Consider the following 57,671-nt stretch of genomic DNA (forward strand, 5'->3'; position numbering starts at 1 on the left):
GACGGCCCAACTGGGCGCCGCGATCACATCTCTGGAAGCGCTATTGAGCGAAGCGATCGCGACGCAGCGCGCGTCCGCAACAGCAGACATCAATGAACGCTGGCAGCAGGTTCCCGGAAGCAAGGCTTACGAAGACGCCAGCGAAGCGGCACGGCAGTCGGTGACTCGCGCGGCAAACGCTGTTCTCGACCGGGTGCAACGCGAAACGCAGATCCCCTCGATCAAGAACCTGGCCTCGCAGTTCGCGGAGACAACGTATCCGCGGATTCTTGACGAACTGCATAGCGCACGAGTCACGCCGCCTCCGGATCCCGACCACGACCCCGACATCGATACGCCGGCAGACCCGGTCCCGACGAAGCAGACCGTGTCGATCGGCTCATTGCAACTCCCCGGCGCAGGTCAAGTGTTGGAAACCGCGGCTGACGTCTCCGGCTATCTCGATCAGCTCCGCACGACACTGGTCGCGGCTATCAACGACAACAAGCGCATCACGCTGTAGGACGAGAACAGTATGGACACCAAGCCCCTCGAACGTTTCGCGACGCAAGCGCGCCGCGACCTTCTCTCGTCTGTCGATGCCCGCGCGACGGCGGTACTCACTGCCGGATCCGTCGCCCGCGCTGAACGCCCCGAGGTCGTGCGGAAGCTCGAAGCCGAGATCACCGCTCGTGGCCGCGCGCACGTGATTGACAAGGTCGCCTACACGTGGTTCAACCGAATCATCGCGCTGCGATTCATGGACGCCCGAGGCTACACGGATGCGGGCATCGTTTCGCCCGCCCAGGGCCAAGCACACGGCCAACCGGAGATCCTGGCCGAGGCCAAGCGCGGAAGCCTCGACACAGACGTCGTGATCAACAAGATCACCGCCCAGACCATCCTGGGCCTCCTCGACGGCAGCCGTCGAAGCACCGATGCTGAGGGTGAGGCGTACTCACTGCTCCTCACCGAGTACTGCCGGTTCTGGCACAAATCGATGCCGTTCATGTTCGAACGCGAAGGCGACTACACCGAGCTCCTCGTTCCCGCCGGACTTCTCGCCGATGGCGCCATCCTCTCTAAGGCGCGCGAAGTGCTCACGGAAGAAGTCTGTGACGACGTCGAGGTCATTGGCTGGCTCTACCAGTTCTACATCTCGGAGCGGAAAGACGAGGTGTTCGCCGGCTTCAAGAAGAACAAGAAGGCCGGCGCGGACGAGATTCCCGCCGCCACCCAGCTCTTCACCCCGCACTGGATCGTCCGATACCTCGTCGAGAATTCACTGGGGCGGCTGTGGATGCTCAACAGGCCAGAGTCACGACTCGTTGACCAAATGGAGTACTTCATCGCGCCGATCGAGGATGATGCGGACTTTCTGCGTGTCGGTAGCCCTGAAGAGTTGACCCTGCTGGATCCAGCCTGCGGCTCGGGGCATATGCTCACCTACGCCTTTGATCTGCTCTACGCAATCTATGAGGAGGCAGGCTACGCGCCTTCAGAAATCCCAAGCCTGATCCTCACCCACAATCTTCACGGGACCGAGATTGACCCTCGCGCGGGATCGCTTGCCGCTTTCGCTCTCACCATGAAGGCCAGGGCAAAGGTGCGGACGTTCTTGAACAGGAAAGTCCAGCCGAAGGTCTGCGTAATCGAGCAGATCTCGTTCGAATCGGATGAGCTTGACCGAATACTGCCTGCGGGCAAGCGCCATGTAGACGACGATCGTTTCTGGAATCAGTTCGAGATGGCGGACACACTCGGCTCGCTTGTCAAGCCAGACGCGCGGGCGCTCGCTCGTCTCGGCAACTTGCTGGAGTCTCTCGATGCGGATGGAGACCTACTCACAGGTAGCGCGATCGACAAGGTCGCGCGAGTCATCTCCCAAGCTCGCTACCTCCAACCCGGGTACGCCGTCGTCGTGGCCAACCCTCCTTACATGGGAGTAAAGAACGCGTCAGCGCAACTCGCGGACTACCTCAAGGAGACCTACACACACTTCAAGTCAGACCTGTTCTCAGCTTTCGTAAAACAGTGCTCCGACCTTGGCACCGAGGGCGGACTTGTGGGCATCATGTCCCCAAACGTCTGGATGTACATTTCCGCGCACGCGCATCTGCGGACGCTCCTCCTAGATCGCCACGGCATTCAGTCGTTGATCGAGCTGCCCCTCGGCGGGTTCGATGGGGCGACGGTTCAGATCTGCGCGTATACCTTCGTCGTCCGCCCCAGCGACGGGCGATCCGCAACTTTTATACGACTTGTCGACGGTGCCCGCGAGCGCCCCCTGGCTTCGGCGCTTGTTGAAGCCATCGCTAACCCAACGTCTTCGAACCGATTCCAGGTTGAGCGGAGTTCATTCCGCGGGCTCCCCGGAGAGCCACTAATTTACTGGCTCGCTGAGAAGATCGCCCCCGCCTTCGCCGCCGGTGTAAGCCTCTCGTCGGTTTCGTACACAAGAATTGGGCTCATCACCGGCGACAATAACTCGTACCTTCGTGAGTGGTTTGAAGTCTCCCACGCCGGCATCGGAGTCGGCCTCACTCGCTCTCAGGCACAGGAATCAGGGCTCCGCTGGTTCCCAGTGACAAAGGGTGGCGAGTATCGCAAGTGGTACGGAAATGTCAGCGTTGTCGTGGATTGGCAGCACGACGGCCGGACTTTGCAGACGCGGATGGACCCCACGGGCTCACGAGTGCTCGCTCACAACTTCAACCTCGAGGACATCTTCAAGCCTGGCGTGACCTGGTCCAAGATCTCTTCCGGAAGGTTCTCCGGGCGCTACCAACCGCTGGGGTTCATCTTCAATGATCCGTCTGCCGCGATCTTCCCATCCGGGAATCAAGTATCTACAGAAGTCCTGCTTGCCTATCTGTCGTCGAGCGTTGCTGACTTCCTCCTTCGCGCGCTGAATCCGACACTCAATTTTCAGCCGGGAAATGTCTCGAGCCTCCCTTGGTCGGCCGCGGTACCCCTCGCGTACGTGGAGGAACTCGCAGTTTCCGCGCGGGCGTTGGCAAGAGCGGACTGGGACGAGCAAGAGGTTTCCAGAGACTTCACCCAAAGCCGCCTGGTTCCGACCACGCGACCAGCGCGACTGGCCAACGTCGTCGAAAGCGCGCTCCTCGCATTCGAAGAGCGTGCTGCGCAACTGGCTGAAATCGAGAAACAGAACAACGAAGCGTTCGCTTCGGCTCTAGGGCTGAGCCAGGCCGTGGGTGTGGCGGTACCGCTTGAGAACGTCACGCTCACGAGCAACCCCGCATGGGCCTTCGCGGACATCGCAGACTCGAGCGCCAGGCGAGCGTCTGCGTTCAGCAGGGCGGTTCAGGAACTGGTCTCATACGCTGTCGGCTGCATGTTCGGGCGCTACAGTCTTGATCAAGCTGGCTTAATCCTCGCCGACCAGGGCGCGACGCTCGAGAACTACCTCGCGAAGGTTCCATCGCCGACGATGCGCCCCGATGCCGACAACGTGATCCCCTTTGTTGACGACGGCTGGTTTGAGGACGACATAGTGGAGCGATTCCGTCAGTTCCTGCGGGCCGCGTTCGGCGCCGAGCATTTCGAGGAGAACCTGCTCGTCGTCGAGGAAGCGCTCGGGGTGCGGACGTTGCGTGACTACTTCATTACCAAGTCCGGCAAGTCGAAGTTCTACGACGACCACGTGCAGCGGTACAAGAAGCGGCCGATCTACTGGATGTTCTCCAGCCCCAAGGGATCGTTCAACGCGCTGATCTATGTGCACCGCTACAACCCGTCGACAGTATCGACCGTTCTTAACGAGTACCTACGCGAGTATCGAGCCAAGCTCGAGGTCGCACTCGCGAACGCAGACCAAGCGGGTTCCGCGGGTTCGATCAAGGACCAGAAGGAAGCTGACCGGCTGCGCAAGGTGCTTGCGGAGCTGGGCGACTACGAGCACGACGTCCTTTACCCACTAGCGACCCAGCAGATCGCGATCGACCTCGACGATGGGGTGAAGGCGAATTACCCCAAGTTCTACCCGGCGGTCCGTAAGATCGTCGGACTGGAGTCGGCGGAGTGAGCGCCCCGACGTCGGTATCCGCCCATCTCGATGCGCGCTTCAAAGACCATCGTGTGGTGGTGTGGCAGGACCCAGCACGTACATACGAGGCTGAGGTCGATGCCCAGGTGCCCGCGGGCGTGACGGTGCTTCGCGTCGAGAATGATGAGTTCGCGATCAAGCATCGGGTGCTTCGCAGTGAACCGGACGCGAGCTTCCTCATCTATCGCGGCGGCTTGCCAGCGCAGGGCACCAGCAATTGGCTGCTAGATCTGGAACTCGCGTTTGGTGTCTTCACCGCTGATCGGGGCGCGCTACTTCGCGCAGACCTGGGACTTACGGCTCCTGGCGCCGATGAACTGATCGCCGCTCACGAAGGCCTCTTCAGCAATGCGAAGTTGACCACGAAACTCAGGGCCTTGCTCAGCCCCGGCGATGACCTCTCCCGCATTCAAGCGAAGATGTGCGCGGCCGTGGTCGGTCAGAAGGAGCACAGCTTCTCAGAGCTGACGCGAACTCTCCTCATTCAGCAGGCCGCCGGCGACTCCGCCGGATACGATGCACTCGCCAAACAGGGCCTCACTGACTTCTACTGGGCCGGTGCTTCAAGGATCTACGGGTACGAGTCGGACGCCCCTTCGGTGGCCGGCTTCGTGCTGTGGATGTTCAAGCAAGCGCGCGACGGATTCGCCACCACGGTGTCAAACAAGGCCCGCAACCTCGAGATCGACTTCCGCAGCTTCCGCAACGACCGGCAGAGTGTGAAGGCACTGAAGACGCTGGCGCGTCAGGCACAGGTCGACCTGGACTACGTCGATCACGCCACCGACGCTCCGCTCGCCGAGCTCGTCACCACCGATATCTTCGACGCGGGCGAGCGGGCGATCATCCGCCGCTTGATCGAGGGAATCGCGACACAGACTCTGGCGCCGCGTGACATCGCCGAGACGATCCGTGCTCGCCGCCGTGACAGCGTGTGGTTCGACGACTATGCAACTCTCTACGCGGCGCTTGGCGCAGCATCCGAACTCCTCCCAGCAATCCGCTCGGCGCGCGTCGATCTATCGGGGTTTGATGAAGGATTCACCCGTTACCGCGACGATCTGTTCCGAATCGACCAGTTGTACCGGCAGTACACGCTCGCGTCGAAGACCGCGGAGTTCACACAACCGCTAGAAGCGCTGACTGAGCAGATCGAGAACGCCTATGTCACCGACTTCCTTGCGAAGCTCGGGATCTCGTGGCAGCAGCAGCTCGACCAGGTTGCGAAGTGGCGGACGCTCGCGATCACCTCGCAGAGTTCCTTCTACGAGCACCACGTCGCGCCCCTCATGCGGGGCGGGCGCAAGAAGGCCGTCGTGATCATCTCAGACGCGCTGCGGTACGAGGTCGCCGAGGAGCTCGCGTCGAGGATCCGTGGCGAGAACAAGTACGAGGCCCGGATCGAGGCGATGCTCGGTAATCTGCCGAGCTACACGCAACTTGGGATGGCCTCGTTGCTTCCGCACAAGACGCTCGCACACTCCGCTGACGGCGACCCGGTGCTCGTCGACGGGCAGGCCTCAAACGGAACCGCGAATCGCTCCAAGATCCTCGCCGCGGTCGGCGGGACTGCGATCCAGGCCACGGACTTCGTGAAGATGAAGCCGGCTGAGCGCCGTGACCTCTACGCGTCGCATCAGGTGCTGTACGTGTATCACGACACGATCGACGCGACAGGCGACAAGGCCGTGTCGGAACACCGGACATTCAAGGCAGCCGCGGACGCGATCGACGAGGTCATCGACATCGTGAAGAAGCTGACGAGCGCGAACGCGACGAACATCTTCGTCACGGCCGATCACGGCTTCCTGTACCAGGAGTCGAAGCTCGCACCGCAGTTCAACCTCACCGTGAAGCCGCAAGGCGACCAGATTGTGGTCGAAAACCGCCGGTACGTCCTCGGTCGTGGGTTGAAGGAGGACGCCGCGTTCCGGCTGTTCCTGCCCGAAGAGATCGGACTGTCGAGCGATCTTGAGGTGCAGATTCCAAACTCGATCTGCCGGATCGTGAAGCCAGGTGCGGGATTCCAATTCGTCCACGGCGGAGCGTCACTGCAGGAGATCGTGGTGCCGGTCATCTCGATCAATAAGGGTCGCTCCAACACCGTGGAGTCGGTCAACGTCGACATCCATCCCGAGTCCGACAAGATCACCACCGGTCAAGTCGTGGTCAAGCTCTATCAACAATCCGAGGTCACCGATCAGCGCGTGGCACGCAGGCTCCGCGCCGGCCTCTACTTCGGCGCCCAACTGATCTCCAACGAGCCCGAGATGCTCTTCGACGCCGAGAGCACGGAGGGGCGCGATAGATTCCAGAGTGTGCGTCTGCTCCTGAGCAAGGACGCCGATGCGGCCAACAACCAGAGCGTGGAGTTCAGGCTTTCGGAGCCGATCGGCGAGACCGGCGAGTGGAAGAAGTACAAGAGCGTGCCGTACACGCTCAAGCGCTCCTTCTCCACGGACTTCGACTTCTAAGGAGCAAAGTTGAGCGACAGCATCGACCTCACCCAGGTTGCGTCCTTGGAGGAGGACTTCGACCCCGGTACGTCCTCGGGCGGTGAGCCGAGCGATCTGGATCGAAAGATCAACGAGCACTTCGCCGGGGCGGTTGTCCGAAAGGACCTCGTCAAGACGGTCAAGGGCAACGCCATCGTGCCTTCGTACGTGCTGGAGTACCTGCTCGGCCAGTACGCGGCATCCGACGACGAAGCCACCATTCAGGCGGGCATCGACAAGGTGCGCGACATCCTCGCGCAGCACTACGTGCACCGCAACGAGTCAGAGCTCGTCAAGTCGAAGATCAAAGAGCGCGGACGCTACCGCGTCATCGACAAGGTCAGCGTGACCCTGAACGAGAAGGACGACGTCTACCAGGCCACCTTCGCGAACCTCGGTATCAGCAACGTTGTCGTGGACTCCGCTACCGTCAACGCCCACCAGAAGCTGCTCGTAGGCGGAGTTTGGTGCCTTTGCGACGTCGAGTACTTCCACACCGAAGATGCTCGGGTCTCGCCGTGGATTCTCGGCTCGTTGAAGCCGATCCAGATGTCGAACTTCGACTACGCCGGATACCTCGACGCGCGCGCGAAGTTCACGACCGACGAGTGGATCGACCTCCTCATCCAGTCGATCGGGTTCGACCCAGACAAGTTCGGCCGACGCGCCAAGCTGCTGCAGCTCGTGCGCCTGATCCCGTTCGTGGAGCGCAACTACAACCTCGTCGAGCTCGGCCCTAAGGGCACCGGTAAGTCGCACATCTACTCGGAGTTCTCACCGCACGGCATGCTCATCTCGGGCGGCGAAGTCACCGTGCCGAAGCTGTTCGTGAACAACGCGAACGGGCGTCTTGGCCTCGTCGGGTATTGGGACGTCGTGGCGTTCGATGAGTTCGCGGGGAAGAAGAAGCGCACCGATAAGGCGCTCGTCGACATCATGAAGAACTACATGGCGAACAAGTCGTTCTCCCGTGGTGTCGAGACTCTCGGCGCCGAGGCATCCATGGTGTTCGTCGGCAACACGTCCCACACCGTTCCGTACATGCTCAAGCACTCCGACCTGTTCGACGAGCTGCCCGAGAGCTACCATGACCCGGCTTACCTCGATCGTTTGCACTTCTACATTCCCGGTTGGGAGGTCGACACCATCCGCAATGAGATGTTCTCGAGCGGGTACGGATTCGTCGTCGACTACATCGCCGAAGTGCTCAAGTCGATGCGCAACCTCGACTACTCCGACCGCTACCAGCAGCACTTCACCCTCGGGTCGGACATCTCCACTCGTGACCGGGACGGGATCCACAAGACCTTCTCCGGACTGATGAAGCTACTGTTCCCACACGAGCAGGCCACCCGCGAGGAGATCAAAGAGATCCTGCGGTTCGCGATCGAGGGACGCAAGCGCGTCAAGGACCAGATTCTGAGGATCGATTCGACGATGGCCGCGGTGAACTTCGGCTACGACGCCGTCGGTGGTGGGTGGTCGACGGTGACGACGCTTGAAGAGGACGAGTACCCGGCGCACTACCATCGCGGCCGTCCTCCCGCCCCTGCAGGCGAAGCATCAGCCGATACTGCGATGCCGACGACTTCGACCGCGGCATCGGCGTCCGTGCTGGCACCCACAGCAGCTGAGGCGGAACTGTTTCAAGGACAGCGGGACTTCGTCGAGAACCAGCGAGGCATCTCCTACGAGGCGTTGCTCATGCCGTACCTCCGCGGGGCAGCCGAGATTGAACTGCACGACCCATACATCCGCCTGGGGCACCAAGGCCGCAATCTCGTCGAGCTGCTCGCGCTCATCGCCACGGCCAAAGACCCGGCAGACGAGGTGACCGTCAACGTGTTCACCGTGCTCCACGACGATCCCGACTACCAACCGAAGCAACTGCAGATGCTCAGCGACATCGTGCAGGGCGCCGCTCAGCAGGGTGTGAAGGTCAACATGGCGAAGGATCCCGGTGGCCACGATCGGTGGATCCGAACCGACACCGGATGGCGGATCAACCTCGGCCGCGGCCTCGACATCTTCCAGAAGTCCGAAGGAGGCTGGTTCGACTTCGGCACGAGCCGTCAGGAGTTCCGTCAGGTTCGGGCGTTCGGGATCACGTACATGCGGGACACGTCAGACTGATGTCGGCCAACGCCGAGGAGGAGAGCCCCGATCTCTCTGAAGCGATCGCGCATGCCATCCAGTCGGGGTCAGACGAGCTGGCTCGGCTCGAGGGCATCGTCGATGAGGCGAGCTCCCGATTGCTCGGCGCCTGGAACGCCCTCTCTTTCTCGACCCCAAGCGCCACGAAGACTGGGGATGGTTTCTTCACGCTCCTTGACGGTGTCGTGGGCGACCTCAAGGATCGTCTTGCCGAACGTCGTGGCGCTGGCTCGACCTTCAACCTCGTCTTCTTCGGACGCACGGGAGCCGGCAAGAGCACGCTCCTCTCTGCGTTGGGCGGACTCGATGGTGAGCTCGTGTCCGACGGCAGGAGCGATTTCACGACCGACGTACGCTCCCTCGACTGGAATGGATGCCGCCTCTACGACACCCCCGGCATCAACGGCTGGGGCCGGACGCAATCCCGCACCAGCCTCGAGAACACAGCTCGCGAGGCTGTTCAGGTTGCGGACATCGTGCTGCTCTGCTTCGACAGTCAGGGACCCCAAGCGTCAGAGTTCGCGAAGGTCGCCGACTGGGTACGGGCGTATGGCAAGCCCGCAATCGCGGTGCTCAACATGCGGAACACCCTCTGGCGGCATCCCGCCCGCACACCGAAGATCGGGCACCGCACACAACTATCCGCCACCGCACGACAGCACACCGACACGATCACAAGCGAACTGGAGGCCATCGGCCTCCCCGGCGTTCCCGTTGTGGCGCTGAACTCCAGTCGGGCGCTCATGGCGCGCGCCAAGCTGCCATTCCTCGGCACCGGGGCAACGGAGCTAACGTTGAATCGCTCGGCGTACGGGATCGACCACTTGGAGCAATGGTCGAACCTTCCTGCCCTGGAGGAGCTGATATCGGCGTGCATCCTCGAAGGCGCCGGAGATCTCCGCCTCGTTGCGTTGCGCGAAGGCTTCCGAGCGCGGCTATTGGAACTGGCCGACGAAGTCGATCGGATCTCCGCGCATGAGTTGCAGCGTGCTGAAGTCTTCGAAGCAACGATCTCTGCCTGGTTGAGCAACCTCGGGTATCCCGAACCTCCAACTTCCGGCACCGACCCGCTCAGACAGCTCGAGGCAGCAAGGGGTGAGCCATTCACCGCGCCCGTGCTCGGGCAGCTCGAAGGCCACGTCAGGCAGCTTCTGAAATCACACCTCTACCGCCTGCGAAAGCAATCGCTTCGGGAAGCCGCAACGCTCATCCTTGATGCATTCGGCGACAACCGCACGGTGAAAGACAACGAGTTCGAGAGCGCGGTCTTAGATGATCGCGCCCTCACCTCGGTGCTGAACGACGTTGCGAGCCGTGCCAATGAGTTTCTTTCAACCAACCTCGGTATCGCGGCACGGGATGCACAGATCAACATCGATCTCATCGAGCGGACCACGGTAGCCGTCAGAGGTAGTGCCGGCCGCGGACACCGCTTCGGTGCCAACATCCTGCGCGGTCTTGGTCTCTTGTCCGGCGCCGCAAGCGCTGCCTTGGGCATCTTGGCTGTAACCAACTTCTGGAATCCTGCCGGTTGGGTGGCAGGACTAATCGTGGTTGGCACGGGCGTCCTGAGCGCCGTGACTGGCTTCTTCGGTCGGAAGGCACGCAAGGCAGCCGAGTCCAGGCGCGTCACGGCACGAGCAAGCGCCATTGCAGCGGCACGCGGAGTGGTCAACTCCTACTACGACTCGTGCGAGTCAGAGCAACTCGCGCGGCTCTTGTCGGCATGCAGAGAGAGTGCGGCAGCGGAGCTTGACGCGCTCATTCGGGATGCGCATCACCGACGCGTCGGCTGTGCAACACTGCGGGCCGAAGCGGAATGGCTTAGGTATCAGGCAACTGAACAACCTGTCGCGAACAGCGCCGCCGACATCATTCGTCGCGCCACTGATCGCATGATCACTCGCCATCGCGGATGGGATCCACCAAGTCTCGACGCGCTCCTCCTCGGCGAAGACTGGTTGCTGCCTGAGGACGGAGACTCGACGCCCGATCAATACTCCGACCAGGACCGCGACCGGTATCAGCTTGTCGCAGCACGCGACCGATCACAGTTCGTCAGCTTTCTTCGTGATGCCTCCCTGTTGAGCCAAGCGGAGGAGGTCGAAGCATGGTTTGATCGAGCGCTCTCGGCAGGCGCGCTGGATGAGAGCGAGCGTGCAGAACTTGTTACTGCCAGGACGCTTCTTCGCGAAGCGCCGCATGTCGTGGCGCTCGGAGACTACAGCTCTGGGAAGTCCAGCCTGATCAAGCGCCTTCTCGCTGAGGCAGGTGTCACGACACCCTCGGGGTTGCACGTTGCCGGGGGCGCAGCGACCGACGCTGCGAGCTCGTATCCAGTCGGATCCCTGATCCTCGTGGACGTCCCTGGGCTTCAGAGCGGACGACTGGGCCACGACGATGCGGCCGTCGAAGCATCGAGGAACGCGGCCCTTCTCATCGTCGTCCTCCATGTCAACTTGCTCATCGGTGACAGTACGCCCTTGGAGCGGATGCTCCTCGGCGACGAGTGGAGGATTGGGAAGGCTGCTCGAACGGTCTACGTCATCGGACGGAGCGATGAGGTCGGCTCCGACCCCCAGCACGCGTCGCGCGAGTTCCTTGGACGAACACGCAGGAAGGTCGAAGAGCTGCGGAGCATTCTTCGATCGAAGGGGATCAGTGCCGAGCAGGCGATCGTGTTGCCGCTGTCTGCCGACCCATATGGGTTGGTCGGAGACCGCAACCCCGTTACCGCCACGGACTACCCGTCGGAGGCTCGACTATGGGACGGTGTGGCAGCGCTGGCTGGCCCGCTCCTCACGATCGAGGCAGAAACAAGGGCCGGACTATCGGCGGCGGCAGCGCTGGATCGCGGTCGCTCGTCAGTGATGTCGATCGTTCATCGCCTGAGGGCGCAGGTCGCAGAGACTGAACAGGCGGTTGCGATCGCCATGCGACTTGGCCAACTTGCGGAGACGTCTCTGGCGGAGCTCCGTCTTCTGACACGCTCCACCGAACGCCGGATCCGAAGCGCCGTCGAAGAGCATGCGCGTGAGATGGTGGAGGAAGCCGTCGGAGCCGCGCCGTCCGAGGTGACCTCTGTTACGAAGCGCCTCCAGACCTGGTGGGACGACCCCAGACTTGAGAGTGCGCTCCATTCCCAGCAATCGATCATCGAGCGCGACCTCGACGACTGGTGGAGACGACACTCCTCGGAGTTGGACAGAGAGTTGCGTCGAATCGACTTCACGATCGATCCCTCTGGCCTTCCCGTCGCCGATGACGGCAGGGGAGCCGCCTTTGGCGAGGGGATCGGTGCGGCCGCCAGAGTCGTGCACGGTGCTCACCAAGTCGGCCGCGCTCTGGGAAACCGAGATGCGGTCTACGCAATCGGCAAGGCAATGCAGTTCAAATTCAAGCCTTGGGGAGCTGTGAAACTCGGGGCGAAGGTCGGTAAGGCTGCGGCGATCTTGGGCGTCGTCGCAGTGGCATTCGACATCGTCGAGTTCGTGAACGATCAGGTCCAGCAAGAGCGACGAGAGCGGGCGCGGACAACGGCAGCGGAACACGTTCGTTCCACCGCCGAGGTCGTGATCGACGACCTTCTCGCCGATCCGGATGGGCCGATCAACTATCTCCGACAGTGCGATGCGCAGTTCATGGATGAGCTCGCCCGACTCCGGAGCGAGACAGCGCTTCAACGGGAACACGCTCACGCACTCGCGCAGAGCATCAACCAGCTCGACCTACTTCAGGCAGCTGGTGCCGAATTGGCTGTTGGGAAGAAGGAGAGGACTGTCGCATGACCTCCATAACGACCGGACGACTGCGAGCATGGGTGGGCGAGGTCTCGGGAGATGCCGCCGTAAGCGAACTCGACGGGAGATGGGTCGAGTTCTCGCAGATCGAAACCCCTGTTGCCACGCTGTTCGGCGCATTCGACACAGGCAAAAGTTCGATCTTGCGGCGCCTGCTCGTTGATGCCGGACAAGAAGTCCCGGACTGGGTGACCATCAGCGCGCGGCACGAAACCTTCGACAACCACCTGGTCGAATTCTCTGGCGTTTCGATACGCGATACACCAGGGCTTTCGCCGCAGGGTGCAGACTTGCGTTCCCTTGAGAACTCACGGGTAGCCCGCGACAGTCTGGGGCTGACCGACGTCCTGCTGGTGACCCTGAACCCTCAGCTACCGACGGGCGAACGAGACGAGCTTCTAGAGGTTCTCGCGGAAGATTGGCCGGCTGGCGGCGTCTGGTTCCTGATCTCGAGGGCGGATGAGGGCGGTGTCGATCCGACGCTGGACCCGACGAGCTTCCTCGCGTGGGGGGAGCGAAAGCGCACGGAACTCCGAGAGTCCTTGCGACTCGACGACGCCGCCCCCATCCACGTGATCGTGCCCGACTACGGACAACTCGGCGCGTTCGATCCGGAGCCGGAGCCCGGCACGTGGGATATGTCACGCGGATGGGATGGCATTGATCGTCTTCAAGCAGCGCTGAGTGAGCTCCGTGGCGCCAGTATGACCAGGTTCCGCGAGGCGGCAGAAGATCGTTACTGGCGCCGCGTGGTCGAGTCGGAAATTGGAGGCGTACGAAACGAGCTCGCGGACCTGGTGACAGCTCGCGACACGGCAATGAGTTCCATCGAGAAGCGGGACGCGCTCCAGCGCCGGGTATACACGCTACGCGACGCGGCCCAGGCCTCAGTAGAGGGGACAACTGAAGCCGCAGTGCTTCGAATGATCTCCGCTCCCAGCATTGACGCGTCTGCGATCCAGAACGTCGTCGACCCTCTGCTTGAGGAATGGTGGGACGATCAGCAGGCCGAGATCGCCCGAATTCGGCAGGACACGCTTCGGACCTTTGACCACCAGCGTCAAGGACGCGCTTGGGCGACCTTCGAATCGCTCTACTCGACCGACGCACAGCCCGCTTCGGATGGCTCTCCGGCCAAGCAGATGTTCACCCCGCGTTTCGAGAAACTCGGCCGCAAGGCCGTAGAAGGATTGAAGGCTGCAGATGAGGTACGCGCGGCCAGCCGAAAGGTCAAGAAGCCCGCTGGGGCCGTTGCTGAAGCAGCCGACACCGCCAAGTCCGGGATGGACCTTGGTCAGTTCGCTGGAATCGGCGCCGCTGCGCTTCCATTCGTGATCGAGCTCGCCGGTGTCATCGAGGACGTGGTCCAGTCGAGCATCGACAAGGCGCACCAGCGCGCAAGGCGTCAGCAACTCGAGTCCGAAGTCACCCGCATCGCCAAGGATGCCGCCCGAAAGGCCATGAAGGAACTCTCCGTCGACCTAAGCCTGCTAACCGAGGACATCTCGGCGCAGACCATCGGAGAGCAGGAGTTGACAGCGCTTGAGAGCGCAGTCGAGTCGGCCACCGATGTGATAGCGCGTGGCGACGCGCTCCTTGGGCGGGCATCGACCCTGATCAGACTCAGATGATGGATGCGGTCGCGAGGTCAGTCTCGATGAATCGCGGCGGCGCGAATTGCATCCCTGCGAATACTGCCCCGTCGACGTTTGTGCGTCGGAGAACTGCGCCGAACGACAACGCCGGTCGGCGCTTTCGCCGTCAGGACTTGGACGTAAAGTCGACACTCGCGGCAGTCCCGAGCTGCCCGCAGCTCTCCTAAAACGGATTGTCTTGCGTTCCAATCGGATGATCCTCGAATGAGCATCCCATCGCCGGAAGGCCCCCGCGGGCTCCTCGTGTGGCACCAGTCCTGGGTGCACCTGTCTGGGCTGGTGTGGTCACAGAACGACGGCAGTGACGCGCAGCAACGTCATTCCGGACGTTTGCGATGTTTCAGCTATTGCGAACTCAAGCGGCGCCAGACTCCTGCGCTGCAAGTCGCTCGGCGACCGATGTGAACGGATCGTCGTCGAGCGCCCAGAAATCGACGCCGTTCACGTTGTCGTGGCCCAGGCTGTGGGCTGCGGCGTCAAGGGTGTCGAAATCTTCCTGGCGCCCGTCGGAATCGGTGATCCGCAGCGTGAGATCGTCGGTGACTGCGGCGTCGATCGGAGAAGCGTCGATTGGGTCGAGATTGTCGCCGATGCGCATGATTCCGAGTTCGACGAGTGCGGCGATACTCAGCTCGACGGCATCATCGCTGTCGAGCTCGGCATGCAGTTCGCCCTGCACCGTGGCGGTCTCATCGGTCGGGACGCTCGGGATGGTCACGGCACCCCGCCCGATATGGTCGAACCCATCTCGAATCACCAGGGCGATGAGCTTTCGCCGTTGCGCCAGGAACTCGGAGTACTCCAGCTCCTCCCAGCCATCGGGAAGGGCGTGCCAATACCGCTGCCGCTCGAGCCAGGTGGTATCTCCATTTACACGATCACGGAGGAGATCGGCCCAGTACTCCTTCGGAGGCCGGTCGGAGATGAGGATGTTCGTAGCCCAGTCGGTCGGTGCGAAGTTCGCCGCCTGATTGATTCGCTTGAGATCCGTCGTGCCGAGCGTATTCTCCTGATACTTCCGTGGAAAGAGATGGTGGCCTTCCATTCCCTTGATGGCAGGCATCGTCGGGTTCATCCACTGCGAAATCGGCATCCTGATCATGAAGAGGTCAGCCCCGAGATTGTTCAACGAGGCCAGGTAGCACTGGTACGACGGCGACATCGCCGCCCCTGATGTGATGAGCGACTCGGGAATCCGGTACGTCCATACGTCCGAGGTGAGCTCGTTCGCGATGATGTCGTCGAGCGTGCGCGCGAACCCTCCCGCGTCGCCATCCGTGACTTCGCTGAGTCGATCGAGATCCTTCTGCAGCTGAGTCTCACCGCTTCCCGTGTAGCGAGACGTGAGCTGGGCCATGAAGAACCATCGCGCAATGAGCGGGCGAAGCGCTTCGAGCCCGACTTTGAACCGGCTTCGTCCCAACAGGAACAGGATGTAACTCGTGATCAGGTTGGTCGACGATGTGATGCCTTTTCGGTCGGTGAACCCGGCCAGCTTGATCGCGTGAATGAACTCCTGCCAATGCAGCGGGTTGGTCACGATCGGGAGTGCGCTCTTCAACAGGTTGAGCTCGCGCTCCTGCTTCAGCGCGTCGACCGAACCGGTGGTGCGGTCTTTCGCCTGCAAGGCGGCATACGCGTCTGGAAGCTTTCCGCGGTTCTGGCCGACCGCCACGACCATCCGCACCAGCTGGCCGGGCTCCACCTTGATGAACGGGTTGTGTGGCGTCCATCGAACGACGCGATGGGCGACGTGGGAGGCCGTCTCAGGCGAGAGTCGCGAATCGCGAGCGAAAGCTTCGATCTCGTCGCGGCCTTCGGGCCAGAAGACACTGAGCCACGTCAGGATGTAGTCGTAAGCCTTGAGGCTCACGCCCTCGGAGTTGATACGCACGAAAATGTCGGCAACCGTCGCCTTCGTCACGCCCTTCAAAATGTGCACGACCTCGAACTGATACTTCTGCAAGTCGCTGAGTCGCTCGAAGATGTCGCCCAGATCGTCTTCTTCGTCCTCGGTGAGTTCGCCACCGCTTGCCTTGTACCGGCGGATGAATGCCTTCTGCGCACGGATCGCGGAGTCGAAGCACGAGGAGATGTCGTCGACCCACTGCGCGGACTTCACAATGCTCGCGTTGCGCACTTCAAACTTCTCAGTGAACGGGTTGAAGGCGATCCGTATTTCTTTGCTGCGGTAGTTCTCGTCGACGACCGAGCGACCCTTCATCGCGGCGTAGAGGCTCGTAAGTCGTTGCTGTCCATCGACGATCTGATGGGATGCGCCGAACTTGGCAGCGTCGCTGATAGCTCGCGTCTCGCCATCAGCAGCGACGTCCCAGAACATCAGTTCCCCGACTGGGTATCCGCGGTACATCGAATCGAAGAGGTCGCGGACTTTCGGCGCGGGCCAGACGAACGGGCGCTGGAGGTCGGGCAACTGGATCGTGCCATCATCGACGCCGTCGACGAGGGAGCTCACGCTCCATTCGATCGTCTTGAAAATCGCGCTCATTCCACACACGCTATTCGGCTTTGCTGACTGTCGCCATGGTTCGACGATGCATGCGGGTGATGCGGATGCTTCGCCGGCGGAGTGATGCATTCCACACCGCGGCCCGCATCGTTTGCGCGCGGCCGTATTGCTAGTGTCGGCGACGGGGGTGGCGTTGGCGATGCGAACTCGGACCACGTTGTACGGGCACCAGGCCGTCGCTGCACTGAGAGCGGTGGTCGGCGACGCGAAGCGGGGCGATCCGCTCGCTCCGGTCACGGTCGTGGTGCGTGACAACATCGGGGCGGTCGGCACGCGGCGGGCGCTCGCGCGTGGGGTCGGCGGGCGGCCCGGGGTGGCGGCCGTCGATGTGGTCACGTTGCGGCGGGTGGCCGAGCAGGTGCTCGCGGCGGCGGGGGAGACGCGGCCGCCCGTGACATCCGCTCGGCTGACCGCGATCTGGCGCGGCCGACTGGTCGAGGCGGCCGGATGCTTCGAGCCGGTCGTGCACCATGCGGCGACCGTGCGGGCGCTCGTTCGGGCGCACGGCGAATTGCGGGAAGCGGATGGCGCGGCGCTCGCCGCGGTCGCGGCATTGGGCGAGCTCGGGGCCGACCTCGTGCGCCTGCACCGCGAGGTCACGCGCATCGCGCTCGACGGGCGGCGCGACGAGGTCGCCGTGCTCGAGGATGCGGCGGGGCTCATCCGCGGCGGCAGCGCCGGCGTGTACGGCTTCGGCGAGGTGATCCTGTACCTGCCGGATGAGCCGTCGCCGGTCGAGCGGTCCTTCGTCGAGGCGATGGATGCCGCGGCGGCACGCCCGGTCACGGTGCTGCTCGGCATGTGCGGCGTGGCCGAGGTCGATGAGCCGCTCGTGGCGGCGTTCGGCGGCGGGCGCGGGAGCGAGAGCTGGCGCGAGAGCGGGAACGACACGACACACGCTCGTGCAGAGACGGATGGCGCACCCGAGCACCCGTGCGAGCCCCACGCCACCCGCATCCTGCACGCGTCGGACTCCGACGACGAGGTACGGGCCGTCATCCGCGAGGTGCGGGCGCTGCTGGCCGACGGCGCCGCTGCGCACCGCATCGCCGTGCTGCACGCGCAGCAGGTGCCGTACGGGCGGCTGCTGCACGACCACCTCGCGGGCGCCGGCATCGCCGCCAACGGTCCCGGCGTGCGGGCGCTGCGCGATCGGGCTGTGGCCGACGCGTTCCTCACTCTGCTCGCGCTCGACCCCGACGACCTGCGGCGCGCGGCGTTCTTCGACTGGCTCGGGCGGGCACCGATTCGGTTGAGCGAGCGAGCGGATGCCGCATCCGCGCCCCGCACGCGATGGGAACGCCTGAGCCGCGAGGCCGGCGTCACCGCCGGCGATTGGGGCGAGCGGCTCGCCGACCACGAGGCCCGGCAGCGGGCGCGGCTCGCCGAGGAGACGGCCGAACAGGAGCGCACTGGCGGCACCGAGCGCGACGGCACCGACCGCGACCGCAGCGGCTCGATCGCGTACCGCGAGCGCGCCATCGCCGAGACGCAGGCGCTCGCCGGGTTCGTCGCCGAGCTGCGCACCCGACTCGCGGCGGGCCGCGAGCTCGCCGATTGGGCGGCGTTCGGGGCGTGGGCGCTCGAGCTGTTCCACCGCTATCTTGGTCGATCCGACCGCATGAACCGGCTGCCCGAAGACGAGCAGCGCGCCGCGACCGGGATCGAGCAGGCGCTGGGCGCGATCACCGAGCTCGACGGCATCGGCATGCCGCCGACGCTCGAGCATCTCGTCGAGATCCTCGAGGTCGATCTCGACGGGCGCCGGTCGCGCGTCGGGCGCTTCGGCGACGGCGTGTTCGTCGGACCCGTCGACAGCGCGCCCTCGCTCGACGTCGATCACGTGTTCGTGCTCGGTCTCGACGAAGACCTCTACCCCGGGCGGGCGCACGTCGACCCCCTGCTGCCCGACGCGCTGCGCGTGCAGACCGGTGGCGCGCTCGACACGGCGCGCGACCGCCTGCGCCGGCGGCACCGGGCACCGCTCGCGGCGTTCGCGGTGGGCGGGAGCACCGCCACGATCGACGACAAGATCGACAGTACGAGCGACGGTACGACCGACGACATGACCGACAGCGCGAGCAGCACGGCGGCTGACGCACCGCCCACCAGCGTCACCGCCACCTTCCCCCGCGGCGACCTGCGTCGCGGCGCCGAACGACTGCCGAGCCGATGGCTCATGCCGACCCTGCGGGCGATCAGCGGCAGGCCCGACCTCGAGGCCACACGCTGGAGCGAGGCATCCGGTCAGGCGATGCACTCGGTCGCCTCGCACTGGGCGGGCATCGCCCGAGCCGACCGCCCCGCCACCGAGCAGGAGTGGCGGCTGCGCACCCTGGCAGACCGGCGCGACGCCGACCGCATCGGCGCAGCCGGCACCAGCACCAGCACCAACGGCAACGCCACCGCCGACGCCGCCGGAAACGACCACGACGCCGACGCCGCCCTCCCCGGCGACACCGCCTTCGCCGCCGCCGTCGCCCTCATCGCCGCCCGCCGCGGCGACGCCTTCACCCGCTTCGACGGCAACCTCGCGGGCGTCGACGGACTGCCCGACTACGCCGGCGGCATCCAACTGGTCTCGCCGACGGCGCTCGAGAAGTACGCCGGATGCTCGCACGCGTTCTTCGTCGAACGGCTGCTCGGCGTGCGTCCGCTCGAGAGCCCCGAGGAGATCCTGCGCCTCAGAACCGTGGACTCCGGATCGATCATCCACACCGTGCTCGACCGTCTCGTCACCGAGTCGCCGAGTCTGCCGGGCTACGGTGAGGCCTGGACTGCCGGGCACCGCGAGCGCATGCGCGAGATCGCCGACCAGGTCATGGACGACTTCGAGCGACGCGGGCTCACGGGGCATCCGCGGCTCTGGGCGACCGACCGCGAGGCGCTCCACCGCACGCTCGATCGCATCCTCGACATCGACGACCAGGCGCACGCCGAACGCGACTCGCGCATCATCGCGAGCGAACTGCCGTTCGGCATGCGTGACGCGCCGCCAGTGCGCATCACGATCGACGGAGGCGCCGTCGCGATGCGCGGCAGCGCCGACCGTGTCGACGAGACCCTCGACGGCACGCTGCTCGTCACCGACTTCAAGACCGGCAGCGCCGGCAACTTCAAGGGCATCTCGAACGATCCCGTCGCTGCCGGCACCAAGCTCCAGCTGCCGCTCTACGCGCATGCCGCGCGCGACGCCTTCGGGCGCGACCGGGTCGAGGCCGCCTACTGGTTCGTCGGCAAGCGTGACCACGGCACGCGCATCCCTGTCGTGCTCGACGACACCCTCGAACGCACCTACGCCGACGCGCTCGCGACGCTCGTGGGCGGCATCCGCGACGGCCACTTCCTCGCGAAACCGCCGGCGACCGACGACTTCATGTACGTGCAGTGCCCGTTCTGCAACCCCGACGGCGTCGGCTACGGGCACGTGCGCGGGCCCAGCGAACGCAAGCGAACGGATGCCGCGCTCCGCCGCCTGTACGGCCTGATCGACCCTTCGGCGCTGCCGCCCGAGCCCGCCGCCGTCGATCAGGAGGCCCGCGGATGACGCAGCCCACGCCCCTGACCGACGATGCCGCCCGCGCCGAGATCCGCGAGCAGCTCGGCGAGAGCCTCTTCGTCGACGCCGGCGCCGGCACGGGCAAGACCTCGGCCCTCGTGGATCGCGTGGTCAACTCGGTGCTGCGCGACGGCGTGCCGCTCGCGAAGACCGCCGTCGTCACGTTCACCGAGAAGGCGGGCACCGAACTGCGCGACCGGCTGCGCGCGGCGTTCGAACGGGCGCATCGGGGCGCAGCGGATGCGGGCACAGTGGATGCAGGCGCTGCGGATCTCGCACGCGCGCATCGCGCCCGCCAGGCCCTCGACGACCTCGACGGGGCCCCGATCGGCACGCTGCACTCGTTCGCGCAGCGCATCCTCGCGGCGTTCCCGATCCAGGCGGGCATGCCGCCGCTCGTCGAGGTGCTCGACGAGGTCGGGTCGTCGGTCGCGTTCGACGACCGCTGGTCGACGATGTGGCGGCGCCTGCTCGACGACGACGAACTCGTCGAACCGCTCGAGCTCGCCCTCGAAGCGGGCGTGAAGCCAGACCAGCTGCGCTCGCTCGCCAGGGCGTTCGGCAGCGACTGGGACCTCATCGAGGCGCACGTGCTCGCCGAGCCGACGCGCGGCGTGGTGCTGCCCGACACCGATGCGCTGCTGCGCCAGGCGGTGCTCCTGAGCGAGGCAGCCGCCGACTGTCGCAACGACGACGACCTGTTCCTCGTGCATGTGGTGCACCCGGTGACCGCGTGGGTCGAGTCGATGCGGCGAGCGGTCGACGATCGCGAGCGGTTCACGGCCGTGCGCGCGCTCGCCGCACTCAAGACCGGCAAGGGCGGCCGAGGCGCCAACTGGACCGACCTGCCGACGCTCAAGGCCGACGCGAAGGCGCTCACCACCGAGGCCGTTGAGATCACCGCACGGTACGCGGATGCCGCGCTGCGCCCGCTCGCCCGCTGGATCGCCCAGGCCGTGCTCGACGGTGCGCGCGAGCGCGTGGCATCCGGATCGCTCGAATTCCACGACCTGCTCGTCGCCTCGCGCGACCTGCTGCGCCGTGACCCCGAGGCGCGCGCCCAGCTGCAGGCCGCGTATCCGCGACTGTTGCTCGACGAGTTCCAAGACACCGACCCCATCCAGATCGAACTCGCGGTGCGCATCGCCGGCGGTCGCGAGGCCGACGCGCCCGACTGGCGCGACGTCGCCGTGCCCGCCGGGTCACTGTTCGTCGTGGGGGACCCGAAGCAGTCGATCTACCGGTTCCGGCGCGCGAACATCGCCACCTACCTCGAGGCCGGCGGATGGTTCGGTCGCCGCGTGTCGCTCGTGACGAACTTCCGCACCGTGCCGCCCGTGATCGACTGGGTCAACGCCGTGTTCGGGCAGGTCATCGTCGAGCAGCCGGGCCTGCAACCCGCCTACGAGGCGCTCGCCCCGCACCGCGCCGCCGAGTCGCACGGCGGTGCGCTGATCGGCCCGCCCGTCACCGTGCTCGGCGCCGACCCCCACCCGCCCAAGACGACCGTCGGCCCGCAACGCGAAGCCGAGGCATCCGAGGTCGCCGCCGTCATCACCGCCGCGCTCGACGAAGGCTGGACCGTGTTCGACGAGCGGGCAGAGCGCTGGCGGCCGATCACCGCGCGCGACATCGCCGTGCTCATCCCGGCGCGCTCATCGCTGCCGATGCTCGAAGATGCGCTGGATGCCGCGGGCATCCCGTACCGCGCCGAATCGAGCTCGCTCGTCTACCAGTCGATCGAGGTGCGCTCGCTCATGGCCGCCGCACGCGCCATCGCCGACCCGAGCGACCAGCTCTCGACCGTGACCGCACTGCGGTCGGCGATCTTCGGATGCGGCGACGACGACCTCTTCGCCTACCGACGCGACGGCGGCAGCTTCACCGTCGGCGCGCCCGTGCCCGACGAGCTCGCCGACACGCCCGCCGGAGCATCCATGGCCTACCTCGGCGACCTCGCCCGACGCAGCCGATGGATGTCGCCCGCCGACTTGCTCACGACCCTCGCCGTCGACCGCAGAGTGCTCGAAGCGGCATCCGTCACCGAACGCCCCTCGCGTGTGCGCGACCACTGGGGACGCGTGCGATTCGTGATCGACCAAGCGCGCGCCTGGTCGGAGGTCGAGCACGGGGGACTGCGCGAATACCTCGCCTGGGCGGCGCACCAGGCCCTCGACTCGGCCCGCGTCGCGGAATCGCTGCTGCCCGAGACCGACCTCGACGTCGTGCGCATCATGACCGTGCACGCCGCGAAGGGCCTCGAGTTCGGCATGGTCGTGCTGTCGGGCATGACGAGCCACCCACGGCGCTCGAACGGTGTGCGCCTGCTCTGGAAGGACCGCGGCTACGCCGTGAAGCTCTCGGGCCCGATTGAGACCAACGACTTCGCCGACGCCGCCCCGCTCGACGAGCAGATGGACGACGAAGAACGCCGCCGCCTGATCTACGTCGCCGCGACCCGGGCGCGCGACCACCTCGTGGTGTCGCTGCACCGGGCTGAACGACCGTCGATCGCAACCCCGGCGGAGATTCTCGTGGCGGCCGGGGCGCTGGAGGTGCCGGGGGTGGTGCGGTTCTCGGGTGTTGCTGGGGCTGCGGCTTCTGGGCCTTCTGGGCTTGGGTCTGGCCGTGGCGGTGCGCGTGCCGGGGCTGCCGCGCCGGCCGGTCTGGCGCCGGCGCCCTCGTACGAGGCGTGGGCCAGTGAAACGGATGCCGCGCGGCAACGCTCGCGGCGCCCGTCGGCGCAGTCCGCGTCGGGCCTCGAAGGCACCGAACCCGAGGTCGTGTGGGCTGTGCTCGACGCGCTGGACTCCAGCGACCCGGATGCCGCAGCCGTCGCCGCAGGCACCGCGAAAGGCGCGCGCGACGTCGAACTCGCCCCCTGGCTGAAGGGCCGCTACGGCAACCTCATCGGACGCGCAGTGCACGGAACCCTGCAGGCCGTCGCCGGATCGGCCGACCTCGTCGACACGGTCGCGGTCGCCCAGGCGCTCGCCGAAGGCATCCCGAACCTCGGCCCGGTCGTCGCCGCCTACGTGCGCTCGGCGCTCGCGACCGACGTCGTGCGCCGCGCCTTCGCCTCGGAACACTGGAGCGAGCTCTACGTCGGCGCCGACCAGGGCGACGGCACCGTGCTCGAGGGATTCATCGACCTGCTCTTCCGCGACGCCGACGGTTCCCTCGTCATCGTCGACTACAAGACCGACGCGGTCACGGATGCCGCAGCCCTCGCCGACCGCTCCCGCCATTACGCCCCGCAGCTCGACGCCTACGTGCGCGCCCTGCACGCCGCGACCGGCGAGACTGCTCGTGCCGAGCTGGTGTTCCTGGATGCGGGTGGGGGCGCGGGGAAGGGTGTGCGGGTGGGCGTGCCGGCCTGATGCGATCCGGGCGGAGGTCGCTGGCGCGCGATTCCGTGTTCCGATATGGTCGCCGAATACGCCCGATTCGAGTGGGGAAGGTGCGCCGATGCAGGTGGATCTCATGACCGGGCTGCTGCCGGTGCTCGGCCGATCGCTGGAGCCCGGGTTCAACGTCTTCGACGTGATGCATCACGGCGTTCACGAGAAGCAGATCTCGAATGTGTTCAGGTGGCTGCTCGAGGCCGACGGAACGCACGGGTTCGGCGACCGGTTCGTGCGCATCTTCATCGAACAGATCAACGCATCCCTGCCTGCTGAGGAGCAGCTCCCATACGAGACCTACTGGGTGCGGCAGGAGGTGAACACCTCGGTCTCTGGAGTCGGCCCGGACATCGCCGATCTCGTCTTGGAGAGCAAGACCACCTGCATCGTCGTCGAGAACTACTTCACCTCAGACGGTCACGGGCACAGCTTCGACGGGTACCTGGGCTATGCGCTGGGGAGAAGAGCGCGCGGCATCGTCGTACTGCTTTGCCGCGACCACCATGTTTCGCTTCAGACACAGGGCTGGCAGCGCGCACCGGTCGCAACCTACAGCGGGCTCGTCGGCCGGCTTCACGCGGATCTTGAGCAAGACCCTGCGTATCAGCGCAATCACGCCGAGGCGTACTCGTTCATCGAGCAGATGCACCGCAAATTCGTTACCGGAAGGGGTCGCATGAACGACGACGACGTGTTGGGGTTCGTAGTCGCCATGTGCGACACCGGTGAGGCGCGGCGATATCAGGAACAGAAGCAGCATGCAGCTGCAGAGCGGTTTGCGAGCGATCTTGCAGAGCAGGCGCGAGAACGCTTCGGAGAAGGCCGTGAGCTGCTGCACCAAGTCAAGCGTCTCGTCAAGGAGTTCGGGAGCGGGGTTCTCGCCGCTCAACTGGAGCAGACCCTAGGTGATGGATTCGTGCGGAACGTCTCCGCGACCTTCAGTGGCATCTATCAGTGGACCGTCAACTTCGACATCGACGACCGTGGGCCCGAATTCGGTGAGGCGAGGCTCCAGCTGAAGTTCGGGCCGTCGGCGTGGTTCGCGATCGAGAACGACCCGAACTGGAATTTCATCGGTGATTCGCTCGGCGCCGACTATTCGCGTCTGTTCATCACGCGCGCCGCGACGAAGGAGATCCGTCAATCCGCTGTGACGCTTCAGGAGGTACTCGACGGGCTGGAACCCACCGATCGTCGGCTTCACGACGAGGTGGTGGCGATCCTGCAGCCGGGTCGCGGTAGCTCGGGTCATCCCGTCAGCGCGAACCAGTGAGACTCGGTCGACGTGCCAGCATCGGCGTGACCTTTCTGGAGGTGCTGTAGCGCGCAGCTGGATAGAGGTGAGACCGGGACGGCGTCAACTTTCGGGCGACAGTGCCTGAAGCGCCGCCTCGATCGCATCGAGCAGCGCCGGCGCATGGGTCGACACCGTGGCCCACAGGCGCAGGTTGTCGAGGGCCGCGTAGTTGTGGGCGGCGAGGTTTCGGGTGGCGCGCAAGCCCTCGCGGGCGACCTCGGGAAGCTCGGCGGCGACGGACGCCGGGAGCTGCCGCGCCACGAGGTCGGCGAGGTGGATGACGGCGAGCATGCCGATGTCGTAGGCGTCGGAGTCGGCGTCGGCGAACGCCTCGCGGCCGTCACGCCTGGCGCGCTCGAAGCGCAAGCGCAGCCGGGTGACCTCGTCGAGAAGGCGCTCGCGCGAGCGTTCGGTGTCATCGCGCTCCGCGCGTGGGCGGGCGGTGAAGCGAGGGCGGGGCTCGTCGGTCACAGCGGCACGGCCTCGAGCCGGAGCGCACGCACGACCGGGTCCGCCTCGTCGTCGACCACGGCGTCGACCGGGAAGCCGATGAGGCCGGCCACCTCCTGGCGGAACGCGGCGAGGGTGAGGAAGTCGACCTCGGGGCCGGCCTCGACGAGGAGGTCGACGTCGCTCTCGGCCGTGTCGGTTCCGCGGGCAGCCGAGCCGAAGACGCGGATGTCGCTCACGCCGTACTTCGGGGCGAGTTCGAGGATGCGCTCGGCGAAAAGCTCGAGCGGGATCGACGGGCGCATGCGCGCGGCGCGCAGGATGCGTTCGCGGAGCTCGTCACTCGGTACCCGGGCGCCCGACTCGATCATCGCGAGGTTCGGTTGCTTGATGCCGGCCAGCGCCGCCAGGGCGCGTTGCGACAGTCCGGCGTCTTCGCGCGCGCGCCGAACGAGCGCTGCTGCGTCCGAAGCCCGCCCGGTCATGGCGCCGAGTATATCGCGGTGATATCACGACCAAGTGTCCCGAACGGCGAACCGACCCTTGTATCCTTCGGACATTGTGGAATAGCATTCCAAAAATCGCCTAACGAGGGAATGGTGGTCGAGTGGCCGGGATGCAGGACGTGAACAGCGGGCAGCCGCTGCTCGAGGTGCTCGACTCGTCGTACGGCAGTGTCGACGTTGAGGCGGCGGCCGCGGCATCCGTCTATATCCGCGTTCGCGACGCACGCGAGGCACGCACCGAGGGCGACGAAAACGCCAGCATCATCCCTGCCGACGGCGTGCTCGTGCAGTACGCGAACATCACCGCCGAGGTCATGGACGCGAACCCCACGTGGAAGGTAATCGGCCGATACGGCGTGGGCGTCGACACGATCGATCTGGCCGCGGCATCCGCTCGGTCGATCGCCGTGGTGAACGTGCCCGACTACTGCGAGGAGGAGGTCGCGACGCACGCGGCCGCCCTCGTGCTCGACGCGAACCGGCGCATCACGGCCGCCGACGCGCTCGTGCGCCGCGGCGAGTGGGCCGACTGGGCGCAGCTGCGGCCCATCGCGCCGCTGTCGACGGCGACGCTCTCGCTCATCGGGGTGGGGCGCATCGGGCGTGAGGTGATTCGCCTTATGCGTCCGTTCGTCGGGCGCATCATCGCGCACGACCCGTACGCCGGCGCGATCGAGGGCGTCGAGCTCGTCGACCTCGACACCGCGCTCGCCGAGGGCGACGTCGTGAGCCTGCACCTTCCGCTCAGCGCCGCCACGCATCACCTCATCGGCGCCGACGCCATCGCGCGCATGAAGCCGACCGCGACGCTCGTGAACGTCTCGCGCGGCGGACTCGTCGACGGCGCCGCGCTCGCGGCGGCCCTGCACGACGGGCGCCTCGCGTCCGCCGCCCTCGACGTGCTCGAGACCGAGCCGCCCGCGGCCGACGACCCGCTGCTCGCCGCGCCCAACACGATCATCACGAACCACCTCGCGTGGTACTCCGAGGCCTCCGAGCAGCGACTGCGCGCGCGCCTCGCCGAACGCTGCGCGGCGGTGCTGCGCGGGCGGGACATCCCCTCGCTCGTCAATCGCCAGGGACTCGCGGATGCCGCGGGCGCCGCATCATCCGAAGCAGGCCGCCACGCGGCATCCGTCACCACCGAAACCATCGGGGCCGAAGCGCCCACCGAGCCCGCCACCGCCGCAGTTCCCACCCTGGAGCACTCATGAGCCTCGCCGCCGACTACACGCCCGCAGAACTGCGCGACCTCGCGCTCGAGCCGACCGGAGCACCGGCCCGGGTGCTCGCGGGCGACCCCCAGACCGCCGAGCACGTGCTCGCCGTGCGCGACGGACTCGAGATCGGCGTCTGGGAGGTCACGCCCGGGGAGTTCGCCTCGGCAAAGCCCGAGAGCGGCGAGGTCATGCAGTTCCTCTCGGGGGAGGGCTCGATCACGCACGCAGACGGGTCGGTCACGCGCATCGCGCCCGGCTCGGTGCTCGTGCTCGAGCCGGGCTGGACCGGCATCTGGCGGGTCACGGCGACCGTGCGCAAGATCTACACGATCTTCGACGCGGCGCCCGGGGCCGCACCCGCGACATCCGAAACCCAACGGAACACCGCTGACATCTGACCGAAATCAGATTTCGGTACGGTGTTTCAAAATCACGAACGAGAGGAGCTGACATGACCGCGACGACGGATGCGCCGCCTGCCACGACCCCCTTGGCGATCAACGCAGCCCCCGTCATCCGGCGACGAATCGGCACCATCGCCGGGCGCGTCGCGCTGCTCGCACCGGTCGTCGCGATCTACGTCATCTTCTTCGTCTGGCCGGTCGTCAGCGTCCTGCTGCGATCGCTGAGCCCCGACGGCCGCTTCGACGCGGCGGCGCCCGTGATCGACTTCTCGAACTACCAGAAGATCTTCGTCGACGACTTCCTGCTGCGCATCGAGTGGCGCACGGTGCTGCTCGCCATCAACTCGACGCTGCTCACCGTGCTGCTTGCGTTCCCGACCGCGTACTTCATCTCGCGGCTCTCCAAGCGCACCGCCGGTCTGCTGCTGCTGCTCATCCTCGTGCCGTTCTGGGTCTCGATCGTCGTGCGCCTCTTCGCAGTCACCTCGATCCTCAGCCCCAATGGCATCGTCAACCAGCTCAGTCTCGCGCTCGGCTTCGGCGAGGCATCCCTTCTCTACACGCAGGCCGGCACGCTCGTCGGCACCGTCATGTACCTGCTGCCCTACATGGTGCTCGTGCTCTACGCGGGCATGACCTCGGTCGACGACAACCTCGTGCTCGCGGCCCGCACGCTCGGGGCATCGTCGGTGCGTACCTTCTTCACGGTCTACCTGCCGATGGTGCGCGGCTCGATCGTCAGCGGCGCGCTGCTCGTCTTCATCCTCGGGCTCAGCTTCTTCCTCGTGCCCGCGATTCTCGGCGGCCCACAGGAGCAGACGATCTCGGTCTACATCCAGCAGCAGATCGACGTGTACCAGTGGGGCATCGCCAGCGCCATGGGCATCCTCCTGCTCGTCGCCACGATCATCTGCTACGTCGGTGTGGTGAAGGTCGCGGGCAGTTTCCAGCCCGGCGGCGTCGGGCCGGCGCAGGCCAAGGGCGTCAGCACCTCGCTGCCGTTCCGCTGGTCGCCGTGGATGGCCGTCTCGGCCGTCGTCAGCGTCATCACCATCGCGTTCCTCGTGATTCCGGTGCTCTTCGTCTTCCCGCTCGCGGTCGGCGAGACCGGCACCGTCGTCTTCCCGCCGCGCGGATTCACGCTGCGCTGGTTCGGCGAGGTCTTCACCAGCCAAACCTGGCTCGGCCCCATCTGGCAGAGCATCATCGTCGCCGTCGGCACCGCGGTGCTCTCGGTCGGCATGGCGCTCATCCTGGCGCGGGTCACCAGTCGCATGACCTCGACCCTCGGCAAGGCACTCATCGGCGGCCTCGCCTTCGCGCCCATCGTGACCCCGGCGATCCTCCTCGCCATCGGCATCTTCGACGTCGAGCTGAAGCTCGGCCTCACGGGCACGACGATCGGCCTCATCTTCGCCCACACGATCATCGCCGCGCCGCTCAGCTACGCCCTCATCTCGGCCGCCATGAGCTCGGCCGACCGAGGCATCGAGGCCGCCGCGTGGACCCTCGGGGCCTCGCGGACGCGCGCCTTCTGGACCATCGTCGTGCGCGGCATCATGCCGAGCGTCATCGGCGCCTTCGCAATCGCGTTCGTCACGTCGTGGGACGAGGTCGTGCTCGCCCTCTTCATTCAGACCGGCCCCACCAAGACCCTGCCCGTCACGATCTACAAGTACCTCGAGAGCGGCATCGTGCCGACCGTGCCCGCCGTGGCCTCGTTGCTCGTGCTCGTCGTCGTGGTCATCGTCGTCGTGCGCAGCGTGACGAGCCGGGCGATCAGCCGCCGTGCCACGGCCCGACAGGAGAACTCATGAGCATCTCGACCGCCAGCCGCCCGAACGGCGCGAACGCCGACGGCTCCGCCGCGACCGCAGGCGACCGCCGCGGCGAGGTCGTCGTCTCCGACATCGGCCTCGACTACAACGGCGTGCCCGCCCTCGCCGACACCGACCTGCACGTGCACGCCGGCGAGTTCTTCACGCTGCTCGGCCCGAGCGGCTCCGGCAAGACGACCCTGCTGCGCATCATCGCAGGCCTGCTCGACCCCGCCCGCGGCACCCTGCACATCGACGGCACGGATGTCACGCGAACGCCCACCCAGAAGCGCGACATCGGGTTCGTCTTCCAGAACTACGCCCTGTTCCCGCACCTCACGGTCGCCGAGAACATCGAGTACGGCCTCAAGGTGCGAAAGCTCCCCGCCGCGAAGCGAGCGGCCCGCGTCGCCGAGATGGTCGACCTCGTCGCGCTCGGCGGATACGCCGACCGCTACCCCGCCCAGCTGAGCGGCGGCCAGCAGCAGCGCGTCGCCCTCGGCCGCGCGCTCGCGCAGAATCCGCGCGTGCTGCTGCTCGACGAACCGCTCGGCGCGCTCGACCGGGGCTTGCGCGAGGAGCTCGGCGCGGAGGTGCGACGCATCCAGCAGGAGTCGAACACGACCGCCGTCTACGTCACGCACGACCAGGAGGAGGCGTTCATCCTCTCCGACCGCATGGGCGTCATGCGCGACGGCCGCATCTGCCAGCTCGGCACGCCCGAAGAGCTCTACCGCGAACCGAAGGACCTGTTCGTCGCGAAGTTCCTCGGCAAGACGAACCTGTTCCCGGGCCGGTTGACCGGCACCGATGCCGGCTCGGCGCACGTGCGCGTCGGCGACCACGACCTCACCGCACGCGCCAACCCGGCCATCGCCGGCGCCGACGTCGTCTGCTCGGTGCGACCCGAGCAGCTGATCCTCGGCGGCGCGGGCGCGGCCGTGCCGGCCGGGCTCCAGCGCATTGCCGACGCGGCCATCACCGAGGTGCGCTTCCTCGGGCAGCGCCGCAGCATCCACCTCGACGCCGACGGCATCGCCTGCTCGGTCGACCTCGACCCGGCCGCCCCCGCACCCGCGGTCGGCGACCGCGTGTCCCTGCTCGTGCGACCGGGCGAGATCGCCCTCGTCGCCGCCGAGCCGGCAGCGGGCGCCTGACCCCGCGCCGCGGCATCCGCTCGCCTGACGCCGCGCCGCGGCATCCGACCACCTGAACCGCACCACAGCCAGAGCACCAACCGCATCACGAGAAATCTAGGAGCAGCAATGAGAACCATCCGTCGTCACCGCCTCCTGCTCGCAGGAGCCGCGACCATCGCCTCGGCGATCGCCCTCACCTCGTGCTCATCTGACGGCAGCGACGCGCCGTCGGAAGACGGCGCCATAAGCGGCGACATCCTCTTCTACGACACCAGCGGCGGCCAGGTCTGGGAAGAGCTCGACGCGACCCTCTTCGGCGACTTCACCGAAGACACCGGTGTCACCGTCACCGATGACTACAACGAAGCCGCGACCAAGTTCTTCGCCGCGGCCGAAGCCGGGCAGGTACCGTGGAGCCTCGCGTTCCTGCCCACCGTGAACGACGCCGAGAAGGCCGCCGACGAGGGCTTCCTCGCGAAGATCGACACCTCGATCGTGCCGGTCGACAAGCTCGTCGAAGGCACCTACAGCGACTACGGCATCGAGGTCGGTACGTTCGGCATGGTGCTCACGTGGGATGACGAGGCCTACCCCGACGAGAAGCCGTCAGAGATGGCCGACCTTTGGGACACCGAGAAGTTCCCCGGTAAGCGCTGCTTCTTCAACAACCCGCAGTACGGCTGGACCCTCGAGGCCGCCCTGCTCGCCGACGGCGTCGCGCCCGACGAGCTGTACCCGCTCGACGTCGACCGCGCGCTCGGCAAACTCGACGAGATCAAGGACGACATCACCTGGTGGACCAGCGGCGCCCAGTCGATCGAGTCCTTCGAGAACGGCTCGTGCGACATCGGCATCCTCTGGGCGAACCGAGCGTTCGTCGCCAGCTCCGAGAACGGCTTCCCGGCATCCATCACGTGGAACCAGGCCGGCTACTCGAACTCGGTCTGGTCGATCCCGGCCGACGCTCCGAACGCCGCGGCCGCACAGGAGTTGCTCGCCAACGTGATCGAGAACACCGACGGCCAGATCGCCTTCGCGAGCAAGGTGCCGACGCCGATCCCGGCTTCGGTCATCGGTCTGGAGCCCAGCTCGTTCCCCGAGGGCGTGCAGCAGTTCCTGCCCATCGGTGACAACGTCACGAACTCGATCAAGCAGGACGTCGGCTACTACTCCGAGAACATCGACGAGGTGCTCGACCAGTTCAACCGCTGGCTGGGCGAATGACCGAGGCCGAGCGGATGCCGCGGCGGGCTGTCCGTCGGCCACGGCATCCGCTCGGCTGAGCACGTGAGAACCACCCGAACGAAGGAGTGACCCTGATGCGCATCGTCTGCATCGACACCGAAGACCAGTACCGCGAGATCGTCGAACGCGACGTCGTGGCGCCCTTGCGCGCCGCGGGGCACGAGTTCGTCTGGATCGACGGCGGACGGTTCGACCGCCCGGACGAGGCCATCGCCGCCGCGCAGGGATTCGACGGCCTCTACATCATCGGCGACCAGGGTCCGCTGCCCGCCGGACTGCTCGAGCAGACGCCGAGCCTGAAGCTCGTGAGCTTCGTGGGCACCGGCGCGCGACGCTTCGTCGACATGGGCGAGGCCGAGCGCGCCGGCGTCGCCGTCACGAACGTGCCCGACTTCGCCAGCCAGAGCGTCGCGGAGCACGCCATCGCACTCATGTTCGCCATCGCACGCCGCGTGGTCGAGGGCGACGGAATCGTGCGCTCCGGCGCGTGGGCCAAGCATCAGGGCCTGAAGCTCGCGGGCTCGCGCATCGGCGTCGTCGGCGCCGGCGCGATCGGTGCGCGCGTCATCCGGCTCGCGAAGGGCCTCGGCATGGAGCCCGTGTACTGGAGCCGCACCGTCGACCCCGAGCGGAGTGCCGCGCTCGGCGCCGAGCAAGTGAGCCTCGAGGAGCTCTTCGAGACCTCGCGCGTGGTCTCGGTGCATCTCACGCACTCGCCGGAGACCGACGGGCTCGTGAGCCGCGACCTGCTCGAGCGCCTGCGGAGCGATGCGATCTTCGTGAACACCGCCCGAGCCGAGGTCGTCGACGGCGAGGCGCTCGACGAACTGCTCGCCGCGGGCCGCATCTTCGGCGCCGGCATCGACGTCTTCACCGAGGAGCCGCCCGCCACCGACGGCCTGCCCGGCGTGTCGAGCAACGCCGTGCTCACCCCGCACATCGGGTTCCACACCGACGAAGCCGACGACGTGTTCCGGCTCGCGGCCGAGAACATCCTCGCGTTCGCCGCCGGCGAGCCGACCAACGTCATCGACTGAGCCACCTGCCGGCCCGAGTCAACGAGCACTGAACCTGAGGGAGCACCACCGCATGCAAATCCGACACGCCTCACACCCCGACGACGTCGCCGCACTTCCGAAGGCCGCCCTGCGCGAGCGCTTCGTGGCCGACTCGCTCTTCGTTCCCGGAGAGCAGGTGCTCGTCTACACGCACGAGGACCGCATGGTCATCGGCGGCGTCGTGCCGCTCGCGGGCGCGCCCATCGAGCTCGAGGCGCCCGACGAGCTGCGCAGCGAACGTTTCTGCGACCGCCGCGAACTCGCCGTCGTGCAGATCGGTGCCACCGGCACCGTCACCGTCGACGGCATCGAGTACACGCTCGAACACCGCGACGTGCTCTACGTCGGACAGGGAACGCGCAGCGTCACCTTCGCGGCGGGGGAAGACGGTGAGGCCGCGTTCTACCTCGCGTCGGCGCTGTCGTTCGGCGGCCACCCCACGACCCTCGTGCGGCTGCAGGACGCACTCACCACCCAGACCGGCGATCAGGCCACCGCCAACCGTCGCACCGTGCACAAGCACATCCACGCCGACGGCGTACGCAGCGATCAGCTCGTGCTCGGCATCACCTCGCTTGAGCCCGGCAGCGTGTGGAACAGCATGCCGCCGCACACGCACGACCGGCGCACCGAGATCTACCTCTACTTCGGACTGCCCGAGGGGCACCGCATCCAGCACGTCATGGGCGAGCCCGACGACACCCGCACGTTGGTGCTCTCCGACCGCGACGCCGTCATCTCGCCGAGTTGGTCGGTGCACTTCGGGTCGGGCACGACGAACTACGCGTTCGTGTGGGTCATGGCCGGTGAGAACCAGGCCTTCACCGACATGGATCAGATCGCCGTGACCTCGCTCGTCTGACGAGCCGCCCACTAACGTAGGGGCAGCCCTGCGACATCCGCCAGTCCTCTGACCTCACCGAAAGGATGCCCCGATGGTCGACACGTCGGAGAGCCGCACCGACAGCGGAAACACGACTGGCACGCAGAGCGTGGACCGGGCGCTGCAGGTGCTGCTGCAGATCGCCGACAGCCCGCCACCCGGGCTGTCGCTCGCAGCGTGCAGCGGAATCCTCGGCTACTCAAAGCCGACCACGCTGCGTATCCTGCGCACGCTCGAGGCGCGCAGGTTCCTGCGGTACGACGAGGAACTGGGCGTGTACACGCTCGGTACCGCGACCGTGCAGCTCGGAGCGGAGTACCTCAACAGACTCGACCTGCGCCGGGCGGCACTTCCGGCCATGCGGGCGCTCGTCGAGCAGACGCAGGAGACCGCGCACCTCGGCGTGCTCAGCGGTACGGATGTCGTCTACATCGAGCTCGTCGACAGCCCGCACCCCGTTCGCGTGTTCAGCCGGGTCGGAACGGCCGTACCGGCGTATGCCACCGCCATCGGCAAGGCCATCCTCGCCTGGACCCCCGTGGAGGCCCGCGACGCGCACGTGACGCGACCGCTCGCGGCCCGTACCCCGTTCACCCTCCGCACCGATGCCGAGCTCGCCGACGATCTCGTCGTGACGCGCGATCGCGGCTTTGCCGTCGACGATCAAGAGAACCGTGAGGGCATCCGCGGGTTCGCGGCCCCCGTGTTCGACTTCCAGGGCAACGTGATCGCCGCGGTCAGCATCGCCGGACCGGCCACGCGCGTCGTTCCTGAGTCGGCAGAACACCTCGGCGCGCGCATCGTCGCGACCGCGGCCGAGATCTCCGCGTCGATGGGGGCGCCTCGGAGCTCGTCGTGAGGGGGGCCGCCGAGGTCGACGACGCCGTCGTCGAGGCGCTGCCGGAAAGGCGGCTCGCGGTCGTGACCGGCGCGAGCCGAGGCATCGGTCGGGCGATTGCGGTGCGGTTCGCGCGTGACGGTGCCGACATCGTCGGCGTGGGTTCGTCGATCGAAGGCCTGTCGGATGTCGCAGCCGAGGTCGCATCGCTCGGCCGCCGGTTCGCGCCGTTCGCCGCCGACCTCGCCGACCCCGACGCCGCACTCGACCTGGCTGCCCGCATCACGGATGACCAGGGCGTGCCCGACGTGCTCGTGCAGGCCGCCGGCATCAACCGGCGTGCCCCCGCCGCAGAGCACGCGACCGCCGACTGGGACGACGTGCTCGGGGTGAACCTGCGGTCGCCGTTCATCCTCGCGCGCGAGCTCGGTCGCGGCATGGTCGCGCGCGGATCGGGCGCGGTGGTCTTCGTCGCGTCTTTGTTGAGTTTTCAGGGCGGCCTCACCGTTCCCGGATACGCGGCCAGCAAGGGCGGCATCGCCCAGCTCACGAAGGCGCTCGCGAACGAGTGGGCGCAGCACGGCGTGAACGTGAACGCCGTCGCACCCGGCTATGTCGTCACCGACATGAACGAGGCGCTGCAGGCCGACGAGGTGCGTTTCCGGCAGATCTCCGAACGTATTCCCGCGGGTCGATGGGCCACACCCGACGACATCGCCGGTGCTGTCGCATTCCTCTCCTCGCCCGACGCGGCATACGTGCATGGCGTCGTGCTCCCGGTCGATGGGGGATGGCTCGGTCGCTGACCGTCGGGTCGGATGCGGCGGGTGAGGGGGCTCGGTTCATGGAAGTGTGTAGCGATGTAGCGATGTAGCGATGTAGCGATGTAGCGATGTAGCGCCCGTTTCGGGAGCGACACCCGGGAGGCGGGGCATCCGACACGTCATGCGCCGGAGGGCCCGCCTCCCGATCCGATCACTCGCCGAACGGCGACCCGCTCAGCCTGCGAGCGACACCCCGAGCGAGGCGAGCACGCCGAACACCACGCCCCACAGCGAGATCGAGATGACCTGCCACAGGATCACCGTGTTGCGGTTCGCGCCGAATGAGACCATCGCGGCCGACGTGATCTGGCTCGGCAGCATCGTCTGACCGATGAGGCTGACGCCCGCGACGCCGTACTTGTCGAACGCGCGGCGCAGCTTCTCTCGGCGCGGCGACTCAGCGGGCTCGGGCGCCGCGCCCGCGGCATCCGCAGTGCTCGGGCTCGAGGCATCCGCAGGTCTGGTGCTCGCGCCATCCGCACCTCCGACACCGGCCCCGACCAGGGCACGCGAGCGGCGGCGGCTCGCCACGGCCTTCGCCTTCGTGCGGGCGCCGTGCGCGGTGAACACGAAGACGAGCATCGAGAGGATGTTGCCGACGACGGCCGCGCCGATCGCGACCGCCGGCGGCAGGCCGATGACCACGCCGATGAGGGAGCCGAAGTAGGACTCGACGAACGGGATGGCGGCGACGATCATCACGCCGAACCATTGCAGGAACTCGGGGAACGAGGAGGCGAAGTCCTGGAGGGCGTCGATCATGGCGGGTCCTTTCATCGGGAGCGGTGCCGCGGGCCGGAGCGGTGCTGCCGGCCGGAAGAGTGCGGTGCTGAGGTCGTGTTCCCAGCCTGCTGGCCCGACGCGACGCGCGGCAGTGCCGCGATGTCAGGCGTTCACAGGCGTTTGCGCACCCCCGATCGTGACAAATGTCACTGCCCTAGGCTCGACCACATGCCCGCCGAACAACCCGCCCGCAGCGTGCACGCGACGTGGCTCTACACGCTCGGCTCGATCGTGTTCTTCATCGGATTCCTCGACGTCGTCGTCGCCCTCACCATGCTCGAGACCTACCTCGCCACGCGCGATCCGCTGACCCTCTGGCTCATCGTGCTCGTCGTCATCGCGTCGGCCGTGCAGCTGCGGTACTGCTGGTTCCTCGGCGCGGGTCGCGGCGGCGGGCTGCCGCACCCCGGGTGGACGACCGCACTGCTCGTGCCCGCGGCATCCGTCTGGCTGCTCGGCCTGTTCGCCCCCGGCAACGAACTCGCCGCCGCCGTGCCGCTCTGGGCCGCCGCCTGCGTCGTCGCATGCCTGCTGCCAAAACCACGCCGACGTCTGCTGCTGCTCGGCAGTGCGGTGCTCGCCATCGTGCACCCCACCCTCACCGCGTGGGCGACGGGCGAACCGTTCTCGCTCGCCTCGTCGTCGAATCCGTGGATGCTCGGGATCTTCTCGGCCATGCTCCCGCTCATGCTGCTGTCGAGCCTCTGGTGGTGGGACGTCGTCGTGCAACTCGACCGCAATCGCCGCACCGCCGCCGAACTCGCCGTCACCCAGGAGCGGCTGCGGTTCGCGTCCGACCTGCACGACATCCAGGGCCACCATCTGCAGGTCATCTCGCTGAAGGCCGAGCTCGCCGAACGCCTCCTCGAGGTCGACCCGGCGGCCGCGCGCGAGCACATCCACGAGACCCGGCTCATCGCCAAGCAGGCCCTCGAAGAGACCCGCTCGCTCGTCGCCGGATACCGCCACGTCGCCTTCGACGACGAACTCGAGAACGCCCGCGAGGTGCTCACCGCCTCGGGAGCCGCCTGCGAGCTGCGCGTCGGAACCCTGCCGACGGATGCCGCCGCGCAGAGCGCGCTCGCGTCGGTCGTGCGCGAGGCGACCACGAACATCCTCCGCCACAGCGAGGCCACGGCCGTGAGCATCACGCTGAGCAGCGCCGACGGGGTCGCCTCGCTCAGCGTCGTGAACGACGGAGTGGCGGATGCCGCAGCGCCGGTGCAGAGCGATCGCCCGGGTGCTGGCGGTGCCGCTGTCGCGGTCACGCGGAGCGGGTCTGGCCTGGCGGGGCTGCGTGAGCGGCTCGCCGCGGTCGGCGGACTGCTCGAGACGTCGACGGATGCCGCAGCCGGCCGCTTCGAGCTTCGGGCGACGGTGCCCGTGGGCGAGCGGGTGGCGGCGTGAGCTCGGGCGGTGCGGCGGGCGGTGCCGTCGGGGAGGGGGCGGCCCGCGGCATCCGGCTGCTGATCGCCGATGACGAGCACCTCATTCGCGGGGCGCTCGTCGCGCTGCTGAATCTCGAGCCCGACATCGAGGTCGTGGCCAGTGCCGACAACGGCGTGGCCGCGGTGGAGCAGGCGGTCGCGACGTCGCCCGACGTGTGCCTGCTCGACCTCGAGATGCCCGAGGCCGACGGCATCGAGGCGGCGGCGCGCATTCTCGCGGCGGTGCCGACGCGCGTCGTGATCGTGACGCGCCACGCCCGGCCGGGCGTGCTGCGGCGGGCGTTGGCGTCGAAGGTGTCGGGGTTCGTGCCGAAGTCGACGCCGGCCGAGGAGTTGGCGCAGGTGATCCGTGATGTCGCGGCCGGGCGTCGGTACATCGACCCCGAGATCGCCGCCACGGCGTTGACGGCCGAGCGCTGCCCGTTGACCGACCGCGAGCTCGACGCCCTACGGCACAGTCGTTCGACGATGAGCGTTCAGCAGATCGCCGAACGACTGCACCTCGCACCGGGCACCGTGCGCAACTACCTGTCGTCGGCCATGACGAAACTGGATGCGTCGTCGCGCCACGAGGCCGCCGAGCGCGCCTGGCAGCAGGGCTGGATCTGAGGCGAGCCCTCGCCGGGTCTCGGTGGATCGACCGGTCGGCCGACCGGTCGATCGAGCGACGACGGATCGGGCTGCGTCGGATCCGCTTCGCGGCTCAGCAGCCGGGGTCGTCGGGTGCGGTGTTGCAGTCGGTGCGGGTGAGGACGGTGTCCATTTGGCCGACGCGGATGTTGCGGGGTTCGCTGGTGGTGGTGAGGGTGCCGTCGATGTGTTGCCAGTCGGATCCGGCGAAGCGGTATGCAGCGGTGAGGGCGACTTCGAGGGTGACGGTGTAGTCGCCGGGTTCGGTGTAGGTGTGGCTGGTGTCGGTGGGGGTGAACTCTTTCTGGTCGAGGGCGGCCCAGGTTGCGCCGGGGTGGCCGGTTTGGACGGTGGCGCCGTCGCTGTGTTGCCAGCGGTAGCCGGCCGGGGTGAATCGGACGTCGGCGGGTTGGCCGAGCAGGGTGCCGGAGACGATCTGCACGGATGCTTCGGCGACGAAGTTCACCGGGAGTCCGGTGATCGCCCAGCCGCCGGGCTGCATGCCGTTGCCGGGTTCGGCGGGTGTGAACGACGCGATGTCGCGCAGGGTCACGACGACCGGTGCCGCGGGCTGGGCGGGATCGCTCGACGGAGTTGTCGGGCCGGGAATGTCCACGCATTCGATGTGGCCGTCTTGACAAACCACTGGCCAGGCGATCGGCTCGGGCTTCGGTGCGCCGGAGTCATCCTGTTCCCCATCCGACACGGAAGAGCGCCCGTCCTCCGACCCCTTCCCGTGAGTGCCGGGAACCGTCCGATTCTCGGTTCCCCAAATATCGACGCCATCCTTGCCGGATTTTGCGCCTGTGTCAGTTGTGCAGACGCCCGCGACGATCTTCGAGATCGGGCAAGCAAAAGCGGGGGAGGGAGCGGCAACGAGCAACGCAACGAACGTCGTCGCGATGCCGAGCCTCAGCAGAAGTCGTCGCCGGGCCATACGTCGCTGCTCGAGAGGAGAAGCTCGCCATTATCGATCTGGAAGGTGAGCTCGAGAGGAACAGATTGCGGCCTGCCGGTGGGGGTAACATCCTTCCCATCGCCGTCGATAACTCGACTCGTGCCGACACCGACGCAGCCGTAGATGTGCACCGTGGAATCCGTTCGTTCCATCAAGGTCGCTTTGCCGAGAGTTCCGCGCCCGACGATGCGGTAATCGTTGTCGCCGAGACTCGCGTAGTTCGGGATCTCCTCGTCTGCATACTCATCGGTGACTGCCGCGCGGATTCGGTCAGGCTCTGCACCACCGTCCTCCCCGACCTGCTGCGCAACATCGAGATATGCGTCGTAGGCCGCGACCGCGGCAGCCAGTGCTTCTTCGTCGGTGGCGAAGATCGGCGCGGACTCGCTCGGCGGCGGGCTGGCGGACGGGGAGGGGTTTGCGTCAGCGAGGCATCCGCTCAGGGTGATCGTGAGCGCCGCGAGGGCAGCTGCGAGCACGAGCTGACGCGAGCGGAGGTTGGGCATGCCCACCACCATAGGCGCGGCTGCGGGAACGACGTCTCGGCTATCCACAGGCGGCGGCACTCGTCCTCCACAGCCTCGTTGCGCGGCGAGTATCCCGGGCCGGCAGGGAACAGCGCCCGATGCGGGAACGCGGTGCGTAGCTTCGCGGCATGCGTTCTGAATCCTCTGTCCCCGCCCGACGTCGGAGTGCGAGCGTGGCCGCTGCCGCGCTCGTCGTGCTCGCGCTGAGCGGCTGCGTGCCGATGCCGTCCCAATCACCGCCGCCGCCGAGCAGCGCGGCCGAACCGGATCCGGATGAGGAGCTGACCATCACGAGCGGCGGCGAGCCGGCATACACCGAGATCATTGACGGCTACTTCGCCGACGACGAGGATGCCCTGGAGGCCTCGATCGCCACGTACGAGGCGCTGCTCGAGCAGACGCACGCGATCGCCGTCGGCGGAGACCCGCGAGGTGAAGATTTGAGCTCGGTCGCGACGCCGATGATGGAGGAGAGCATTCGCAGCCTGCTCGCCCTGTACGGCGGGGCCGAATCGGCGGATTCACGGTCGACGGTCACCGAGGCGCTGCTCGTGCGGCGCATCGAGGATGCCGGCGGCGCGCTCGTCTTCATCGCGGTCTGCCAGTCGACGACCGCGAGCGCCGGCGGTGTGGAGTGGGCGACGGAGCAGGAGAACACGGTGTCGCTGGTCTCGACCGCTGACGATCCGCGACACCTGCGAGTCGAGGCGACGCTCCCGTGGAGAGGCGAGCCGATCTGCTGATGGGTCCGATTCCCGCCACGGCGGAGGCGCGGCGAACCCCTCGCAGCGCGCATCATGGAAGCATGAGCCGCCGCCATGCCACGTTGCCGACCGACCTCGGCGACCTGCTCGTCGTCGCCGACGGCGAGGCGCTCGCCGGCATCACGTTCCCGGGGCACTGGCACCCATTGCCCGCCGATGCGATCGGCGACGCGGTCGAGACGGCCGAAGACCCGGTCGTCGTGCGCTTCGGCGCGCAGCTCCGCGAGTACCTCGGCGGCGCGCGCACCGAGTTCGACCTGCCCATGGCGCCGACCGGCGACGACTTCCAACTCGCCGTGTGGCGGATGCTGCGCGAGATCCCCTACGGCGAGACGGTCACCTACGGCGAACTCGCGGCGCGCCTCGGCGACCGCAACCTCGCGCGACGCGTCGGCAACGCCGTGGGACGCAATCCGCTCAGCATCATCGTTCCCTGCCACCGCGTCGTCGGTTCCGACGGGTCCCTCACCGGCTACGCCGGCGGTCTCGAACGCAAGCGGTTCCTGCTCGAACTCGAGGGTGCCGCGGTCGTCGCGCAGACGCGCCTCTTCTGAGCAGCGGATGCCGCGGCATCCGCCAGCCCTACCGGCCCGTGGCCGGGCTCACTCCTCTTCGTCGCCGCTGAAGTCCGTCTCGGTGTACTCGCCGTCGGCCTCGCCGCCGGTCTCGCCGGCCTCGGTGCCGTCGCCGAGATCGACCTCGGTGTAGTTGCCCTCGACGTCGGCGCCATCGGGTGCGGGAGCGCCGCGTTCAGGGGTGTTCCGCATGGGATCCGTTGCATCCGTCATCATCGCTCCGTTCGTCAGCGCGCGAGCCGCGCACTTCGACTGTCGCTCGTCGCCGGGCCGATGGCGAGGCCTTGACAATCCGCCATGAGCGGGAATGCCCGCGGCGCGGCATCCGTTGGGCCCGACTATGACAACGATCGGAATCATCGGAGCAGGACACATCGGCAGCCAGGTCGCACGCGCGGCGGTGGCGAACGGGTACGAGGTGGTCATCTCCAACTCGCGCGGGCCCGAGACGCTCGCCGAACTCGTGCACGAACTCGGCCCCAACGCCACGGCGGCCACCGCCGAAGACGCGGCGAAGGCGGCGGATGTCGCGGTCGTGACCGTGCCGTTCAAGGCGTACGACGCCGTGCCCGTCGAACCGCTCGCCGGCAAGATCGTGATCGACACGAACAACTACTACTGGGAGCGCGACGGCCACGTTCCCGCACTCGACGAGGGCCGCGCCACCGTCAGCGGCATGCTGCAGGAACACCTCCCGACGAGCCGCGTCGCCAAGGGCTTCAACCACATCACGGCCGCCGACATCACCGTCGCGGGTAGCCCCGCCGGCACCCCCGGCCGTCGCGCCCTCGCCACCGCGAGCGACCACGCGGATGCCGCACAGCTCGTCGCCGACCTCTACGACCAGTTCGGCTTCGACACCGTGAACATCGGCCCGCTGTCCGAGAGCTGGCGCGTCGAGCGCGACCAGCCCGCCTACGTCGTGCCCCAGAACCGCGAGGAGCTCGTCGCGAACCTCGCCAAGGCCGAGCGCGCAGGCGCCGCCGCCTAACAGCGCCGCACGCCGCCGCCCCCGACCTGAGCCGGTTACCGCCCGAGAGCGGTAACCGGCTCATCGCGTGTGCCTGGCCCGTGCCTCGGGCCCGGTGCGCGCTTGACCTCGGCGGAGTGAAAAGCACCCGTTCTGGGGGCAGGATCCGTGTCACCTCGCCCGCTCGAACCTATAGCTTCGAATGCATACCGATATCCGAGTCCGGCGCCGAAGCCGCACACGGAACCCGAATCGGCACAGCATCGGGGTGGCCCGAGCCGCGATCCGTCGCATCCGCTCGCTCGTCCCGACGGTGTTCGCCATGCCGTCACGGCACAGCACGGCCCTGCAGCCGGGGCCCACGAAGGAGAACAACCTTGAAGAAGCTCATCGCGAGCGTCGCCGCCACGGCCATGCTCGCCGGAGGTCTCGCGGTGCTCGCCGCCGCGGCTCCCGCCTCCGCCGACGTGGCCGCGCCCGCGGCATCCGCCACCTGTCAGGCGCTCACCGTCGACCTCACCGGCTACGAGGCCAAGCCCGCCGTCGGCGAGCCGCAGGTCGAGGTCGCGAACCCCGACTACGTGCCGGCCGTCGACGCCGTCGCCGAGGTCAGCCACACCGACTACGAGTACAAGACGCTCGCCCGCCTGTTCCCGGTCAAGTGGACGTACCGCACCGCGCACAAGAACAGCGGCGCGACGGCGCTCTACGACTGGAAGATCTGGGTCGCGACGGGCAAGACCGCCAAGCACGTCGAGGTGCCGGGCGTCGCCGCGAAGCCCGCGGTCGGCACGCCGACCGTGTGGGAGGCGAACCCCGCCTACGTCGCCGCCGACGAGACGCCGAACACCGTCACGGTGACGGTGAACGGCTCGGTCGTCGCGACCGAGGCCTTCGGCGCCTCCTTCGCCGACACGTTCGCGTTCGCCGACAAGGCCGTGCGCAACACCTGGTCGGTCGTCACGACAGCCTGGAACGGCGAGCCCACGACCCTCGAGGGCGTCAGCACGGCGTGCATCACCCCCGTCGCGCCCACGTGGATCGACGAGTGCGGCCCCGCCGACAACGGTCACTGGGCGCTGCCCGCGGTCGTCGGCTACACCTACAAGGTGACGGACCACTCCACGCTCAACGGCAAGGTCGGCGTCGTCGCGACGGCAACCGACGGCTACGTCTTCAACGACGGCGTGCGCAAGCAGTGGACCGCCGTGCAGAACAACGATCGCTGCGACCAGACCGTGCCCACGGTCGTGTTCTCGAACCAGACCTGCACCCCGCCGGCCGGCTACGGGCTCGGCACGATCACGCCCGCGAGCCTCGGCATCACGAACCCCGACGGCGTCAAGGTCCTCGTCAAGCGCAAGTCCGACGGCGCCGCCATCACCGACCTGTCGAACCTCGCGCCCGGACACTACGACGTCATCGCGACCGTGAAGAACGAGGGCGCCGACGCGTTCACGACCGTTCCCGCGGGCTGGACGGTCTTCGCCAAGGACGGATTCACGTTCAAGGTCGCGAAGGGCTTCGACGTCGTGGCGGCCGCTCCGTGCGACAACCCGGCGCCGGTCGCGACCGTCGCCGCCCCGACCAAGGTCGAGCAGTGCGGCACCGAGCACGACGGCGTCATCTACGGCGCCTCGACCGGCGGCACCTGGAAGATCGCCAGCCGCGTCGTCGACGCACTCGGTCACGAGGGCACGACCCGCCACCGCGTGGTCTTCACCCCGACCGACGGCCACGTGCTGCCGGCCGCGCTGCCGGGCGACGGCTTCGTGGTCGACGGCAAGGCCGTGTGGCTCGTCTACACCGACAACGGGTCCTGCGAAGCAGGCCTCGTCGCATAGCGCCTGACGACCCGAATCAGGCAGGCGGCGGCCCCGGATGACGGGGGCCGCCGTTGTGCGTTCGGGCGACGCCGGGCGGCGACGCCCTGCGCCTCGGCGCCGCGCCCGCTCGGCTGCTCGCGGCTCCTCCGGGCCCGGCGGGCTCGTCCGGCTTGCCGGCCCCGTCAGCCCGGAGGCTTCACCAGGCGATGAGCTTCTCGGGCGTCACGCGGATGATCGTGCTGTACTTCGCCGCCATCGACTCGAGGGTGAGCTTCAGCGGCGGCAGGTCGTGCTCGTACTTGGCGAGGTAGGCGTCGCCGATCGCGGGCAGCCAAGCCGGCGCAGCGTCGGAGAGCACCTCGGCGGTGCCCTGCACCACGGTGAGCTGCTCCTCGTCGTGGCCCGACTCGAGGTGCACGAGCACACGCGGGTCGCGGGTCGCATTGCGCACCTTGACCGCGCTCGGCTCGCTCAGCATGACGACCGCGCCCTCGTGCCACAGGAACCAGACCGGCACCGCGTGCGGATACCCGCTGCGACTCGTCGTGCCGAGCCACGCGATGCGTTCGCTCGCGAGCCGGGCCAGCGCTCGGGCGTGCACGTCGTTCTCGGGATCGAACGCGAAGGGAACGGTGGGCTGCTGCTGCGTCGCGGCCGGGGTCGCAGGAGCTGCGGATGCCTCGGATGCTGCGGGCGAGGCGGATGCTGCGGGGTCGGTCATCGGTGATCCTTCCGTCGTCGTTCGAGCCTACGGCGGTCGGGCGACATCGTCCCGGTGGAGCTTGTAGCGATGTAGCGATGTAGCGATGTAGCGATGTAGCGATGTAGCGCGCGTTTTCGAGCCGATATACCCGGGCGGGCCGCAGTGCGGCCGGGCTGGCAGTAGCGGCTGGGCCAGCAGCGCGCGTGGGCCGACAGTGCGCGCGGACCGGCGGGGTGCAGGGGCGGGCGCGCGCGAGGCACTTCTGCGTACCCGTTCGGGCAGTTCGCTGGTCGCGCGGGCTGCGCGGCGATACCGTGCGGGGGAGTGAGGCACGCCCCGGGGACGTGGTCCGGGGCGAACGACGTCGGGTCGGGAGGACATCGATGGCGAAACGCGTCTGCGAGACGTGCGGCGCCGTCAACGAGGCCGCTGCACGGTTCTGCCACGCCTGCGACGCGTACCTCGGATGGGACTCGGGCGGCGCGACCCTCGACGGCGAACCGCTCACCGGACACGTGCCGACCATCGTCGAACCGAGCGAACCGAGCGAACCGGGCGAACCGGACCGGGCCGAGCCGCCGGAATCGGATGCCGCGGCCGAACCCGGCGATGCTGCGGCATCCGGCGCTGCTGCGGCATCCGCCGGCCCTGCGGCAGCCGGCGACGCTGCGGCATCCGCCGGCCCCGCGGCATCCGCCCCCACGTCGACGACCGAGCCGCGCGGCACGACCCCCGCGCGGATGGAGGCACCCGAGGCCGTGCTCGACGTGGCCGAGGCGACGCTCGCGCCCGGGGCGCCTGTGACGGTGGGGATGCGGCTCACGAACCCGTCCTCGATCGTCGACGGCTACCGCATCGAGCCGGTCTCGCCGCCGCAGTGGCTCGAGTTCGCGCACGAGGACGCCCACCTCATGCCGGGGCAGGAACTCGCCGTGGCGCTCGAGCTCGGCGTGCGCGACGGGACCCTCGTCGCCGCGCAGCGGGTCGCGCTCACGCTCCGCATCAGCTCGCTCGCCGAGCCCGACCTCCGCACCGACGTCGCGATCCAGCTCACCGTGCCGCCGCTCGGCCCCAGCGCGACCCTCGAGGTGCGGCCCAGCCTCATCCGGCTCGAAGACCACGCCGCAGGCGAGTTCACCGTGCGCCTGGACAACCGGGCCGCGAACTTCCCGCAGACGGTGCGCCTCACCGCCGCCGACGCCGAAGGACTCGTGCGGTTCGCGTTCGCACCCGACGTCGTCACCGTCCCGGCGGGCCAGGTCGTCGAACTCGCCGTCGACTTCAGCGCACCGGAACCCGAACCCGGCCGCGAACTCAGCCGCCAGATCACCGTCGAAGCCGGCAACGACGCCGGACGCGCCGCCGTGCCCCTCACCCTCGTGCAACGCACCTCCGCCATACCCGTCGAGCAGCCCGTGCGCGTCCGCATCGAGCCCAGCGCCCTGCGCATCGAGCACGGCGGCACCGTCGACTTCGACGTGCTCATCGACCACCGCGGCGGGCACCTCCCCGCGACCGTCACACTCGCCGCGCGGGACCCGAGCCGCACCATCGGCTTCTCGTTCAGCACCGACCGGATCGTCGTCGAGCCCGGCGCCGTCGTGCGCGTGCGCGGACGCCTCGCCGCACCCCCGCCGCCCCGAGGCGAGACCGCGCAGCACGCGTTCTCGGTCGTCGCATCCGACGGAACCCAGGACGTCGAGGCCATGGGCACCGTCGAACGCTCCTCGCCGCCGGAACCCATCCTCACCGCGGCGCTTCGCATCGACCCGCCGTCGCAGCTGATCGTCAACGAGAGCCGCGCCGCCTTCGAGGTCGCCGTCGACAACCGGCGCGGCGTCGAACCGCTCGGCGTGAGCCTCCAGGGCGCGTCCGACGACGGCACCGCCAGCCTCGTACTCACCCCCGACCAGCTCGTCGTGCCGGCCGGAGCCGTGTCGGTCGCGCGCCTCGTCGTCGACGCCCCGCGCCCGCCGCCGAACGAATCCGCCACCCGCCGCATGCGCGTCATCGCGACCGACGGCGTGCGCACCATCGAGGCGCAGACCGCGCTCACGCAGGCCACCAGCGACCGGCGCCCCACCGTGGGACGCGTGCTCGTCATCATCGGCGGCCTGCTCGTCATCGTCGGCGCCCTCGCCGAATGGTTCGCCGGGTTCACGCCGTTCCTGCCCTCGATCGAGCTCATCGGCGCCCTCGCGCGAAACGAGGTGTTCCTCGGCGACGTCTCCCTCACCGAACCCGCGATCCGCACCCTCGTGTTCGCGTTCGCCGCGCTCATGCTGCTCGGCCTCGTCGGCAGCTCCGGCCGCCTCACGCGCGCCAGCGCCGTGCTCATCGTGCTGATCACGGTCGCCTGGCTGATCTTCCTCGCCGTCGTCGCCGTCGTGCCCGCACTCGGACTCGGCCTGCCGCTCGTCTGGATCGGCGCCGTGCTCGGCTTCGCCGGCGGCGTGCTCGCCCGACGCCGCCCCGTCTGAGGTCGGGTGCCGGGTTCAGCGCCCGCCCGCCGGCCTCAGCGCTCGCGGGGCGCGTCGGGCGCGGTGCTCCAGAGCGCCCACGCCACGAGCACCGGCTGCAGGAACAGCCGCACGAACCGTGCGCGGTCGGTGCGCATGAGCGGAGCCGGGCGCCCGGTGCGCCACTGGTGCACATTGCCGGGGAAGACGGCGACGAAGAACGCCGCGATGAGCGCCCCGACGCGGCGACGCTCGCGGGGCAGGCCGACGACGGCCGCGCCGAGCAGCACCTCGGCCGCGCCCGAGGCGACGACCACGGCATCCTTGTCGAGGGTCGTCACCTCCTCGACCCAGTCGGGCACGACGATGCGGTAGCCGCGACGCGCCCAGAACAGGTGCGAGAGTCCGGCGAAGACGAGCAGCGCGGCGAGCAGCCAGCGCGTGAGCGAGCGGATGCCGCGGAGCGGGCTCTCGGGTCGTGCGTTCGGGTGTCGGCGCATCGTGCAAGTCTCGCACCGAGGTATCCGCAGGTCACCCGACCTTCGAAGATCTCCCGAGCGGATGCCGCGGAGCGGTCGATTCCCGGTCGCGGCGTTCGTCGTGGGGGTATGAGGACGAAGCACATGAGGCCGGGGCCGGCATCGCGGCCCGACCAGCAGGATCCAGCCCGTGCGGCCCGGATCGACGCGGCCGAGATCGCGTGGATCGTGTCCAAGCGCGGCGCGGCCATGCGCTCGCGCGACGCCGACTGGCTCGCCGCCCGATACCTGCCCGGCGCCCCGGTGATCGGGCCGACGCCGCCCGTCACGCGCATCGCCGACCCGGCGCTCGACGCCACGCGCATCTGGGACTGGTTCGAGCTGCTGCAGGGCCGCATCCGCTGGACGGTGCGCATCGAGAGCCTGCAGCTCGCCGAGGACACCGCGGTCTGCCGGACCGTGGAGCGCGCGTCGTACCGCGAGCTGTGCCGCGCACGCGTGCGACCCGCGTTCGAGACCACGATCGGGCTCTGCCGCGTCGATGGCCGGTGGCGCATCGCGTGGGAGACGGCGATCGGGGTGTGACGGCGCCCGCGCCGTAGGCTGGTGCCTCCCACCCGAGGAGGCCCCGTGGCGCAGAAGATCATCGTCATCACCGGCGCGAGCGACGGCATCGGCCGTGCCGCCGCCCGAAAGCTGAGCGCCGACGGGCACGAGGTGGTCCTCGTCGGCCGGTCGCCCGAGAAGACGCGGGCGCTCGCCGAAGAGCTCGGGGCCGAGCACCACCTCGTCGACTTCGCCGACCTGGGCTCGGTGCGGGCGCTCGCCGCGGAGCTCGCGGCGTGGCATCCGCGCATTGACGTGCTCGCCAACAACGCGGGCGGCGTGTTCGGCAAGGAGCGCGAGCTGACCGGCGACGGCCACGAGATGACCTTCCAGGTGAACTACCTCGCGCCGTTCCTGCTCACGCAGGAGCTCATGCCGACCCTCGTCGCCTCGCGCGCGACGGTGATCAACACGTCGAGCCTCGCCAACCGGCTCTTCGCCCGGTTCGACCTCGACGACCTCGAGTCCGCCCGCCGGTACCGGCCCGTGCGGGCGTACGGCAACGCGAAGCTCGCGCAGATCCTCTTCACGAAGGAGCTCGAGCGGCGCCACGGCGACGACGGCGTGACGTCGACCGCGTTCCACCCCGGCGCGATCGCCACGAACTTCTCGGCCGACCGCGGATCGGGCATGGCCGGCCTCTACCGCTCGCGCCTGCGCAACCTCGTGCTCTCGACACCCGAGCAGGGCGCCTCGACGCTCGTCTTCCTCGCCGAGGGCGCCCCCGGCGATGACTACCCGACGGGCCTCTACTTCGCAGACTCCAAGCCGGCGCGGGCGAGCCGTCGCGCCGATGACGCCGCGCTCGCGCGCGCCCTGTGGGACCGCACGGTCGCGATGCTCGACGCGGGGCGCGGCTGACGCTGCCGGTCGAGGAGCGAAGCGTCTCGCTGGTCGAGGAGCGGAGCGTCTCGCTGGTCGAGGAGCGGAGCGTCTCGCTGGTCGAGGAGCGGAGCGTCTCGAGACCTGGGGTCGGGGTCTCGAGACGGCGCTGGCGCGCCTCCTCGACCGGCGAGACGGCGCTGGCGCGCCTCCTCGACCGGCGGGCCGGCGCGACCGACGCAGCCGCGGGGTCGGTCGTCCGTGCGAGCATGAGGGCATGACCGCCGAGCCGCCGCCCGCCCCCCGAGCGGATGCCGCGGATGCCGCCGACTGGCGCTCGATGCTCGGCCCGCTCGCCGCGCGAGCCTCCGCCGCGGGCCGCAGCCCGGGCCAGGGCGACGCCGACGGGTCCGCACGTGGCGGGCCCGCGGCATCCGGCGCCCGTGCGCCCGCCTCGAAACGGCTGGGGCTGCAGTTCGAGCTGCGCCGCAAGGTCACCCGGCGCAACGAGCAGTGGCAGGGGCCGCGCGACGAGCCGGCGTCGCGCGCGGCATCCGTCGACCGGCTCGCGGTGCGCCCGGTCACGCAGGGTGCGCGCGGGGCGTGGATCAAGGCGCACCTCACGTGGCAGAACGTCGCCTATCAGGGCGAGGCGGGCGGCTTCGACCCCGCGCACGCCCGCTGGTTCGCGCAGTTCGCGTTGCTGAAGGGCAGCTCGCCGAGCGTGTACACGACCTACGGCTCCGAGTGGGTCACGCTCGACGAGTTCGAGAGCCCGCTGCTCTGGGCCCTGTTCGCCGAGGCCGGGCGGCTGGGCGTCGCGCTCGTCGGCTCCGACGTCACGCCCGAGGTGCTCGTGCATGCGTCGGCGACGATCGCGCTCGACGCGCGCGAGACCCCCGACGGAACCCTCACGCTCACGCCCGAGCTCGCCTTCGACGACGTCGCGGGGGTGGTCGCGAACGCGCGACCCGTCGGCGGGCACGGCGTCTACCGGTTCGATTTCGAGCGCGGATGCCTCGAGCTCGCGCCGTTCGTCGACCCCGTGTCCGACGCGGCACGAGCCCTGCTCGACGGCGGGCAGCCGGTGCGGGTGCCGCCGTCCGAGAAGGCCGAGTTCCTCCGCGCGTACCCGGCGCTCGCCCGCTCGGTGCCCGTCACGAGCCGCGACGGGTCGTTCGCGCCGCCGCCGCCCGCACCCGCCGAGCTCGTGCTCGACCTCGCGTTCGAGCCGCGCGACGTGCTGCGCATGGCGTGGCACTGGCAGCACGCCGACGGGCGGGTCGTGTTCGTCGGCGCGCCCGAGGGCGCCGACGGCGACGTGGGGGCGCCGGCCTCGATCGCCGCGGCCGCCGCCGACCCCGACCTCGACGACGACCTGCTCGCGCGGGTCGCCGACGTGCTCGGCTGGATCCCGCTCGACACGGTGCTGCTCCGCGGCGTCGACGCGGCCGAGTTCTGCGCCGAACGCCTGCCGAGGCTCGAGGCGCTCGCCACGGGGCATCCGCTGCGCATCGAGGTCGAGGGCGAACGCCCCGACTACCGGCTGCTCACCGAACCGGCGAAGGTGCGCGTCACCACGGTCGAGTCGCGCAAGACCGACTGGTTCGACCTCGGCGTCGTCATCACGATCGACGGCAAGACCGTGCCGTTCATGCCCCTGTTCCGCGCGCTCGCGAAGGGGCAGCGGCGCCTGCTGCTCGTCGACAAGACGTACCTCATGCTGAACCAGCCGGTGTTCGAACCGCTGCGCGACCTCATCGAGGAGGCCGGCACGCTCGCCGAGTGGGAGACGGGCCTTCGCATCCACGCGAGCCGCACGAGCCTCTGGGCCGATTTCGAAGACCTGGCGGATGTCGCGGAGCCGGCGGTCTCGTGGCGGCGCACCGTCGAGGCGCTCGAGCACGAACGCGTCGAACCGCTGCCGCAGCCGCCCGGCGTCGCGCTGCCGCTGCGGCCGTACCAGCTCGCCGGGTTCCGGTGGCTCGCGTTCCTCTGGCGGGCGCGCCTCGGCGGCATCCTCGCCGACGACATGGGCCTCGGCAAGACCGCGCAGACCCTCGCGCTCATCGAGCATGCCCGGGGCTGGTCGAGGAGCGACGGAGGAGCGTCTGCTGGCTGGTCGAGGAGCGACGCAGGAGCGTCTCGAGACCTGGGCGGGGGGTCTCGAGACGGCGCTGGCGCGCCTCCTCGACCGGCGGAGGCTGGCTGGTCGAGGAGCGACGGAGGAGCGTCTCGAAACCTGGGCGAGGGGTCTCGAGACGGCGCTGGCGCGCCTCCTCGACCGGCGGAGGCGGACGGCGACGCTCGCCCGTTCCTCGTCGTCGCGCCCACGTCGGTCGCCTCGAACTGGGCACGGGAGGCGGCCCGGTTCACGCCGGGGCTGCGCGTGGCATCCGTCACCACGACCGAGGCGAAGCGCAAGGGGTCGATCGCCGAGGCCGCGGCTTGCGCCGACCTCGTCGTCACCACCTACGCCGTGCTGCGCCTCGAGGCCGAGGCGTTCGCCGCCCTCGAGTGGGGCGGGCTCGTGCTCGACGAGGCGCAGTTCGTGAAGAACGCCGCCACGAAGGTGCACGCGGCGGCCCGCGGCATCCGTGCGCCCTTCCGGCTCGCCGTCACCGGCACGCCCATCGAGAACGACCTCGGCGAGCTCTGGGCGATCCTGCAGCTCGTGGCGCCCGGGCTCTTCCCCTCGCGGCGCGCCTTCGACGAGCAGTACCGGCGACCCATCGAACAGGACCGCAACCTCGAACGGCGCGAGCGCCTGCGGCGACGCATCCGCCCACTCCTGCTGCGCCGCACGAAAGAGGTGGTGGCGCCCGAACTGCCGCCCAAGCAGGAGCAGGTGCTCGAGGTCGCCCTCGCGCCCGCCCACCGCCGCCTCTACGACACGATGCTGCAGCGCGAGCGGCAGAAGCTCCTCGGCCTCATCGACGACCTCGACCGCAACCGGTTCATCGTCTACCGCTCGCTCACGCTGCTGCGCATGCTCGCGCTCGACGCGACGCTCATCGACGACGATCGCTACGCGGGCATGCCGTCGGCGAAGCTCGACGCCCTCTTCGAGCAGCTCGACGACGTGATCGCGGAGGGGCACCGGGCGCTCGTGTTCAGCCAGTTCACCTCGTTCCTCGGGCGGGCCAGGGCGCGCCTCGAGGCCGCCGGCGTGCCGTACGCGTACCTCGACGGGTCGACCCCGGTTCGCCGCCGCGACGCCGAGATCGCGCGGTTCCGCGCGGGCGAGGCATCCGTGTTCCTCATCAGCCTGAAGGCCGGCGGATTCGGGCTGAACCTCACCGAGGCCGACTACGTGTTCCTGCTCGACCCGTGGTGGAACCCCGCGAGCGAGGCGCAGGCCGTCGACCGCACGCACCGCATCGGGCAGACGAAGCAGGTCATGGTCTACCGGCTCGTCGCAGCCGACACGATCGAGCAGAAGGTCATGGCGCTGAAGGAGCGCAAGGGCGAACTCGTGGCGTCCATCCTCGACGCCGGCGTCGGAGGCGAGGCCGAAGCGGATGCCGCGGGCGCACGCGGCGTCGAGGCGCTCACCGCCGACGACCTGCGGAGCCTGCTCGGGTGATCAGGCATCGCGACGGCGGCGACGCAGCCACTTGTCGCCCTCGACGACGACGAGCAGCACGAGCGTCAGCCCGATGCATCCGAGCCACTGCCAGCCGGTGAGCGACACCGTGCCGAGCATGCGCTGGAGCACGCCGATCTCGGTCGACGCGACGATGAGCAGCACCGGCCAGACCAGGATCTTCGCGACCGCCGCGATCGGCGCCAGCAGGCCCGACTCGGGCGTGCGCCGCATGAGCAGCGCGCTCAGCACCGTCGCGAACCCGAGCACGACGTAGGCCATCGTCATCGACGCGGTCGGCTCGACCGGGCTCGGGGTGTCGGGGCCCCAGACGAGCGGCACGAGGGCGATCAGGAAGATGACGGCGCCGTAGACGAGCCACTCGACGAGCGAGACCGGGTTCACGACGCCGATCTTCGGATCGCGCGGCGGATGGCTCATGATGCCCGGCGGGTTCGCGTCGGCCGCGATCGCGAACACCGCGAACAGTGCCACGAAGAAGTTGATGAACAGTACCTGCGCCGGGAACAGGGCGACGCCCTCGGCGATCGAGAACGCGCTCGCCGCGAGGAAGAGCATGATCAGGCTGAGCAGCTGCGTCATCTGGAACCGCAGGTACGCGGTGATCTTCGAGTAGACGATGCGGCCGATCTCGACCGCGTGCACGAGCGTCGCGAAGTTGTCGTCGGTGAGCACGAGCTTCGCGGCCTGCTTCGTGACCTCGGAGCCGGAGCCCATCGCGACGCCGATGTTGGCCTGCTTGATGGCGGCCGCGTCGTTCACGGCGTCGCCCGTCATCGCGACGATCGCGCCCTTCGACTGGAGCAGCCGCACCAGGCGGAGCTTGTCGTCGGGCGTGACCCGGCCGAACACGTGCAGGTTCGGCAGCCGGCCGAGCAGCTCCTCGTCGCTCATCCGCTTGAGGTCGGCGCCGCTCACCGCGCCCGTGCCGAGCCCGAGCTCGGCGCCGATCGCGCCCGCCGTGACGGCGTGGTCGCCCGTGATCATGCGCACGTCGATGCCCGCGTCGTGCGCCACGGCGACGGCGTCCTTCGCCTCGGTGCGCAGCGGGTCGACGATGCCGACGATGCCGATGAGCGAGAGCTCCTCGACCGCGGCCATCGGGTCGGCCGCGACGCGGGCCTCGTCGGCGTCGTCGAGGAAGCGGGCCGCGATCGCGAGCGTGCGCAGGCCCGTCGCCGACATCCGCTCCAGCTCCGCGGTGGCCGAATCGGAGTCGACCGGCACCGTCTCGCGCGTCTCGCCGAGCATCGAGGTGCAGCGGCCGAGCACGACGTCGGGGGCGCCCTTGACGATGAGCACGAGCCGCGTCTCGCCGTGGACCGGGATGCGCTGCAGCGTCGCCATGAACTTGTAGTCGGAGTCGAACGGCACCTCGGCCAGCCGCGGGTAGTCCTTGCGGGCCCGATCGGCGTCGATGCCGAGCCGCGCCGCGAGCACCACGAGCGCCGCCTCGGTGGGGTCGCCCACCACCTCGCCGTCGGTCGACACCGTCGCGTCGTTCGGCAGGCCGATGGCGAGCCCGAGCGTCGGCGCGTCGAGCGGTTCGTCGGAGGTGCCGAGCACCCGGCCCTCGAACGAGTAGCCCTCGCCCACGACCCGGTACGTGCTGCCGCCGAACCAGGCCGTGCGCACGGTCATCATGTTCAGCGTCAGCGTGCCGGTCTTGTCGGAGCAGATCGCGCTCGTCGCGCCGAGCGTCTCGACGTCGTTGAGCGAGGTGACGATGGCGCGCTCCTTCGCGAGCTTCGACGCGCCCCACGCGAGCAGGCTCTGCACGAAGACCGGCAGGCCGGTCGGGATCGCCGAGATCGCGACCGCGGTCGCGAGGAAGAGGAGCTCGTCGAGGCTCTGCCCGCGCACGAAGCCGATGATCACGATGACGAGCACCGCGCTCCAGGCGATGATGCCGAGCACCTTCGTGAGGCCGTCGAGCTCGACCTGCAGGGGCGACTTCTTGTCGCCGACCTGCGTCAGCATCGACGCGATGCGGCCCATCTGGGTGCGCATGCCGGTCTCGACGACCACGATGCGGGCGGTGCCGCGCGTGACCGACGTGTTCTGGAACACCATCGAGGTGCGGTCGGCGAGCGCCGTCGCGGCGGGGTTCTCGGCGGAGCCCTTCGGGATGGGCAGCGACTCGCCCGTGAGCGAGGACTCCTGGGTCTCGAGGTTCGCCGAGCGCAGGATGCGGCCGTCGGCCGGCACCAGGTCGCCCGACTCGAGGTCGACGATGTCGCCGGGCACGAGGCCGGTGGCGTCGATCTGCACGAGCACGCCGTCGCGCATGACGCGCGCCTTGGGCGTCTGCAGTTTCGCGAGCGCGTCGACGCTGCGGCGTGCCTTGACCTCCTGCTGGGTGCCCGTGACGACGTTGAACAGCACGAGGATCGCCACGATGATCGCGGTCGTGACCTGCCCGATGAGCAGCGACACGATCGTGACCGCGATGAGCATGAGCGTCATGAGCTCGAGCACCTGGCTGAGGGCGATGCGCCACACGTTCGGCGGAGGCGCGCTGTGCAGCGCGTTCGGACCCGACTCGGCGAGCCGCCGCCCGACCTCGGCCGCCGTGAGCCCGTGGGAGCTCTCGGACTCGGTTCGGGCCACCGCGTCGTCTGGGGCGAGCGCCCACCACTCGACGCCAGACTCCTCGGTCGTGCTCTGCGCTGCTTCGATGGTCACGGAACCCCCGCTCGTCGTGCCGATACTGCACACCATAGCGCCGAGACCGTCGCCCGCGGCAGTGCGAATCGGCACGGACGACGGATGCCCCGAGCCGAAGCTCGGGGCATCTGTCACGGGTCACCCGGTTCGCGGGGTGCGCGTCGGGTCGACGTGGGTGCGCGGGGGTTCGCGCGGGTGCGCGCCGGGATCTTCCGGCGCGGTCAGGCGCGTCGGCGGCGGGCGATCACGAACAGCGCCCCGGCGCCCGCGAGCAGGGTCGCGGCGAGGGCGACGATGCCGACGGTCTCGACGCCGGTCGCGGCGAGGCCGGACTCGGGCTCACCGGTCGCGGCGGTCTCGGACGACGAGGCGGTCGTGGTCGAGGGCGACTCCGTGACGGGGTCGGACTCGACGGGCGGCTCGCCGCCGCCGATGCCGTCTTCGGGGCTCTCGGGGCGCTCGGGGTTGGCGGGCTCGTCGGGGTTGCCCGGGTTCTCGGGCTCGGTCGGCGTCTCGGGCTCGGTGGGCGTCTCGGGGTTGCCGGGCTCGTCGGGGTTGCCGGGCTCCTCGGGCTCGGTCGGGGGTGCGGGGTCGACGGGCGTCTCGGGCTCGGGCGAGCACTCGAGGCCCTCGCCGCCGGTCCACGGGTAGTTGTGGTGCTCGACGCCGGAGCCGCTCACGGTGAGGTCGCCGCCCACGAGCAGGCGACCGTTCGTCGACGTCCTGACGGTGGCGTCGGCGGCCGGCGCGAGCACGGAGCCGATGAGCTGGCCGTCGGTGCCGAGCTTCACGCTGGTCGCTTCCTCGAGGTTCCAGAGGATGCGCGAGGACCACTCGCCGAAGGCCGCGCTGCTCGGGCCGTCGAAGCGAGTGGATGTGTCGGCGAAGTAGTTCGGCGCCCAGTCGAGGCTCGTGCCCGTCACGTTGACGAGCACGGGCGCGTCGGCGGGCAGGTCGAAGACGACCGCCGGCGTCGTGCCGAGGGTCGCCGCATCGATGCTGAACACGTAGAGCGAGCGGTCGGCGGCGCTCGCGAAGGTCACCGTGCTGCCGGAGATCACGGCGGTGTCGGTGGCGGCCTCGGCCGCGAGGTCGCTCGAGGTCGACTCGATGAGCGCGCCGAAGCCGGAGTTCGGGCTGGTCGCGTCGGCGCCCAGGTTCCACCGCACCGTGCCGCCGTACGTGTCGATCGAGGCGCCGGTGTCGGCTCCGCCGACGTGGACGTCGCCGCCGCCGACGAGGTTGGCGCCGACGTGCACCCGCGTGCCGTTCTGCGTCGCGAGGTCGCCGCCGACGGCGAGCATCTGCGTGCCGGCCGGCGGGACGATGCCTGAGCCCGCGCCGGCGGTGCCGACGTTGAACACGCCGCCGCCGGTCTTGGCGAACGTCGCGTCGCCGGCGACGAGGAGGAGTCCCTCGGACTCGGCGGCGCTGCCGGTGGCGAGGTAGTCGCCGCCCGCGAACACGGCGACGCCGGTGTCGGAGAACAGCGGCGTGCCGCCGATGCCGGGGATCTGGCCCTCGACCGGGCATTCGGCCACGGGCGCGAGCGGCGCGGCGGATGCCGGGCCGGCGATCATGGCGAGGCCGGCGGCGCCGGTCACGGCGAGGCCGGCGGCGGTGAGCAGGCTCAGCGTCGAGCGGGTGCGTCGGGACGCGTGGGATGACACGGTGGTGCTCCGTTCGGGTCGGGTGGTGCGGATGATGCGACGTCGGCGAGGCGGCGTGCCGGATCGCAGTCGTCGGGAGCTCTCGGCGGCGCCGCGGGCTGAGCGCGGCGCTGAGACCTCCGACTGGAGAGACCGGCGCACCCGCGAATCATGACGCGGATAAGTCAGGTTTCTTTACTATCAGGCTTTGCGGTTCGAGCGCCAGCCCGGATCGGCACTTCTGGGCGGCCTCGCACGGGTTCCGCGGCAGCGGGCCCGGACTTCACCCCCGTTCGGGTGGCGGCGGCTACTCGAGCGGGAGATCGTCGCCCGGCGAATCGCCCGCGGCGGCGACGCCGCGTCGTGGTCGCCGGCGTCTGGGGCGAGGCTCGTCGAGCCCGATGTGGACGCGGGTGCGACGGCGCTCGACGATGATGAACGTCGCCCCGAGCGCCCAGAGCGGCACCTGCGTGAGGAACGCGAGCCGGAACGCCTCGAGGGAGTACGTGTCGGGCGATCCCGCGCCCTGGAGGTCCATCGCGAGGCCGATGAAGAAGATCGCGAGCAGCGCCGCGAGGAAGCCGCCGACGTTGACGATACCGGTCGCGGTGCTGAGCCGGTGCGCGGGGTTGAAGGTTCGCGCGTGGTCGAAGCCGATCATCGAGGCCGGGCCGCCCGTGCTCATGGCGAAGGCGAGCACGAACAGCAGCCAGAGCGGCGCCTGCCCCGGCCAGAAGATCACGACGAGCCACACGAGCGCCTGGAGGCCGATGATCGGCAGCACCAGCAGGCGCGACCTCCGCTGCGGATGCCGGCTCGAGAGCGCGCCGATCACGGGCCCGGAGGCCATGCCGAACACGACGTAGACGCTG

Annotated in this window: 40 protein-coding genes (2 of these 40 running past the window's edge); 28 read left to right on the forward strand and 12 right to left on the reverse strand. The window is 68.5% G+C overall.

What is annotated here, in order from left to right; all coding sequences use genetic code 11:
• The 6 genes in view from brxC to GQQ92_RS10855 are tightly spaced (at most 12 nt apart) and all read left to right on the forward strand, a layout consistent with a single transcriptional unit that may run on beyond the window.
• On the forward strand, positions 1–502 hold the final stretch of the coding sequence (brxC, locus tag GQQ92_RS10830; protein WP_156999272.1) for a BREX system P-loop protein BrxC. 3,020 nt of this gene lie to the left of the window's left edge; only the last 502 of its 3,522 coding nucleotides appear in the window; its start codon lies beyond the left edge, outside the window; it ends in the stop codon at positions 500–502.
• 12 nt (positions 503–514) lie between these two features.
• Positions 515–4,027 carry a BREX-1 system adenine-specific DNA-methyltransferase PglX gene (gene pglX, locus GQQ92_RS10835; RefSeq protein ID WP_156999273.1) on the forward strand — a complete coding sequence of 1,171 codons (3,513 nt, stop codon included), beginning with the start codon at positions 515–517 and terminating at the stop codon, positions 4,025–4,027.
• Positions 4,024–6,522, forward strand: coding sequence for a BREX-1 system phosphatase PglZ type A (pglZ, locus tag GQQ92_RS10840; protein ID WP_156999274.1), 2,499 nt, complete (start codon positions 4,024–4,026; stop codon positions 6,520–6,522). Before pglX ends, pglZ begins: the two co-directional genes overlap by 4 nt.
• Before the next feature lie 9 nt (positions 6,523–6,531).
• The gene (brxL, locus tag GQQ92_RS10845; RefSeq protein ID WP_308206762.1) at positions 6,532–8,676 is read left to right on the forward strand and encodes a BREX system Lon protease-like protein BrxL; all 2,145 of its coding nucleotides are present in this window, start codon (positions 6,532–6,534) and stop codon (positions 8,674–8,676) included.
• Entirely contained in the window at positions 8,676–12,485 is a 3,810-nt protein-coding gene (locus tag GQQ92_RS10850; RefSeq protein WP_156999275.1) for a GTPase, read from the forward strand. The genes brxL and GQQ92_RS10850 overlap by 1 nt, the downstream gene beginning before the upstream one ends.
• Entirely contained in the window at positions 12,482–14,128 is a 1,647-nt protein-coding gene (locus GQQ92_RS10855; RefSeq protein WP_156999276.1) for a GTPase domain-containing protein, read from the forward strand. The genes GQQ92_RS10850 and GQQ92_RS10855 overlap by 4 nt, the downstream gene beginning before the upstream one ends.
• Positions 14,129–14,507: 379 nt before the next feature.
• Here the strand turns inward: GQQ92_RS10855 and GQQ92_RS10860 are convergent, their stop codons facing one another.
• Complete coding sequence (locus GQQ92_RS10860) at positions 14,508–16,661, reverse strand: GmrSD restriction endonuclease domain-containing protein (RefSeq protein WP_156999277.1); 2,154 nt, start codon at positions 16,659–16,661, stop codon at positions 14,508–14,510.
• Positions 16,662–16,875: 214 nt separating this feature from the next.
• Here GQQ92_RS10860 and GQQ92_RS10865 point away from each other — a divergent pair, with 214 nt between their 5' ends.
• The 3 genes from GQQ92_RS10865 (at position 16,876) to GQQ92_RS10875 (ending at position 24,918) form a co-directional block, all read left to right on the forward strand.
• Complete coding sequence (locus GQQ92_RS10865; protein ID WP_156999278.1) at positions 16,876–20,229, forward strand: PD-(D/E)XK nuclease family protein; 3,354 nt, start codon at positions 16,876–16,878, stop codon at positions 20,227–20,229.
• Positions 20,226–23,621 (forward strand): UvrD-helicase domain-containing protein, encoded by a 3,396-nt coding sequence (locus GQQ92_RS10870; protein WP_156999279.1) that lies wholly within the window; start codon positions 20,226–20,228, stop codon positions 23,619–23,621. Before GQQ92_RS10865 ends, GQQ92_RS10870 begins: the two co-directional genes overlap by 4 nt.
• An 88-nt stretch (positions 23,622–23,709) precedes the next feature.
• Positions 23,710–24,918, forward strand: coding sequence for a PD-(D/E)XK nuclease family protein (locus GQQ92_RS10875; protein WP_197738209.1), 1,209 nt, complete (start codon positions 23,710–23,712; stop codon positions 24,916–24,918).
• Positions 24,919–25,002: 84 nt separating this feature from the next.
• On the opposite strand, the gene GQQ92_RS10880 is transcribed toward GQQ92_RS10875, so the two are convergent.
• Positions 25,003–25,413: a HepT-like ribonuclease domain-containing protein gene (locus GQQ92_RS10880; protein WP_156999281.1), complete on the reverse strand. Its 411-nt coding sequence runs from the start codon at positions 25,411–25,413 to the stop codon at positions 25,003–25,005.
• Complete coding sequence (locus tag GQQ92_RS10885) at positions 25,410–25,877, reverse strand: XRE family transcriptional regulator (RefSeq protein WP_156999282.1); 468 nt, start codon at positions 25,875–25,877, stop codon at positions 25,410–25,412. Before GQQ92_RS10885 ends, GQQ92_RS10880 begins: the two co-directional genes overlap by 4 nt.
• A 131-nt stretch (positions 25,878–26,008) precedes the next feature.
• On the opposite strand from GQQ92_RS10885, the gene GQQ92_RS10890 reads away from it, so the two are divergent.
• The 9 genes from GQQ92_RS10890 (at position 26,009) to GQQ92_RS10930 (ending at position 35,308) form a co-directional block, all read left to right on the forward strand.
• On the forward strand, positions 26,009–27,112 hold the full coding sequence (locus tag GQQ92_RS10890; protein WP_156999283.1) for a C-terminal binding protein: 1,104 nt from the start codon (positions 26,009–26,011) through the stop codon (positions 27,110–27,112).
• Positions 27,109–27,516 carry a cupin domain-containing protein gene (locus GQQ92_RS10895; RefSeq protein WP_156999284.1) on the forward strand — a complete coding sequence of 136 codons (408 nt, stop codon included), beginning with the start codon at positions 27,109–27,111 and terminating at the stop codon, positions 27,514–27,516. The genes GQQ92_RS10890 and GQQ92_RS10895 overlap by 4 nt, the downstream gene beginning before the upstream one ends.
• A gap of 53 nt (positions 27,517–27,569) precedes the next feature.
• Positions 27,570–29,339 (forward strand): ABC transporter permease subunit, encoded by a 1,770-nt coding sequence (locus GQQ92_RS10900; protein WP_156999285.1) that lies wholly within the window; start codon positions 27,570–27,572, stop codon positions 29,337–29,339.
• Complete coding sequence (locus GQQ92_RS10905; RefSeq protein WP_156999286.1) at positions 29,336–30,496, forward strand: ABC transporter ATP-binding protein; 1,161 nt, start codon at positions 29,336–29,338, stop codon at positions 30,494–30,496. Before GQQ92_RS10900 ends, GQQ92_RS10905 begins: the two co-directional genes overlap by 4 nt.
• A gap of 108 nt (positions 30,497–30,604) precedes the next feature.
• Entirely contained in the window at positions 30,605–31,702 is a 1,098-nt protein-coding gene (locus tag GQQ92_RS10910; protein WP_156999287.1) for an extracellular solute-binding protein, read from the forward strand.
• A 95-nt stretch (positions 31,703–31,797) separates the two neighbouring features.
• Positions 31,798–32,760: a 2-hydroxyacid dehydrogenase gene (locus GQQ92_RS10915; RefSeq protein WP_156999288.1), complete on the forward strand. Its 963-nt coding sequence runs from the start codon at positions 31,798–31,800 to the stop codon at positions 32,758–32,760.
• Positions 32,761–32,812: 52 nt separating this feature from the next.
• Positions 32,813–33,643, forward strand: a complete 831-nt coding sequence (gene kduI / locus GQQ92_RS10920; RefSeq protein WP_156999289.1) for a 5-dehydro-4-deoxy-D-glucuronate isomerase — start codon at positions 32,813–32,815, stop codon at positions 33,641–33,643.
• 73 nt (positions 33,644–33,716) lie between these two features.
• On the forward strand, positions 33,717–34,523 hold the full coding sequence (locus GQQ92_RS10925; protein ID WP_156999290.1) for an IclR family transcriptional regulator: 807 nt from the start codon (positions 33,717–33,719) through the stop codon (positions 34,521–34,523).
• Positions 34,520–35,308 carry an SDR family oxidoreductase gene (locus GQQ92_RS10930; protein ID WP_232057642.1) on the forward strand — a complete coding sequence of 263 codons (789 nt, stop codon included), beginning with the start codon at positions 34,520–34,522 and terminating at the stop codon, positions 35,306–35,308. Before GQQ92_RS10925 ends, GQQ92_RS10930 begins: the two co-directional genes overlap by 4 nt.
• A 192-nt stretch (positions 35,309–35,500) precedes the next feature.
• On the opposite strand, the gene GQQ92_RS10935 is transcribed toward GQQ92_RS10930, so the two are convergent.
• Positions 35,501–36,088 (reverse strand): hypothetical protein, encoded by a 588-nt coding sequence (locus GQQ92_RS10935; RefSeq protein WP_156999291.1) that lies wholly within the window; start codon positions 36,086–36,088, stop codon positions 35,501–35,503.
• 189 nt (positions 36,089–36,277) lie between these two features.
• On the opposite strand from GQQ92_RS10935, the gene GQQ92_RS10940 reads away from it, so the two are divergent.
• Positions 36,278–37,516, forward strand: a complete 1,239-nt coding sequence (locus GQQ92_RS10940; RefSeq protein WP_156999292.1) for a sensor histidine kinase — start codon at positions 36,278–36,280, stop codon at positions 37,514–37,516.
• Entirely contained in the window at positions 37,513–38,166 is a 654-nt protein-coding gene (locus tag GQQ92_RS10945; protein ID WP_156999293.1) for a response regulator transcription factor, read from the forward strand. The genes GQQ92_RS10940 and GQQ92_RS10945 overlap by 4 nt, the downstream gene beginning before the upstream one ends.
• Positions 38,167–38,260: 94 nt before the next feature.
• On the opposite strand, the gene GQQ92_RS10950 is transcribed toward GQQ92_RS10945, so the two are convergent.
• Together GQQ92_RS10950 and GQQ92_RS10955 are read right to left on the reverse strand one after the other, a co-directional pair.
• Positions 38,261–39,124 (reverse strand): PKD domain-containing protein, encoded by an 864-nt coding sequence (locus GQQ92_RS10950; RefSeq protein WP_156999294.1) that lies wholly within the window; start codon positions 39,122–39,124, stop codon positions 38,261–38,263.
• A complete protein-coding gene (locus tag GQQ92_RS10955) occupies positions 39,100–39,651 on the reverse strand; it encodes a hypothetical protein (RefSeq protein ID WP_156999295.1) in 552 nt (183 codons plus the stop codon). Before GQQ92_RS10955 ends, GQQ92_RS10950 begins: the two co-directional genes overlap by 25 nt.
• 194 nt (positions 39,652–39,845) lie before the next feature.
• Here GQQ92_RS10955 and GQQ92_RS10960 point away from each other — a divergent pair, with 194 nt between their 5' ends.
• Together GQQ92_RS10960 and GQQ92_RS10965 are read left to right on the forward strand one after the other, a co-directional pair.
• The gene (locus GQQ92_RS10960; protein WP_156999296.1) at positions 39,846–40,415 is read left to right on the forward strand and encodes a hypothetical protein; all 570 of its coding nucleotides are present in this window, start codon (positions 39,846–39,848) and stop codon (positions 40,413–40,415) included.
• Between the two features lie 62 nt (positions 40,416–40,477).
• Entirely contained in the window at positions 40,478–40,990 is a 513-nt protein-coding gene (locus GQQ92_RS10965; RefSeq protein WP_156999297.1) for a methylated-DNA--[protein]-cysteine S-methyltransferase, read from the forward strand.
• Between the two features lie 48 nt (positions 40,991–41,038).
• Here the strand turns inward: GQQ92_RS10965 and GQQ92_RS10970 are convergent, their stop codons facing one another.
• Positions 41,039–41,224 carry a hypothetical protein gene (locus GQQ92_RS10970; protein WP_156999298.1) on the reverse strand — a complete coding sequence of 62 codons (186 nt, stop codon included), beginning with the start codon at positions 41,222–41,224 and terminating at the stop codon, positions 41,039–41,041.
• A gap of 127 nt (positions 41,225–41,351) precedes the next feature.
• Between GQQ92_RS10970 and GQQ92_RS10975 the strand changes: the two genes are divergently transcribed.
• Entirely contained in the window at positions 41,352–42,002 is a 651-nt protein-coding gene (locus GQQ92_RS10975; protein ID WP_156999299.1) for an NADPH-dependent F420 reductase, read from the forward strand.
• Between the two features lie 356 nt (positions 42,003–42,358).
• The gene (locus GQQ92_RS10980) at positions 42,359–43,825 is read left to right on the forward strand and encodes a hypothetical protein (RefSeq protein WP_156999300.1); all 1,467 of its coding nucleotides are present in this window, start codon (positions 42,359–42,361) and stop codon (positions 43,823–43,825) included.
• Between the two features lie 178 nt (positions 43,826–44,003).
• On the opposite strand, the gene GQQ92_RS10985 is transcribed toward GQQ92_RS10980, so the two are convergent.
• Complete coding sequence (locus GQQ92_RS10985; protein ID WP_156999301.1) at positions 44,004–44,528, reverse strand: pyridoxamine 5'-phosphate oxidase family protein; 525 nt, start codon at positions 44,526–44,528, stop codon at positions 44,004–44,006.
• A gap of 365 nt (positions 44,529–44,893) precedes the next feature.
• On the opposite strand from GQQ92_RS10985, the gene GQQ92_RS10990 reads away from it, so the two are divergent.
• Entirely contained in the window at positions 44,894–46,990 is a 2,097-nt protein-coding gene (locus GQQ92_RS10990) for a hypothetical protein (RefSeq protein WP_156999302.1), read from the forward strand.
• A 35-nt stretch (positions 46,991–47,025) separates the two neighbouring features.
• On the opposite strand, the gene GQQ92_RS10995 is transcribed toward GQQ92_RS10990, so the two are convergent.
• Positions 47,026–47,469: a DoxX family protein gene (locus tag GQQ92_RS10995; protein ID WP_232057643.1), complete on the reverse strand. Its 444-nt coding sequence runs from the start codon at positions 47,467–47,469 to the stop codon at positions 47,026–47,028.
• A gap of 123 nt (positions 47,470–47,592) precedes the next feature.
• On the opposite strand from GQQ92_RS10995, the gene GQQ92_RS11000 reads away from it, so the two are divergent.
• The 3 genes from GQQ92_RS11000 to GQQ92_RS16570 all read left to right on the forward strand — a co-directional run bounded on the left by GQQ92_RS11000 (position 47,593) and on the right by GQQ92_RS16570 (position 52,462).
• Positions 47,593–48,033, forward strand: a complete 441-nt coding sequence (locus GQQ92_RS11000; RefSeq protein WP_156999303.1) for a Cif family virulence factor — start codon at positions 47,593–47,595, stop codon at positions 48,031–48,033.
• Positions 48,034–48,078: 45 nt separating this feature from the next.
• Positions 48,079–48,915: an SDR family NAD(P)-dependent oxidoreductase gene (locus tag GQQ92_RS11005; protein WP_156999304.1), complete on the forward strand. Its 837-nt coding sequence runs from the start codon at positions 48,079–48,081 to the stop codon at positions 48,913–48,915.
• 238 nt (positions 48,916–49,153) lie between these two features.
• Positions 49,154–52,462, forward strand: coding sequence for a DEAD/DEAH box helicase (locus tag GQQ92_RS16570; protein ID WP_197738210.1), 3,309 nt, complete (start codon positions 49,154–49,156; stop codon positions 52,460–52,462).
• On the opposite strand, the gene GQQ92_RS11015 is transcribed toward GQQ92_RS16570, so the two are convergent.
• The 3 genes from GQQ92_RS11015 to GQQ92_RS11025 form a co-directional block, all read right to left on the reverse strand.
• A complete protein-coding gene (locus GQQ92_RS11015; RefSeq protein ID WP_232057644.1) occupies positions 52,463–55,168 on the reverse strand; it encodes a cation-translocating P-type ATPase in 2,706 nt (901 codons plus the stop codon).
• Positions 55,169–55,371: 203 nt separating this feature from the next.
• Positions 55,372–56,820, reverse strand: a complete 1,449-nt coding sequence (locus GQQ92_RS11020) for a choice-of-anchor A family protein (RefSeq protein WP_156999305.1) — start codon at positions 56,818–56,820, stop codon at positions 55,372–55,374.
• A 286-nt stretch (positions 56,821–57,106) separates the two neighbouring features.
• Positions 57,107–57,671: the final stretch of an MFS transporter gene (locus GQQ92_RS11025; protein ID WP_232057645.1), read on the reverse strand. The gene runs 824 nt beyond the window's last position; 565 of the gene's 1,389 nt are visible here — the last part of the coding sequence; the start codon falls outside the window, past its right edge; the stop codon is at positions 57,107–57,109.

This window comes from Agromyces terreus (genome assembly GCF_009749465.1).
GTDB classification, from domain to species: Bacteria; Actinomycetota; Actinomycetes; order Actinomycetales; family Microbacteriaceae; genus Agromyces; species Agromyces terreus.

Excerpts from the sequence above, each read along its gene's own strand:
- GQQ92_RS10895 (WP_156999284.1), top strand. The coding sequence starts at position 27,109 with ATGAGCCTCGCCGCCGACTACACGCCCGCAGAACTGCGCGACCTCGCG.
- GQQ92_RS10915 (WP_156999288.1), top strand. The coding sequence starts at position 31,798 with ATGCGCATCGTCTGCATCGACACCGAAGACCAGTACCGCGAGATCGTC.
- GQQ92_RS10975 (WP_156999299.1), top strand. The coding sequence starts at position 41,352 with ATGACAACGATCGGAATCATCGGAGCAGGACACATCGGCAGCCAGGTC.
- GQQ92_RS10860 (WP_156999277.1), bottom strand. The coding sequence starts at position 16,661 with ATGAGCGCGATTTTCAAGACGATCGAATGGAGCGTGAGCTCCCTCGTC.
- GQQ92_RS10925 (WP_156999290.1), top strand. The coding sequence starts at position 33,717 with ATGGTCGACACGTCGGAGAGCCGCACCGACAGCGGAAACACGACTGGC.
- GQQ92_RS10885 (WP_156999282.1), bottom strand. The coding sequence starts at position 25,877 with ATGACCGGGCGGGCTTCGGACGCAGCAGCGCTCGTTCGGCGCGCGCGC.
- GQQ92_RS10995 (WP_232057643.1), bottom strand. The coding sequence starts at position 47,469 with ATGCGCCGACACCCGAACGCACGACCCGAGAGCCCGCTCCGCGGCATC.
- GQQ92_RS10855 (WP_156999276.1), top strand. The coding sequence starts at position 12,482 with ATGACCTCCATAACGACCGGACGACTGCGAGCATGGGTGGGCGAGGTC.
- GQQ92_RS10985 (WP_156999301.1), bottom strand. The coding sequence starts at position 44,528 with ATGACCGACCCCGCAGCATCCGCCTCGCCCGCAGCATCCGAGGCATCC.
- pglX (WP_156999273.1), top strand. The coding sequence starts at position 515 with ATGGACACCAAGCCCCTCGAACGTTTCGCGACGCAAGCGCGCCGCGAC.
- GQQ92_RS11000 (WP_156999303.1), top strand. The coding sequence starts at position 47,593 with ATGAGGCCGGGGCCGGCATCGCGGCCCGACCAGCAGGATCCAGCCCGT.
- GQQ92_RS10950 (WP_156999294.1), bottom strand. The coding sequence starts at position 39,124 with ATGGCCCGGCGACGACTTCTGCTGAGGCTCGGCATCGCGACGACGTTC.
- GQQ92_RS10890 (WP_156999283.1), top strand. The coding sequence starts at position 26,009 with ATGCAGGACGTGAACAGCGGGCAGCCGCTGCTCGAGGTGCTCGACTCG.
- GQQ92_RS16570 (WP_197738210.1), top strand. The coding sequence starts at position 49,154 with ATGACCGCCGAGCCGCCGCCCGCCCCCCGAGCGGATGCCGCGGATGCC.
- GQQ92_RS10900 (WP_156999285.1), top strand. The coding sequence starts at position 27,570 with ATGACCGCGACGACGGATGCGCCGCCTGCCACGACCCCCTTGGCGATC.
- GQQ92_RS10905 (WP_156999286.1), top strand. The coding sequence starts at position 29,336 with ATGAGCATCTCGACCGCCAGCCGCCCGAACGGCGCGAACGCCGACGGC.
- GQQ92_RS10870 (WP_156999279.1), top strand. The coding sequence starts at position 20,226 with ATGACGCAGCCCACGCCCCTGACCGACGATGCCGCCCGCGCCGAGATC.
- GQQ92_RS10910 (WP_156999287.1), top strand. The coding sequence starts at position 30,605 with ATGAGAACCATCCGTCGTCACCGCCTCCTGCTCGCAGGAGCCGCGACC.
- GQQ92_RS10955 (WP_156999295.1), bottom strand. The coding sequence starts at position 39,651 with ATGCCCAACCTCCGCTCGCGTCAGCTCGTGCTCGCAGCTGCCCTCGCG.
- GQQ92_RS10850 (WP_156999275.1), top strand. The coding sequence starts at position 8,676 with ATGTCGGCCAACGCCGAGGAGGAGAGCCCCGATCTCTCTGAAGCGATC.
- GQQ92_RS10990 (WP_156999302.1), top strand. The coding sequence starts at position 44,894 with ATGGCGAAACGCGTCTGCGAGACGTGCGGCGCCGTCAACGAGGCCGCT.
- GQQ92_RS10935 (WP_156999291.1), bottom strand. The coding sequence starts at position 36,088 with ATGATCGACGCCCTCCAGGACTTCGCCTCCTCGTTCCCCGAGTTCCTG.
- GQQ92_RS10940 (WP_156999292.1), top strand. The coding sequence starts at position 36,278 with ATGCCCGCCGAACAACCCGCCCGCAGCGTGCACGCGACGTGGCTCTAC.
- GQQ92_RS10965 (WP_156999297.1), top strand. The coding sequence starts at position 40,478 with ATGAGCCGCCGCCATGCCACGTTGCCGACCGACCTCGGCGACCTGCTC.
- GQQ92_RS10875 (WP_197738209.1), top strand. The coding sequence starts at position 23,710 with ATGCAGGTGGATCTCATGACCGGGCTGCTGCCGGTGCTCGGCCGATCG.
- kduI (WP_156999289.1), top strand. The coding sequence starts at position 32,813 with ATGCAAATCCGACACGCCTCACACCCCGACGACGTCGCCGCACTTCCG.
- GQQ92_RS10970 (WP_156999298.1), bottom strand. The coding sequence starts at position 41,224 with ATGACGGATGCAACGGATCCCATGCGGAACACCCCTGAACGCGGCGCT.